The following is a 47,137-nucleotide window of genomic DNA, read 5'->3' as shown; positions in this document are numbered from 1 at the left end:
GCTCTGCGGACGCCGATGCGGAGAGCGATGCTGAGAGCGCGGAGGGCGACGGGTCGTCGTTCGTCGACGATGCCCGCACGATCGATCAGGTCCGTGCCGATGTGTTCTCCGACCTCTTGCTGGCGGGGACGCCCGCCCTCGATCCCACCGGCACCGGTGACGGCAACGGGACTCTGGGAGCGATCCGCGCTCACGTGCAGGTGGCCGTGTCGGCACTCACGCTGATGGGTCAAGATGAAGGGCCCGCGGATCTGGCCGGACGCTCGCCCATCGACGCCGCCACCGCCCGCGAACTCGCCGGCAACGCGACCTCGTGGGATCGGCTGCTCACCCACCCCGTCACCGGAACCGTCCTCGAGTGCGACAGCTACCGGCCCACCGCAGGGATGGTGCGGCTGCTACGTGCGCGCGATCGGCACTGCCGGTTCCCCGGATGCCGGCAACCAGCCATCCGATGCGAACTCGACCACACGATCGCCGCATCCGACGGTGGAGCGACACACGTGTGCAACCTCGCCAACCTCTGCAAGAGACACCACGACGTCAAACACCACACCCGATGGCGAGTACGACAACTCCCCGGCGGAAGGCTGATCTGGACATCACCCACCGGGCGGATCTACCGCGAAGACGCACCACCACCACTCGTCGCATTCACGGTCGCCACCACGATCACAGACCCACCCGATCCGGGGCGCCCACCGTTCTGATCCAGCGTGTGCCGAAACTCGCGCCCGCGTGCCAGAAGGTGCGCCCGAGCCTGCCCCGGGGCCCGGATTCGGATCCGTTTCGCGCAGCGCCGGTACAGAAGGCGCGACCATCCCACAGCGCTTCGCCGTCGTCAAGCCCCGGGGCAAGACGAGGGGAAGAGGCGTTACATCGGCACCCCACGAACGCAAGCGGTACCGAGAGGAGAACCGATGTCGCAGAACTATGGTGAGCCGACGTCCGGCTCGCAGACAGGATCAGGGTCGGGAACGGCGGAGACGGCGAAGCACGAAGCCGGAGAGGTCGCGGGCGCCGCAAAGGCCGAGGCCGGGCACGTCGTCGAGACGGCCAAGCAGGAAGCGGCGGGTGTCGCGTCGGAGGCCAAGTCTCAGGCGAAGCAGGTCTATGCGCAGACGAAGCAGCAGCTCACCGAGCAGGCGGCGTCGCAGCAGCAGCGTGTCGCCGACGGGCTTCGGTCCATCGGCGACGAGCTGGATTCTCTGGCGCAGAACTCCGAGAACCCCGGCATCGCCACCGACCTGGTGCGCCAGGTATCGACCCGCGTGAGCGGCGCGTCGGACTGGCTGTCGCAGCGCGACCCGGGCTCGCTGGTGAGCGAAGTGAAGAGCTTCGCCCGACGCAAGCCTGGCGTGTTCATCGCGGGAGCGTTGATCGCGGGCGTCGTCGCTGGTCGCCTCACCCGCGCCCTCACCGAGAGCGCGAAGGAGGAGCATGACTCCGCCCCCGCCTCCGGGGCGACCGGAACGACTGTCGGCGGAGTGCCCTCGGCACCGTCGGCACCGTCCCCCGCGCCGGTGAACGCTCCGCTCGACGCGCCGATCGGCACGCCGGGATCCGCAGCCACCGGCATTCCCGCAGCGCCGTCGGCCCCGTCGAACGCTCCCGTCGGGGCTCCGCTCGACGAGCCGATCGACGTCGCTCCGGACGCTGTCGAGCCCACCCCGCTGTACGACAGCTCCGTCGGCCGGACCGCCGATGAGCCGTACACCGAGGGCATCGGGGAGCGCCGAGATGACCGATAACCCCACGCCCTCCGAGCAGCAGGCGGCGAACACGTCGCTCGGCGACCTGCTGGGCGAGGTCACGCGCGACCTGTCGGAGCTGATGCGCCAGGAGATCAACCTGGCCAAAGCCGAGCTGAAGCAGTCGGGAACGCGCGCGGGCAAGGGCGCCGGAATGCTGGGCGGCGCGGGATACGCGGCGCTCATGGCGATCTTCTTCCTGTCGATCGCGCTCTGGTGGGCCCTCGGCCACCTGGTCGGGCTCGGCTGGTCGGCCGTCATCGTCGCCGTCATCTGGGGCGTCATCGCGGCCGTGCTCTACGCCCTCGGGCGCAAGCAGCTCGCGCAGGTCCAGGGCGCCCCGCAGACAGCCGAGACCCTGGGCAAGATCCCCGACGCATTGAAGAGAAATGAGGAGAACCGATGACCGATTCACCGGAAGCGATCCGCGCCGACATCGAGCGCAAGCGTCGCGAGCTGAGCCAAGACACCGACGCCCTCGTCGACAAGGTGACGCCCTCGAAGATCGCCCATCGTCAGACCGACAAGATCAAAGGCGCACTCGGATCCGTCCGTGACCGGGTGATGGGCGCGGCCGATGACGCCGGCTCGTCGCTGCACGACGCCGGGTCGTCCGTCGCCGGTGGCGTGTCCGGAGCTGCCCACAAGGTAGGCGCGAAGGCGGAGGGCAACCCTCTCGCCGTCGGGCTGATGGCCTTCGCCGGCGGTCTGCTCGTCGCCTCGCTCATTCCCGCATCCAGCAAGGAGAAGGGCATCGCGTCCGACGTCAAGGAGCAGGCGCAGCCCCTCGTCGAGGAAGCCAAGAGCGTCGCCCAGCAGGTCGGCTCCGACCTGAAGGAGCCGGTGCAGGATGCCGCGGCAGCGGTGAAGGAGACGGCTTCCGAGGCGGTCTCCCACGTCAAGAGCGACGCCCAGGACGGGGTCGGCACCGTCACCGATCGCGCCCAGGAGGCTCGCGACAACGTCAGCGGCAGCTGACATCCCCCGCAGCGCGAGCGCTGCACGAACCGTGCACCGGGGCGGCCGTCGTCGCCGGCCCGGTGCACGGTCGTGTTCCCCCCCGCGGCGCCGATCACCCCGCGGCGCCGATCACCCGCCGCGTGCATGATCCCCCAGGAGAGACATGAGCAATCAGAGAACCGACGGACCCGACCCCGAGCACCCCGCGAAGCCGGACTCCATCACCGATGTCGAGAAGCCCTCGTGGAAACACGTGCTCAAGCGGACTACCCGCGAGTTCAGCCGTGACCAGTGCCCCGACCTCGCGGCCGGCCTGACCTACTACGCCGTGCTGTCGGCGTTCCCCGCCCTCCTGGCCGTGTTCTCGCTCCTCGGCGTCATCGGACAGGGACAGCAAGCCGCCGATGCGGTGCTCGACATCGTCGGACAGATCGCGCCCGGAGGCGCCGCCGAGACCCTCCGCGGGCCGATCGAGGAGATCGCGGGCTCCCCCGCAGCGGGCTTCGCCCTCGTCTCCGGCATCGTTCTGGCGCTGTGGTCGGCCTCGGGTTACGTCGGGGCGTTCAGCCGCGCCATGAACCGCATCTGGGAGATCGACGAGGGCCGGCCGTTCCTCAAGCTCAAGCCGCAGCAGCTCGGCGTGACTCTCCTCGCGGTCGCGCTCGTCGTCGTCGCGCTCGTCCTTCTCGTCGTCTCCGGCCCCGTGGCGGAGGCCATCGGCGACGCGATCGGACTGGGCAGCACCGCCGTGCTCATCTGGCAGATCGCCAAATGGCCCGTGCTCGCCTTCATCGTCGTCCTGCTCGTCGCCGTGCTCTACTACTTCGGGCCCAACGCCAAGCAGCCTCGTTTCCGCTGGATCAGCGCGGGCGCCGTCATCGCCATCGTCGTGCTCGCCATCGCGACCGCGGGCTTCGGCATCTACGTCGCGAACTTCTCCAACTACGAGCGCACCTACGGGTCGTTCGCGGGCGTGATCATCTTCCTGCTGTGGCTGTGGATCACCAACCTCGCACTGCTGTTCGGCGCCGAGTTCGACGCCGAGCTCGAGCGCGGACGCGAACTGCAGGCCGGGATGCCGGCGGAGGAGACGATTCAGCTGCCGCCGCGCGACACCACCCGGATCGAGAAGACCGCGAAGCAAGAGGCCGAGGAGCGCGCGGAAGCGCGGCGCCTGCGCGCGACGGGAGGCAAGTCGGACGACTGAGGCTGTGCCGCGCTGCTGCCCGGGCCCCGAGAACGCCTCAGGGCAGCAGCGCGATCCGGTCGTCGAGGTAGGCGGCCAGCGGCATCCGGGCGCCCGCCGCGAACGCGACGGTCACGACACCGTCGTCGCTGCGCGCGAGCGGACCCGAAGCCCCGCCCGCATCGACGACGTCGAGATCGATCGGCGACCAGTCCAGATGCACCGGCTCGCCTTCGGCGAAGCCACCGCGGAACGCCGCCGCTGCGCGCTCGGAGCGGGCACGCTGCGCCTCGGCGGTGTACCCGCGGATCGCCTCGGCCCGGGCTCGCAGCAGCTCCCCGGTCGCGAACACCTCGTCGTCGGCGATGAGCAGAACACCGAGGTGCCACGCATCCCCGACCGGCAGGATGCGGGCGGCGCGGCCGAAACCCAGCAGGCGGCGCCCCTCACTCCGGACGCCGAGACGCTCGCGGGGAACACCGACAAGCCGACGGCGGGCGTCGGAGATCAGTTCGGTCGCAGCATCCGGCATCCTTCGATGCTATTGACCGTCGTCGTCGGCCGCGCGCACCTTGCGCTCCGCCGCCGCCAGAGCCTCCCGCGCCGACGCGACCACGTCGTCGAGCTCGTCGACGGTGGCGTCGGCCCGCTCGGCATCTCCGGACACCCGGGCAAGGTCTCGCCGGAGCCCGTCGGCCCGCTCGTGCAGCCTGTCGGCTCGTTCCCGCGCGCTCGAGCGACGCTCCTCCGCTCGTGCCAGCACGCGACCGGCCTCGCTCGCCTCGCGCTGCGCCTCACGCCTCCGCTTCTCGGCCTCGCGTCGAGCGCGGCGCTCGGCGAGGTCGTCACGCGGCCCGTCGGGCGCGTCGGGAACGCCGGGGATCGAACCGGCGACGCGGTCCGTCAGCGCGTCGGAGTCGAGCGCGCCCGGTTCGAGCGTACGCACCAGCCGGCCGGCCGCCACCACGGCCCCCGCCGCAGCATCGACGATCGCCGAGTTGACGGTCCGCTCCACCTCGTCACGGGCCGCTGCCGACAGCGAGACACCGGCGTCGTCAGCCAGGTCGGCGGACCGCCGCGCGAGCGCCGCGACGAGAGCACGCCGTTGCTTGCCGAGCCGGGCGAGTTCCGCCGCGTCGAGGTCGTCCTGAGCTTCGCGCAACGCGGTGGACAGTTCGAGCGCCTCACGGAACGAGGGGTCGTGGGCCAGCAGATTGACCGCCCACGCTGCGACCGTCGGCTTGCGGAGGCCCCGGATGCGGGAGCCGAGCGCCCCGGAAGCCTCGGCCGCACGAGCGTTACGGGCCGCGACGAAGTCTCCCGGCGGCACGACGAGCAGCTCCGCGGCCACCGCGTCGAACCCGTCATCCCCGCTGCCGCCGGTCCGCGCGCCGTTCGCCGTCATCCCGCCATTGTCACTGACGGCGCTTCGGAGCGCGCGGCATCAGCTCGCCGTCGACGACATCGAAGGCCGGGAGATCCGCGAACACATCGTCGTCGAGCGGGCCGGCACCTCTCGGCTCGAGCTCGTCATCGGGGCGGGGATCGATCGTCATCGACATCAACTTTTCTCCGCTATCCACGGAGCGTCGAGGCCTTGACAACAAGATTGGGGTTCGTCTCGCGGCGGTTTAATGTGGTGACGTGGGCACCATCTACTACGGAGACGGCGCATCGCCGATCCACATCGAAGACCGCACGCTGGCGCACCTCAAGGTGGTCATCGCCACGAAGCTGCGGCGCGGAGAGAGCTTCACGCTCTCGTGGCGACACCCCGACGGCGAGCCCACCGGGCGAAGCACGATCTGGCTGCACCCCTCGATCCCGCTCCGATTCGCTTTCGACGACCCCGAGCCGACGACGCTCAGCCGCGAGTGGGTCGAGGAGATGGCGAACTCGGCCAACTCGTCTGGCGGCATCATGATCGTCGCCGAGCATCTGGACGACCCCGACACGGTCGCGCCGTCCGGAAGCGACACGACCGCCTGACGGGCTGTGTGCCGCCCGGCGATCCGCCTCCGGCGGTCTGCCTGAGGCGACGTCAGCCGACTTCGGGTGCGCCGTCGTCCACGGGCTCGGGAACGATGGAGAGTCCCGCCGGGCCGCTCGCCACCTGCATGAGCTCCTCGACCCAATGCCGGTTGATCCGCGGCTGCCTGCTGCCCGAGAAGTGGAACTGCAGCGGCACGGACGGGTGGATCCAGTAGCTGCGACGCTCACCCCCGCGGGGCAGATCGATGTCGAACATGAACGGCTCGGAACGGCGCAGCTTGTTCATGATGACGATGCGCAGGTGTGCCAGAGTACGGTCGTCGATCTCGACGGAGTTCCCCAGCGTGTCGTAGATGAATCGGCCCACGCAGTGAGCCTAACGCGCAACGGACGGTCCGATAAACGACGGCCCGCGGGCGCGTGATCCGCTAACCGTCGATCTGAGCCGAGGTCTCGACCGCGAGCATCTCGGCCGCGCCCTCTTCGACGCCGATGGGGACGACCACGGGGCGGCTGGCACTGAAGGCCTCCCACTCCCGCAGGACCACGCGCTCGATGTCGACGACGGCGAGCGACGGGTGCGCGGCGGCCAGGCGCGAGACGACGCCCGAGAACGACGTCACCACCTGCCCTTCGATGGTGAAACGCTCCTCGGTCGGGGTCACCGGAAGGGAACACATGTTCCCATGGTGTCACGCGTCTTCCCGCGTGACGAATGTCAATTCGCGGGCTTTCTCCGCTGACTAGCTACCTGTCAGGAGCGGTCGCTGCGCGCCTGCTCCGCGCGCGGGTCAGGGGCGTGAGCGTCGACCTCGTCGACGGCCTGCTGGAGGCGTCCGAGGCACGCGATCACGGCCCGCGCCTCGTCGACGGTCATTCCGTCGACAGCGGCGATCATGCGCTCGTGCATCCGCCCGAGCGTCGCCCGCACCTCTTCGTCCGACTTCTCGGTGGCCACGACGTGAACACTGCGCCGATCGCTCGGATGCGCCTGGCGGACGACATGGCCCGACTTCTGCAGCCGATCGATCAGGGCCGTCGTCGAAGCGGTCGAGATACCGAGGTAGCGGGCGAGTTCGGTCGGCCCGACGAGACGGCCCTCGCCCTGCGCCTTGATGAGGTAGCGGAGGACGAGCAGCTCGTTCTCACCCATCGACATCGAGTCGCGGGTCCGCCGCCGCATGGCGGCTTCGGCGGCACGGTAGAGCCGGAAAGCCTGCAGAACGGCGATGCCGCGCTCGCGGGGAGTGCCGGGATCATCAGAGTCCGACGGATACCAGTAATGCGTGGGCGTCGGGACTTCGGGCACTTCGGCATCCTAAAACGTGCTCAGGGGTGTGCGCACGTGGCGCGCGCAGGGATTGACTCGATGGCTCATCCGTGAGACGGGATGATCCGAAACACGCACGACGCGGTCGGTCACTCGCCGCCGCCGGTCACTCGTCGCGGTCGTAGCCGAGCGCGGGGCCTTCGCCGTCGATCGTGTGTGCGCCGGGCGCGCCGGCGGCCTCTGCCCGGGCCCGACGAGCGCTCCTGCTGAGCAGTACGGCGGCCCCCGCGGCTGACAGCAGCGTTCCGAGGAGTACGCCGAGTCGGGCGCCGTCGGTGTGGACACCGTCGGCGAACGACAGGCCGGTGATGAGCAGCGAGACCGTGAACCCGATGCCGCACAGCAGACCGATGGGCAGGAGGTCACGCATCCCGACACCGCCGGGCAGGCGCAGCGGCGTGACGCGCGTGACGAGCGCGGTCGTCCCGAGCACCCCCGCAGCTTTGCCGACGACCAGGCCGACGACGATGGCGAGGACGACGGGCTGCGCGACGACCGCCAGGGGGTCGCTGGTTCCGACCACGCTGACCCCGGCGGCGAAGAACGCGAAGACCGGGAGCGCGATACCCGAGGAGAAGGGGCGCACCAGGTCGTCGTACGTGTCGGTGCGCGCCACGCTCTCGCCGTGCACCGGGCGGGCCGGGACGGCGAACCCGAGCAGCACCCCGGCGATCGTGGCGTGGACGCCGGACGCGTGGAGGAAGCCCCACACGACGAGTCCGAGCGGCAGCAGTACCCACCACCGGGCCCAGCGCTGCCGGACGACGACGGCGAACACCGCCGCGGTCGCGAGCGCCACCACGAGTGCCACGATGTGGATCGTCGCGGTGTAGAAGATCGCGATGATCAGGATCGCGAGCAGATCATCGACGACGGCGAGCGTCAGCAGGAACGTGCGCAGCCCCGGCGGGAGCCCCCGGCCGAAGATCGCCAGCACCGCCAGCGCGAAGGCGATGTCGGTCGCGGTCGGGATCGCCCACCCGCGCAGCGCGTCGGTGTCGCCCGAGACGAGGATCACGACGGTGAAGAGGATCGCGGGGAGCAGCATCCCCCCGACGGCCGCGAGCACCGGCACCGCGGCCTCGCGCGGGCGGCGCAGGCTGCCCGCGACGAACTCGTGCTTCAGCTCGACACCGACGACAAAGAAGAACAGCGCGAGCAGGCCGTCCGCGGCCCAGGTCGACAGCGAGAGATTCAGGTGCAGAGCCTCGGGCCCGATCGTGAACTCCGACAGCGCCGCATACGAGGCAGCGAGCGGCGAATTGGCCCAGATCAGGGCGAGCGCTGCAGCACCGAGCAGAAGTGCTCCGCCCGTCGTCTCGCGGGACAGCCAGCGGCGCAGCCGGGCTCGGCGGGGAAGAGCGTCGTACATGCGGGGACCTCTCGTCTTTCGCCGGCGGTCGCGCCGGCCCTGTCGACCAGACTTCCCGACACACCGACGGACAGCCTACTCCCCGGCAGGTTCGACCGCGGGACCCTCCGTCGACGCGCGCGCAACATGGAGCTCGGCGATGCGACGACGGTCCAACCGCGTCACCTCGATCGTCGCGCCGTCGACCTCGATACGGTCGCCGACCCTCGCGAGGCGCCCGAGCTGCTCGATCACGAAACCGGCGACGGTGTCGGACGTCCCCCGCGGGATCGAGATGCCGGTGGCCTCCTCGAAGTCCTGCAGGTTCAGCCGCCCGTCGACGGGTCCGCCGTCACCCGAAAGCGGATGCGGCATCGCCTCGGTGTCGTACTCGTCGACGATCTCGCCGACGACCTCCTCGACGAGATCCTCGAGCGTCACGATGCCGTCGGTGCCGCCGTACTCGTCGACGACGACCGCGATCTGACTGCCCTCCGCCCGCATCGACGTGAGTGTCGGCAGGAGGCGTGCGGTCGAGGGGAAGTACCGGATCGGCCGCACGATGGACTGGAGCGGCTGCGCGTCGTCAGTGCCCGCGGCATCCAGCACGTCGCGCACGTGCACGAACCCGGCAACATCGTCGATCGTCTGATCGATGATCGGGTAGCGCGAGTAGGGCAGATCGCGCACGAGCGCGGCCGCGGCACCCACGGTCTCGCCGCCCGGCAATGACACCACCTCAGGGCGCGGACGCATCACCTCGCTCAGCTGACGGTCGCGCAGCGACAGCACGTCGTCGAGGATGCGTCGCTCGTCCTCGGGGAGCCCCTCGTGGCTCGACACGATGTCGCGGAGCTCCTCGTCGCTCAGCTCCTCGCCGGTCTTGTTCGGGTCACCGCCCAACAGCCGCACGAGAAGGTTGGTCGAGAGCGAGAGCAGCCAGATCACCGGGCGCATGAGCTTCGCGAATCCGTTGAGCACCGGCGCGACGCCGTACGCGAAGGCGGCGTTGCGCTGGATCGCCAAGCGCTTGGGCACCAGCTCGCCCAGCACGAGCGAGAGGTAGGCGATGATCAGCGTCAGGACGATGGTCGCCACCGTCATCGCGGCCGCCTCGGAAAGCCCCCACGAGACCAGCAGCGGAGCGAGCGAGGGCGCGATCGACGAGGCGCCGTACGCCGCCGAGGCGAAGCCCGCGACCGTCACACCGATCTGCACGGCCGACAGGAAGGTGTTGGGGTTCCGCGCCAGCGCGGCGACCTTCTCACCCCGCTTGCCGCGCAGGGCGAGCGCGTTGACCTGGCTCTCGCGCAGCGTGACGAGCGCCATCTCGGTGGCGGCGAACACGCCACCGATGAGCACGAAGACGACGACGAGGACGATGTTGAGGAGCAGGTCGCCGTTCACCGGCGGACCTCGCTCGCGGGACGGGGCGCGCCCGGGGTCACCCGGGCGCCGGGACTGTCGGAGTCGGAGGCCTTCGAGGCTCGATGCGTCATCGCATAAAAATAGCGGCATCCGCTCGGGATGCGCTGAGCGCTTGACACAGGCCGAGGCCCCCACGACTCGCGGAATATGTCACGATGCAGGGATGGACGAGGGAGTTGCCGCGGAGCTCCGGGCCCTCCGCGTCCGCGCCTACGCGCCGGGCGGCGACATCGCCGACGATCCCGCCGCCCTGGCTCGGCTGGCGGAGCTGGAGGCGCGCGAACGCGAAGACCGGATGCCGCACGCGCGCGCGCCTGAACCCGATCCGGAGCCCGTGCGTCCGCCGATCATCGACGGGATCCCCGACCTGGCTACGCCCCGATCCGACGATCCGCGGGCTGACGAGTCGCAGACCGACGAGTCCCGGGATGACGACGCGGGGCCGACGGCTCCCCGCGCGCGACGGCTGCGCCGCCTGCTCATCTGGGCCGGTTCGCTCGTCGCGGTGGCGGTCGTCTCGGTCGGGATCACCGCGTTCGCCACGGCTCGCAGCGCCTCGACCGCGACGGCGCTGCCGCCGGACGCGGGAGTCTCGCACGTCACGACGCTGCTGCCGACGGGCGAGGAGATCCCCGATTTCATGCGCCCGTATGGCGACGAGCTCGAGGCAGAGTCATACGAGAGCTTCCTCGGCCTGCGGGTCTTCCGCGCCGTCGACACCTGGCAGGAGGGAGGGAACGTCTGCCTCTCGGTCGCGCGTTTGGACGATCCGACGTCCGGCGACACCTCGCGGAGCGGGTCGTACTACCAGGGCTGCTCCGCCGGCGCGTTCCCCGCGGCCGTCTCCTTCATCGTCTGGGACGATCAGCCCGAAGAGCTCCTCGAGCGCTATCCCGTCGGCACGGCGCTGCAGTTCGTCCTCACCGATGCCGGAGTCGACGTCTTCGTGTCCGAGGCCCCGACCTCCTCCGCTGCGCCGGAGGCTCCGGGGGAGGCGGGGGCTCAGCCGGCCGGCTGAGTGACGACGTCGGACTCGGCGGTGACGCCGTTGAGTTCGACGTAGAGGTGGCGCTCGGTGACCGAGACCGTCACGGTGTTGCGGCGGTCGAGCGCCGAGACGAGCGTGTCGATGAAGCCCGGCTCGAAGCTGTGAAGGGCGATCTCCGAGACGCGGTGGATCTTCTTCCCCGCCCACGCGGCCACGATGGGGCCGGGATTGCGCTGCGTGTAGACCGCGACGCGGTCGGCCTGCTTGCTCCCGAGGTGCAGCCGCGAGGCATCCGGCGCCCCCACCTCGATCCAGGCGACGATCGATCCGGTCAGGTCGCGCACGAGCACGGCGGGTTCGTCCTTCGCGGCGATCCCCTCGGTGAAGTCGATGCCCTCCTCGTACTCGAGGCAGTACGCCAGCAACCGGGTCAGCATGAAGGCGTCGGTCTCGGAAGGATGCCGCGCGACGCGCAGCGCGAACGACTCGTACACGCCTCGGTCGAGGTCGGCGAGCGTCGCATCGAACGTGTGGATCGTCGCCCCGGCAGCCATGAGGATCGAGCCTAGCCGCCCCGGGGTGGGCATCCGTGTGCGACGCTGTTCCCATGCGGATCGCACTGACGGGATCATCGGGAAAACTCGGCACGGTCGTCGCTCGTGAACTCACGGCGGCGGGGCACGAGGTCATCGGCTTCGACGTGGTCGGCACGCGCGGGCCCGCGTTCGTGCAGATCGACCTGACCGACTACGGCCAGGTCGTCGACGCTTTCGGTTCGGTCGGCGATCGCCACGACGGCGTCGACGCGATCGTGCACCTCGGCGCGGTGCCTGCTCCCGGCGTCCGTCCCGACATCGCGACGTTCCACAACAACATGGCGGCGACCTTCAACGTCTTCCACGCCGCGACGCGACTCGGCATCGACCGCGTCGTCTACGCCTCGAGCGAGACGGTGCAGGGGCTGCCGTTCGACGTGCCGCCCCCGTACATCCCCGTCGACGAGGAGTATCCCGCGCGCCCCGAGTCGGTGTACTCGCTCGTGAAGCACCTCGAGGAGCAGCTCGCGATCGAGCTCGTGCGCTGGCACCCGGGCCTCTCGATCACCGCACTGCGCTTCTCGAACGTCATGGTGCCCGAGGACTACGCCGAGTTCCCGTCGTTCGACGCCGACCCGATGCGTCGCAAGTGGAACGTGTGGAGCTACATCGACGCGCGCGACGGCGCCCAGGCCGTGCTGCGCGCGCTCGAGAACGCACCGGCCGGCTTCGATCGGTTCCTCATCGCCGCCGCCGACACCGTCATGTCACGCCCGAACGCAGAGCTCGTGGCCGAGGTGTTCCCCGGCGTCGAGATCCGCGGCGACCTCGGAACGAACGAGTCGCTCTTCTCGACCGAGAAGGCCCGGCGGCTTCTGGGCTACGAGCCGAAGCACTCCTGGCGCGACCACGTCTGAGGCGATCTAACGGTCACCCGCCGCGGCGACGCGGCGGGCCTGCTCGGCGGCGCCGAGCGCGACGTACTCGCCCGGCGCGGGCACCTCGACGTCGAGACCGAACACCGCGGGGGCGATCTGCTGCACGGCTGCCGACCGCGCTCCCCCGCCGACCAGCAGCACGCGCCGCAGCGGCACGCCCTGGTCGCGCAGCGCGTCCAGTCCGGCGCCGAGGCCCGCCAGCATCCCCTCGACCGCTGCACGGGCGAGGTTCTCCCGCGTGGTCGAGGCGAGCGTCATCCCGGTCAGCGAGGCCGTCGCATCCGGCAGATTCGGCGTGCGCTCGCCCTCGAAGTACGGCACGAGCGTCAGCCCTCCCGCCCCGGGCTCGGCCGACAGCGCGAGGTGCGACAGGCCGTCGTGGTCGACCCCCAGCAGGGCGGCGACGACGTCGAGCACGCGAGCGGCGTTGAGCGTGCATACGAGCGGCAGGTGGTGCCCGTCCGCCGAGGCGAAGCCCGCGACGGTCCCGGTGGCATCGACCGCGGGCGTCTCGCTCACGGCGAAGACCGTGCCGGACGTGCCGATCGAGACGACGACGTCGCCGACGCCCGCGCCGACACCGAGAGCGGATGCCGCGTTGTCGCCGGCGCCCGCGGCGACCCGGCGGCCGCCCTGATCCTCGACCCACTCGTTCGCGGCGAGGACCCGCGGAACCACGGCGTCGTGCCCGAGAGCGGCTACGAGCAGCTCCCGGTCGTACTCGCCCGTGACCGCGCTCCAGTAGCCGGTTCCCGAGGCGTCGGAACGATCCGTGACGAGCTCGGCCAGCGCGGCGGCCCCGCCCGTGCCGTCGGAAACCGGGCCGAAGCCGCGCAGGCGCCAGGTCAGCCAGTCGTGCGGAAGGGCCACCGCCGCGGTCCGCGCGGCGTTCTCCGACTCGTGCTCGCGCAGCCACCGCAGCTTGCTGATGGTGAACGAGGCGACCGGAACGAGTCCGGTGCGCTCGGCGAGCCGGTCGGCGCCGTATTCGGCCACGAGATCGGATGCCGCCTGCGCCGAACGGGTGTCGTTCCACAGCAGCGCGTCGCGTACGACGGCGCCCCGCTGGTCGAGCGCGACGAGGCCGTGCTGCTGGCCGCCGATCGACCAGGCCTCAACGTCCGCCATCCCGCCCGCGAGCTCGATCGCCGCCTGCAGGGCGGTCCACCACGACTCGGGGTCGACGCTCGTGCCGTCCGGGTGGGGCGCACGCCCCTCCCGGACGACCCGACCGGTCTCGGCGTCGACGATCACGACCTTGCACGATTGGGTCGACGAGTCGACACCCATGACCAGCGTCATGCCGGCATCCTCTTCTCTCGGGTTAGGGGACTCTCGCGGCGCCGGCGTCAGCGTGCGCCGAGCAGGTGCTCGGTCGCGAGCTGCTGCAGGCGGACGAAGCCGAAGCCCTTGCCGCCGAGGTACGCGTCGGCGTCGAAGTCCTCGTAGGCCGAGCGGTCACCGACGAAGTCGTCGTAGGTCTCACCCTCGCCGAAGGTCGGCCGGGCGAGCTCCGGAACGCGCGCCGCTTCGAGCGCCTCCTGCACCTCCGGGTCGGCGCGGAACGCCGCAGCCCGCTCCTTGAGCAGCAGGTAGGTGCGCATGTTCGCGGCGGCGGAGTCCCAGACGCCGGTCTCGTCCTCGGTGCGGCTCGGCTTGTAGTCGAAGTGGCGGGGTCCGTCGTACGCGGGGCCGCCGTTCGGGCCGCCGTTCTCGAGCAGGTCGACGAGCGCGAACGCATTGTGCAGGTCGCCGTGACCGAAGACGAGGTCCTGGTCGTACTTGATGCCGCGCTGTCCGTTGAGGTCGATGTGGAAGAGCTTGCCGTGGTACAGCGCCTGCGCGATGCCGGCCGCGAAGTTCAGGCCCGCCATCTGCTCGTGTCCAACCTCGGGGTTCAGACCGACGAGCTCGGGACGCTCGAGCGACTCGATGAAGGCGAGGGCGTGACCCACGGTCGGAAGCAGGATGTCGCCGCGCGGCTCGTTCGGCTTGGGCTCGATCGCGAAACGCAGGTTGTAACCCTTCTCGACGACGTAGTCGCCGAGGAAGTTCACGGCCTCGCGGTAGCGCTCCAGCGCCTGTCGGACATCCTTCGCCGAGTCGTACTCGGCACCCTCGCGGCCGCCCCACATGACGAAGGTCTCGGCGCCGAGCTCGGCACCCAGGTCGATCTGTCGCAGCACCTTGCGGATTGCGAAGCGCCGCACCGCGCGGTCGTTCGAGGTGAAGCCGCCGTCCTTGAAGACCGGGGCGCTGAAGAGGTTGGTGGTCACCATGGGCACGGTCAGGCCGGTGTCGGCGAGCGCGCCCTTGAGGCGATCGATCTGCGTCTGCCGCTCGCTCTCGCTCGACCCGAAGGCGAACAGGTCGTCGTCGTGGAACGTCAGCCCCGCGGCCCCGAGCTCGGCGAGCTTCTCGACGGCGTGGACGACGTCGAGGGGCGGCCGGGTCGGTCCGCCGAACGGGTCGGTTCCGTTGTAGCCGATGGTCCAGAGGCCGAACGTGAACTTGTCGGCCGGGGTCGGGGTGCGCATGCGTGCTCCTTCGCTTCGATTGCTGCGACCTCAGCGTAGGTCGGTTTGTCTATTACGTCAACAAACTGTGTTCTCGTAGGCTGATGCCGTGAGTGTCGCGCCCGGAACCGCCGAACTCGTCCGGCGAGTGAACCTCGCCCGGATGCTCGTCACCGTGCACCGCGACGGTCCGATCTCGCGGGCCGCGCTCACCGCGGACCTCGGCCTCAACCGCTCGACCATCGGAGCGCTGACCGCCGAGCTCGCGCGCCTGGGCCTCGTCACCGAGACCGCCGGCGCTGCCGAGGGTCGCATCGGGCGCCCGTCCCCCGTCATCACGGCCCGCCCCGATGTGGTCGCCGTCGCCGTGAACCCCGAGGTCGATGCGGTGACACTCGCCGCCGTCGGCCTCGACCGCCGGATCCACGCGCGCCGCCGCGCGCTCACGACGACCCTCATCACGCCGCACGCGCTGGCGTCGCTGATCGCCGCGACGATCGAGGAATGGCGCAGCGGGCCGCTCGCCACGACCAGGGTCATCGGGGTCGGTGTCGCCGTCCCCGGGCTCGTCGACCCGGCTGCCGGCCTGGTCGTGCACGCGCCGCACCTGCGGTGGACGGACGCCCCGCTCGCCGATCTCGTCACCGCCGCGACGGGCACCCCGACGACCGTGGGCAACGATGCCTCGTACGGCGCGCACGCCGAGTACCTCTTCGGCGCCGCGCGCGGCGTCGCCGATGTGATCTACCTCAACGGCGGAGCGAGCGGCATCGGTGGCGGGCTCGTCGTCGGCGGCGGACTCGTCGGCGGCGCGCGAGGCCTCGCGGGGGAGTTCGGGCACAATCCGGCGATCTTCGAGGATGCCGCGGACCGGCGATCCGGTGAACGCGCCGCCCTCGAAGACGAAGTGAGCCGGCACCGCCTGATCGCCTCGCTCGGGCTGCCCGGCGCCGACGACGCCGAGTTGCGGGCAGCGGTCCACGGCGCCGCGAATCCGGCGGCGCGCGCCGAGGTGCATCGGCAGCGCCGCATCCTCGCGTCCGCCGTAGCGAGCGCGGTCAACGTCCTCGATCCCGCTGTCGTCGTCCTCGGCGGCTTCCTCGCGCCGCTCGTCGAGACGGACGTCGACGGCTTCGCCGACGCGGTCGCCCGTCAGACGATCTCCGGCTCGGCGCCGCTCGTGCGCACCGCCGAGCTGGGAGACGACCGCCTGCTCGTCGGCGCTGCCGAGACCGCGTTCGCCGCGCTGCTGTCGGATCCGGTCCCCGTCATGACCGGCGCCGACGCCGCCATGACGGATTCCGGCGTGGCGTCAAGCGCCGGTCGGCCCGCGCGCTGAACTCGTACGATCGAGAAGACGCGCGACTCCGCGTCATCCGTCCCGAGAGAAACGTCCGCATGGCTTCGAGATCCGCCCGTCCCGCCGACCCGCCGCTGCGCCAGCGCAACGCGCTCGCCCCCGGCATCCTCGGGGCCGCTGCGCTCGTGGCCGGAATCCCGCTCATCGGCGGCGAGTTCGCGATGGTCATCTCGTTCGTCGTCGCGATCCTCGCGCTCATCATCGCGTGGTTCGCGATCCAGGCGCGGCAGTGGTGGTGGGCTGTGCCGATCGCGGCTATCGCGGTGCTGTGGAACCCGGTGTACCCCTTCTCGCTCGACCAGCCGGTCTGGCTGGCCGCGCACGTCGTCGGCGCGGCGACCTTCATCGCAGCGGGAGCCCTCGTGTGGGTACCCCGCCCCGAGGCAGCCCGGTGACCGGAACCGGAATCGTCTGGGCTCGCGTCGAGGACGGGTTCCACGTCGGAAGCCGTACCGGCGAGTTCGTGGGTTACATCGACCGGCAGCCCGACGGCCGGTACCTCGCCTACGACTCACGGTCGGCCTGCGCCGGATCCTTCTCCGACCTGACCACGGCGATGCGCGCGCTCGCGGTGCGAGCGACGCCCGGGATCGCGGCCGAAGAACCGCCCATCGAACTCCGGGAGATCCGATGACCTCGACATCCGAGGGCCTGCTCTCGATCCTCTACACGAGCAACGCCCGCGCACCCTTCGGCGACGACGACCTGGCAGCGCTGCTCGCGCAGAGCCGAGCGTCCAACGCGGCGCGAGACCTGACCGGGATGCTGCTGTACCGCGGCGGCCGGTTCGTGCAGGTGCTCGAGGGACCCGAGCCGGCCGTGCGAGATCTGCTCGCGACCATCCGGCAGGACTCCCGTCACTCCGACATGCGGGTCCTCATCGAGCAGCCCATCGCCCACCGCGAGTTCCGCGAGTGGACGATGGGCTATCAGCCGATCGCCGAGACGACCGGCGACGCCCCGACGGGGTTCCGCGACACCTTCGACGACCTCGAGGGCTCGGACGACCCGAGCGCGACGCTGCGCGCCGCCCGGGAGCTGAGCCTGTGGTTCCGTGTGCGGTCGGCTCGTCCGCAGCGGGACGCGGACGCCGGGTCGTAGTTACGCGCCGCGCCCCGTGGCGTCCTGCAGGCGGTCGATCTGCTCGGACGCCTCGGCCTTGGTGAGGTTGCCCGGCAACTCTTCGCCCGCCTCGCGCGCCAGCGTGTCGAGGTAACTCCGCTGCGGGCCCGTCATGGGCTCATCGCCGGTGACCCACGTGTCGGGATCCTTGACCGGCGAGCCCTCGCCGCCGCCCTCGGTGCCGCCCAGCGTGTCGGTCGCACCCGGCGTCTCGGCCGCGGGCTCCGGCGACGCCGGCGGAGTCGGGGCCGACGGCTCGCCGGGCGCCGGCGCCGTCGGCTCGGCGGGAACGGGAACGGTCGGCTCGGCGGGGGCCGGGAAGGTCGGCTCGTCGGGTGTGGGGATGCTCTGATCGCTCATTCCTCGACGCTAGGCCGACGGGCCCCAGAAGCCGAGGCACTTGCGCGTTCCGCGAAAAGCACTCAACGAGAGAACCCGGCCCGGGGACGTCGTTCGGGCAACGTCCCCGTGACCGGGTGTTCTTCGATGTTCGGCGATCGACCGCAAGGAATACGCAACGCGCACACCGAGCAACCTCAAGAAATCCGCAAGATCGGCCTCAGCCGCGGCGCGCAGGGGCGGAGAGCCGGATCACGGCGGAATCGTCCGCCTCACCGAGGCCCTGAGCCTGTGCGAGGAGGTAGCTCTGCTCGGCCGCAGCGGCGAGCGGCGCCGGGAGTCCCGCCCGCCGCGCGGCGGCGCCGACGATGCCCATGTCCTTGACGAAGATGTCGAGGCGACTGAGCACCTCGGCGCCCTCGTCGTCCCAGGCCTGCAGCATGCGCGGGCCGCGGTTTCCGAGCATGAACGACGCGGCGGCCCCGGCCTGCAGCGCCTCGAGTGTGCGTTCGAGGTCGAGCCCCAGGCGGTCGGCGAGCGCGAGCGCCTCGGCGGCTGCAGCGATGTGCACACCGCACAGCAGCTGGTTGACGGTCTTCAGCGCCTGACCGTCGCCGGCGCGCTCGCCCACGATGGTCAGCGTCGACGCGAGCGCCTCCAGGACGGGCCTCGCGACCGCGAGGGCTCGGGGGTCGGCCCCGACGACGATCAGCAGATCGCCCTCTCGCGCCCGGACCGGGCCACCGCTCAGCGGGGCGTCGACGAGGCCGATGCCCCGCTGCGCGAGCGAGGCCGCGACGTCGGCGACCCCGTCGGTTCCGACGGTGCTCGTGAGAACGACGACCGCTCCCTCGGCGAGCGCGTCGACGATGCCGGCATCCCCGAACAGGACATCCGCGAGCTGAGCGGAGTCGCGCACCGCCACCAGGACGACCTGCGCACCCGCCGCAGCCTCCGCGGCGGAAGCAGCCGGGGTCACGTTCGCTTCAGCGGCCAGTGCGAGCCGGGTGGGGGCGATGTCGAAGCCGCGGACACGGAAAGTCTCCGCCAGGCGGGCGGCCATCGGCAGGCCCATCGCGCCGAGCCCCAGTACCGCAACCGTGGTGTTGTCGTTCATTTCGACCGTGCTCCTTCGTCTCAGGCGGAATGTGCGGGCGTCAGCGAGAGCCGCTCGACAGCGGCGGTGAGCGACCCGTCGTCGCCGACGTTGCCGGCGAACACGATGTAGGGGATTCCGGATGCCGGCCCGTCGGCTGCTTCCCAGACGGACACGATGCCGGGGAAGAGCGAACCGCGGACCCGCGCGCGCCGGATCTCGAGCCCGCGCGTCGCGACGTCGCTCGAGGTGATGCCGCCCTTCGCGATCACGAAACGGGGCGTGACCCGTGCGACGACCGTTCGGACGACCTCGACGACGGCTTCCGAGACCTGACGGGAGATGTCGAGGCTCTCGTCGGGGTCGTCGGTGCGGACGAGCGTGCGGCTGGTGTGCAGCACGACATCGCCGCGCAGCAGCGCGGTGGCGACGGTCGCGCAGGCGCGGTCGAGTTCGGCTCGCCGTTCGGAGGGATCGAGCAGTCGCGGGACGTCGAGCTCCACGACCGCCTCGAGCGGGCGGCGACGCACGAGGTCGGCGAGCTGGCGGCTGGTGAGACCGACGTGCGAGCCGACGACGACCAGTCCCCCGCGGGTCGCATGGTCGACGCTCAGCTCGGCGGCGTCGACGGGCGGCCGGCGGCGCTGGCCGATGCGGGCTCGGACGAAGGGCGGTCCCACCCGGTAGACGAACGATCGGCCCTCGGCCTCCACCGCCTCGAGACCGAGCGCCAGCTCGACCAGGTCCTCCTCCACGACGGCATCGACCACGATGGGAGCCCCCGCCGGGGCGGCGCGCAGCACCGCCGCCACGGCTGCCGTCCCCGCGCGGAGGTCATCGACCGTGACCTCGACGACGTCCGCAGCCGGGATGGCGCCGCCCGTCTTCTCCGCCACCCAGTCCGCCAGCCGCGATGCACGGAAGCCGAAGGTCGAGTCGCGGGCGAACTCCGTCTCGCCGATGGGAGTGAAGCCCCCGTCCGACAGGATGCCGTGGACGCCGCGGACCGTCACGCGTCCAGCATCCGGGAAGGCGGGCACGACGACGACGTTCGTCGGAGCGAGCGCCCCGGAGCGACCGATCTCGTCGGCGATGGTGTCGGGCTCGAGCGGGAAATGCCCGCGGAGCGTCGAATCGCTGCGGCTGACGAAGTCGACGCGCACGCGCGCTGTCTCCGCGGCCGCGAGTGCCGCCCGCGCGACCTCACGGTTGATGCGCTCGGCCTCCGCCGGCGCGAGGCTGCGCGAGTTGGTCAGGACGTACACCGCGGGAGCGCCGGACGAGAACGCCCACGCGAAATCGGCCACGTCCCACGCGCCGAGCACCGGCAGGTCGGCGACCGACTGCGTCCCGGTCGGATCGTCGTCGAGGACGACGAACACACGACGACCGTCGGCCATGCGCTCCGCCAGGAGATCGAGGTCGGGGCGCGAGACGGCCGGCAGATCGGGCAGGGGCACCGTGGGGGCCACGTGTTCTCCTCGTCGTTGAGTGAGGTCAGCCGATGTCGGCTGCTGTCAGCTGTATGACAGCATGCAGCAGCCGGGCATCGCCGTCAACATCGGAGACGAGATCGCCCCGGGGCTTGCGCCAACCCCCTCGCGGATCGCACGCTGGCATCACTGGTCACCCGGTACCACGAACGTGAGGAGTCAGATATGCCCGACATCGAGCGAGAGCACGGCACCGAGGTTCCTGTCGCCGACGCCGAGGAACAGCAGCTGCCGGCCACGGCCGACGACAGCGCGGCCCCCGAGATCCCCACCCCGAGCACGGAGGCCGACGCCGCCGACGTGTGGGAGCAGCGTCACGAGGTGCCGGTGGACGACGACGAACCGGAATCGGAGTGAGGCGCGCTCACCCTGCGACGTAGCGGCGGAAGTCGTCGAGCGTCTGCTGCAGGTGCTGGTCCATCGCCGCCCTCGCGGCATCCGGGTCGCCCGTCCGCAACGCCTCGAGGATCCTGCGATGCTCCGCGATCGCGTGCTGCTGGATCTCCGGCGCCCGCGATGTCTGCGTCCGGCGCTCGGCGAGCACTTCAGTCAGGGGCGCGAGCAGCACGGCGAGGAACAGGTTGCCCGAGGCGCGGAGGATCACGGCGTGGAATCGCAGATCGGCGTCCACGAAGCGATCGACATCGGCCGCGGCCGCACCCGCGACCATCTCGTCGATGCACGCCGCGCACTCCGCCAGGGCGGTGTCGTCGATGAGCGGCGCAGCGAGAGCTGCCGCCTCGCATTCGATGATCCGGCGCGTCGAGATGAGCTGCTCCGCCACCAGGGCGTCATCACCGTGCGCGGCCCGGAACCGGAGAGCGTCGGACACCGAGCGCCACTCTTCGACCGGAGCCACGCGGGACCCCACACCCGACACCACCCGCACGATGCCCCGCGCCGACAGGGTGCGGAGCGCTTCGCGCACGGTCACACGGCTGACGTCGAACTCGACGCCGATCTCCGCCTCGGTCGGCAGGGCATCGCCCGGGGCGAAACGCCCGCCGATGATCCGGTCGAGCAGATCGTCGGCGACGGTGTTCACGAGCGACTTGCGACGGCTCATCACCCCTCACCTCGCCGTTCGAAACCCGCCCAGCCGTTCTCGAGCACAGCGAACCCGGCATCGAGCGTCGCCTCGGGATCGTCGCTCTCGTTCACCATCGTCTGGATCTGGAGCACGAACCGCGCGAACGCACGGATGTAGGGGTCGGGCTGCGCCTCGCCGAGCTCTGCGGCGACCGCCTCGGCGAGCGCCTCCTCGTGGCGCAGCCACATGCGCGCGGCGTAATCGCGCAGCGCGGGCGTGGCGTTGAGGAAGTCCATGAACACGCGCGCCACGTCATCGCCGTGCTCGGCGGCTCCGGCCCGGATCTCACGGGCATAGTAGTCACGGATGGATCGGGAGATCGACGTTCCCGGGGGGCGGTCCCGGACGGCCGCGACGAGGCGCTCGCGCTGTTCGTCGTCTTCGTCGAAGACCAGCGCCTCCTTCTGACTGAAGTGCGCGAAGACGGTCGTCGGAGAGACATCGGCCGCGTCGGCGATCTCACGGATGCTGACGTCGTCGAAACCCCGCTCGAGGAACATCATCGTCGCGACATCCGAGATCCGTTTGCGCGTGGCCGCCTTCTTGCGCTCGCGACGTCCCGGCGGCGCAGTGTCGTTCATGAGGTCGATCCTAGGCGGCGAGCGCGAAAAACTGTATTGACACCAAACCTGGTATCGATACAGTTTCGGTATGACTTCAGTTTTCTCGCGTCCGCAGACCGCCGGCGTCGACCGCCGATGGGTGATGCTCATCCTGCTCACGACGCTCACGACGGCAGGCATGACCGTCGTCCTCCCCGTGCTCCCGTTCGTCGTGCTGCGCTACGTCTCCGGCGAGGGAGACCTCGCGCTCTGGGTGGGCGCGCTCGAAGCCGTCAACGGGCTGTGCGCCTTCATCGCGGCTCCCTTCCTCGGTCGCCTGTCCGATCGGTTCGGTCGCCGCCCGGTGATCATCGTCGCGTCGTTCGGGGCCGCAGTGAGCATGCTTCTCTTCGGCATCGGCGGCGCGATCTGGGTTCTGCTGCTCGCGCGCGTCATCCAGGGCGCGACGGCCGGAGACCTGCCAGCGCTGTTCGCCTACCTCGCCGACATCACCCCACCCGAGAAGCGCGCGCAGCGATTCGGCCTCCTGGGCGCCCTCTCCGGGATCGGCACCATGGTCGGCCCCGCCCTGGGCGGTCTTCTCGCTGCGGTCGACCTCGCCCTGCCCGTCTTCGTGACCGCCGGGATCTCGTTCCTCATCGCAACCCTCAGCGTCTTCCTCCTGCCCGAGAGCCTCGAACGCAGAAATCGCATCCCCGCGATCGCGGTATCGGACCTCAACCCGTTCGCGGTGTTCCGCCGCGCCTTCGTCCGCCCGGAGCTCCGCGGACTGCTCATCGCGTTCGCGCTCCTCGCCCTCCCCTTCGGCTTCTTCGTCAACAACTTCAGCGTGCTCGCGCTCGACTCGATCGGATGGGGTCCGACGGCCATCGGGCTCTTGATCGCCGTCGTCGGTGTGATCGACATCGTCGTCCAGGGCGTCCTTCTCGGCTTCCTGCTGCCCCGGATGGGTGAACGCGGCGTCATCGTCGCCGGCATCGCCGCCCAGGCAGCCGGGCTCGTCGCCCTCGCCGTCGTCGCCTCGCTCATCGCGCAGCCCTGGCTCTTCGTCCTCGGCGCCCTCGCGCTCGCCGCCGGACAAGGGGCATCGCAGGCCGCGCTCGACGGTGTCATGTCGAACGCGGTCGGTCCGCACGAGCAGGGCTGGCTCGGCGGAGTCACCCAGTCGCTCACCGCGGCGATGGGCACGATCGCCCCGATCCTCGCAGGCGTGCTCTACGCCGTCGTCGCACACGCGGCGCCCTACGCTCTCGGCGCTGTGCTCATGGCCATTGCCGCGGCCACCGTGATGCGCGCGCCCATCGTCGATACGGCGACGAACCGCCCCGCGCCCCTCATCGATGATCCGGCCGGCCTCGGGACCGGGGCGCGCCCCTAGACGTCGAGACGCGGGTGCGGCATCCCGTCGGCGTCGTCCGCGCGTGCGGACGTGCGGCGTCCGTTCGCGAACGTCACGGCGACGAACGCCGCGAGCAGGACGACCACCACGATCCCGGCGAAGGCGAAAACCCGCAATTGCCGCAGATGCCACCCCGTGGCCACCTGAACGAAGACGAGGGTCGCGATCACGGCGATCAACCCGAGACCGACCATGACGCGGATGCGGCGGGCGCGCCGCATCCGCGTCTTCACCGTGCCATGCAGGGACATGCTCTCTCCGCGGGCGGGGTTCTCGGGTGCCCCGCTCCACCGGTCACTATCGGTCGCGTCGCTGCGAATGTGCGGGCCGGCGTTGGAACAGAGCATTACGCCTCTCCCCCGCGCGCGTCCAGCCCTTTTGCTCGGAGATTCCGAACCGACAGTGTGGGACCGTGCGATTGACAGACGAGCTCGGCGCCTGGGCGGCGCGACAGCGGTGGTATGCCGGCAAGAGTCACGAACCGCGATTCCGCATCCTCGACGCGCAACCCGCCCCCGGCGGGGCGACGAGCTACCTCCTCATGGACGACGCCGGCGCACTGCCGACGCTCTACAACGTGCCGCTCGCCCGCGTGTCGGCTCCGGCGGACGGCGACGACGTGGTCGCCCGCGACGGCGACGACTACCTCGTCGACGCTGCGAAGCACACCGGGTTCACCATCGGGACGCTGGCCGAGATGGGCGTGGACGTCTCGCGCGTGACCGGCTCCCGCGTGCTGACGGGCGAGCAGTCGAACACCTCGATCGTCTACGACGTCGACGGCGAGCCGACGATCATCCTCAAGCTCTTCCGGACCCTCCACCACGGCGAGAACCCCGACGTGACCGTGCAGCGCGTGCTGAGCGACGCCGGCTCGCCCTTCGTCCCGCGTTTCTTCGGGAGCCTCGACGCCGAATGGCCCGACATCGGGCGCGACTCGGGTGCAGCCCGCGGCACGCTCGGGTTCGCCCAGGAGTTCCTCCGCGGCGTCCGCGACGGCTGGGCCGTAGCTCTCGAGGCCGCCCGCGAGGATCGCGACTTCACCGACGCGGCCCGTGATCTCGGCACCGCGGTCGCCGGCGTGCATGGCGCGCTGGGCGCAGCCCTCGATTCGACGGAGGCCGCGGCGGAGCAGGTTACGGCGACCGGAGCCGCATGGCGCCGACGGCTGTCGATCGCCGCCAACGAGGTTCCGGCCGTGGCCGATCGCGTGGACGCGATCGGAGCCGTGTACGACGCGGCTCTCGCACGCCCGTGGCCGCGGCTCCAGCGCATCCACGGCGACCTCCACCTCGGGCAGGTGCTGGCAGTTCCGGCCGGGGGCTGGCGCATCGTCGACTTCGAGGGCGAGCCGCTGCGGCCCATGGCCGAGCGCGCCATCCCCGATCTGCCGCCGCGAGATGTCGCCGGAATGCTGCGTTCGTTCGACTACGCCGGCGCGGTCGGCGACGGCCCCGACCCGATCGGATGGGCGTCGGCCTGCCGCGCAGCCTTCATCGAGGCCTACGGCGCCGCACCCGGCGCGATCGACCTCGACCCGGTGCTGCTGCGCGCTCTCGTGCTCGACAAAGCGGTGTACGAGTCCATATACGAGGCGCGGAACCGACCGGACTGGCTGCCCGTGCCGCTGGCCGGGATCGACGCCGCCCTGGCCTGAGCCGGGCTGCGGCGCCGCCCCCGGCGGATGCGCCGATACGTTCGTCGGTCCGACGGTGCCCGTGTCTACCGAACGGCCCGCCGAGGCGACACCAGCACCACCGATCCGACGGATGTATCGCGGACTCAGTCCTCGACGGGCTCGGGAGCGCGGAGCACCAGGAACTTCGCGCCGTAGCCGGGCAGCGAGACGCTGAAGCTCTGCAGGTCGTCGACGCGCCCGATGGTCTCGCCCGACGCGGCGTCGTAGACCTCGCTGCGGGGTACGAGCTGCTCGGAGCGCACGGTGCCCTCCGTCGGCTCGGGCGAGAAGTTCAGCACCGTCACCTGCATCGCGGCGTCCGCGTGGGGATCGCCCTCGTCGAGCCGGTGCACGAGCACGAGCATCCCGGCATGGGCGACCTCGGGGATGTCGACCTGTGACGCGGTCGCGATGCCATGCTCGCGGCGCAGATCGAGGATGCCCGACAGCCGCGACGCGAACGAGTCCGGATCGTCGAGCTGCGCGGGCAGCGCGCCGTAGAGGGCGCGGCCGCGCGGCATCCCCGATGCCGAGCGCGTGGCGGTCGGGTCGGCGTCGAGCAGGTCGTGCGCGCCCCGTTCGATCCAGCGGGTGTCCCCCGCGCCCAGCAGGTCGGCGACCTCGTCGGCGGGCACCGTCAGCATGCCGACGAGATCCCAGCCCGACAGGGCGAAGACCCCGGGCTGCCAGGCGTTGTACGCGCACAGCAGCAGGTGGGCGTCGCGGATGCCGGGAACGTCGGCGTCGGTGATGTCGTCGAGGCGTGCGATGCCGCGGGATGCCGCGATGAGCGACGTCGTCGTGCACGCGATGCCGTTCTGCGTGAACACGCGGTTGTAGTCGGCCGTGCCCGTGAGGTGCTCGGTGAGGTCGGCGCGGATCTCCTCCGCGAGCTCGCCGCCCGTGATGTCGCGTCCGCGGAAGCGGTACTCGTCTTCGCCGTGCCGCGTCGCCCAGTGCACGAGCTCGTAGGTGAGCTCGTCGTGGTTCTGCATGCCGTGCACGAGCTGCACCGGCGCGACGCCGAGCTCGAGCGACGAGGTCAGCGCGAGACGGAGGAACTCCGTCTGACCGGTCGCCAGGGCGTGGTGGTAGCCCGGGCGTCCGATGAAGTCGTACGAGAGATCGGCGCCCACCGCTCCGGTGTCGCGGATGTCCTCGATCGTCAGGTTCAGCTCCTGGAACGTGAAGCCGCCAACCTTGCGGACCATGCCCGCGATGATGTGGTTCGCCGCGTGCGAGAGGGGGTGCCCCTCCGACCATGCGGGAAGGCCCTCTGCGCTCTTCTCGACACCGAGGAAGCCGTTGGCGTCGAGGCGCAGCGCGCTGGTGCCGAGCTCGCCGAGCGAGTGGAGCGCGTCGCCGATGACCAGCCGCATGCCGGCGAAGGTCGGGTCGAGCCAGTTGATCGACGGCTGACCCTGCTTGAAGTAGTGCAGGTAGACCCAGCGCCGGGTCGTGCCGTCGGGGCCGATCACGGGCGCCGTGGCGCTCCAGTTCGTCTCCTTCACCCCCGGGGTGTAGAAGATGACCCGCTGCATCGCTCCGATGATGTAACCGCGTTCGGCGAGCTCATGCTCGTTCGCGGGGTCGAGGTTGACGCTGTCGTATCCCTCGGGGACGTCGGGCAGCAGGTGCCAGTCCTCCGGCGGGATCTCGACCATGTGGTAGATCCCCGGGTAGTCCTTGAAGCCCATCTCGGCGAGGCGGAAGTCCGCACCCTTGCCGGTGTGACCCGGCACGATGTCGTCGATCACGCTACCGCCGTGCGCGTCGGCGACGTCGCAGAGGGTCCGGAACTCCTCCTCGGTGCCGAAGGCCGGGTCGATCGACGTGCTGATGCGGTCGAAGTGACCGTCGACGCTGGGCGTCTCGCGCCAGTCGGTGATGCCGCCCGCGCGCTTGACCGGTCCGGTGTGGATCGCGGTGATGCCGATGCGCTCGAACACCGACCACAGCGCGTCGTCGCCGAGGGCGGCGAGGAACGACTGCCCCGGGCGGGTGATGAGCGAGATCGGATAGGCGGTGAACCACACGTCAGTCGTCGAGATCGCGCGGCGTGCGTCGGGGCGGGCGTATGGATTCCGCCACATGGCGGGCTGCCCCGACAGCTGACGCGCGAGCACGTCGGCATCCTTGAGCATCGACTGCCGCACGAGCCACTCGACGTACGAGGGGTTGCTGCCGTTCGCCGTCCGCGGGTCGGTCATGTTGCGGCGGACGCTGCCGCCGCGGAACTGGTCGCGCGGACGCAGTCGCCGCGGGCGGGCCGGATAGCGCTGCTCGTCGTAACTGATCTCGGGCACCTCGAGATCGGTGTCTTCGCCGTCGGTGCCTGCCGCACCCGGAAGGGTGATCGGAGCGGTGTAGAGGTCCTCCGGCTGTTCGTCGTCGCGCGCCATGCCTCAACGCTAGGGGCGGCGCGGATCCGGCGGAAAGGGCTGGTGCCCGAGCGGGCGAAGCATTATGGGGTCCGCGCCCGACCGCGCCGCATCCGGAACACGGCCGCGGCCGACGTGAGCACGCCGGCAGCACCCGTGGCGATCCACAGCGCGCTCGACGCGAGAAGCGACGAGGCGAGGCCTCCCGCCACCGCCCCCGCGGCGACGGCCGCCCACATGAGCAGGTGACGGGACCAGCCCCAGCGGTCCCCGCCGCGCAGCGCCCGCACGACGCCCTGGCCGACCTTGACCAGCGCTCCAGTCATGTAGGTCACCCCGAACGCGACATCCTGCCGTTGCGCCAGCACGGTGTTGGCGGCCCCCATCCCGAACGCCAGCAGCGACCCGGCGACGGCGGGCGCGGTCGTGGGAGCCAGCGCGGCCGCGAGCGCCGCGGAGGCGGTGATGACGCCGAGGATGTGCACGGTGCGGTCGGATGCCGGCGAGGTGAGCGCGGTGCCCGCCATGACGCCCATGACGAACGCGGTGATGAGCGCAGCCGCGAGGCCCGCGGCCGACCAGTCGACGTGCGCGAGGTCGACCGCCAGGCGGGTCGTGTTGCCGGTCATGAACGAGACGAAGTAGCCGCCGAGCAGAATGAAGCCGCAGCCGTCGAGGTACCCCGCGAGCGAGGCGAGAGCGACCGCGACGGCGAGACGACGCGCGCTGAGCTGACGGACCATGCCATCAGTCTCCTCCCCGCCCACCGCAGCCCGCACGACGCGAGCGATGGAAGAGGAGGAGAATCGGCGCTGATGACTGCATCCGATCCACCCACTGACGGCCTCGCCGGCCTGGACTTCGGCGCACGGCCCCACCAGCGCCTCACTCGGGCGGACGTCGATGCCGCGGTTCTGCGCTCGGCGGGCCTGGGCGACCCGGTCGACCGGCTCTGGCACGAGGGTGCCGCGGCCAGCAACGCCGCACGGCGCAGCGTCACAGCACATCTTCGTGAGCGCTTCGGCGCACGTGACCCGCACAGCGGAGTGATCCTGCGCGTCGTGTTCGTCTTGCTGCTGCTCTCGGTGCTGCCGATCGGCATGCTCAACGGCATCCGCCTCGGAATCGAGAACACGGTGGTTCCCGGCGGGATCGTCAGCGTCGTCGTGGGGATCGGGGCTCTGGCGGCCGTGGCGGCTGCCGGTGGCCGACCGCTCGGGCGACCGGTCGCTCTGCAGAGCACGTTGCTCGCAGTCCTCGTGATCGCCGCCGCGGCCGTGGCCTGGGTGGTAACCGACGGGGGCGTCCGGATGCTCTATCTTCTGGGCGCTGTGCTCGCAGCGATCGCAGCGATCGTCGTCCGGCTCATGAGGGCACGCGGTGGCTCGATGACCACAGACATCGACAACGGGGTCGAGTTGGCGCACTTGGACGTGGCAGCCGAGATCGCCGTCGAGCGCGATCGGATGACGGCCGAGCTGATGCGCGATCTCGACGGGCGCACAGATGTGGCCGAGTTGGTCAGGCGGCGCAGCGCCGCGATCGACGAACTCCGCTCACGCGGCGGAGCGATGGAGGCTGACGAGCCGGACACTCCTCCCGGCGGGTTCATCATCCACGAGCAGACGATGCTGTGGCTTCCGGTGAGCCAGCGCCGATGAGCGTCAGCGAAAGGCGCGGATCATCCACCGCATCCCTCCTCGCGAAGCCAGGCGCGCGCCTCGTCCTCTGACGCGGATGCCGTCGCCGGCTGGTCCGGGTCGATGCTCCGCTCGTCGTGGTTGCGACCGGACCGGTCGACGTAAGCACTCTCCGTGAGCACGAGCGTGGCCCCGTCGTAGAGCGTCGTGCTCGCATTCGCCGACGTGTAGCCCGCGCTGGGCGTGCCGAACGTGCGGACACCGTCGACTCCGCGGAAGGATGCGAGCACGGCCTCGCCGCTCGATGCCGTTCTGTCGTCCTGCAGCACCGCGACGGGCACTCCGGTCGCCTTCGCTCGATCGCCGACGTCCACGAAGACGTTCTCGCCCAGCGCCACCCCGTTCGGCCGCATCGTCACGACGGCGTCACTGCCGTGCCGGTCGCGGAACGACAGCGCCGGCCCGTCAGGAAGCAGCGCCGTCACCCCCGAGAGCATCGGATACATGTTGCCGCCGACGTTGCCGCGAAGGTCCACGATCCAACCGCACGTGCCCGCCGCAGCCCGGTCGATCCCGTCTGCGACGGTGATCGCGTACGCGTCCTGGTCGTCCGCATCCGTGGAGAGCATCTCCGGCAGCACGACCGTGGTGATGCCACCCTCGGAACTCACCGTCGGCACCGGCACGGACGCGGTCGCCTCGGCGGAGCGCTCCTCGCCCGGGGGGATGAAGCGCGAGTGCGGCCCGCCGGCGACCGCGACCGCCTCCCCGAGAGCGGGATACAGCTCGGCGTACGTTGAAGCATGCGCCGCGGTCTCGAGGAGCGCGGCGCGGACCGGCGGCCACTCGGCGCTGTCGGTGTGATACCCACGGTCGAGGCGCTCGACGGCGATCTCCGCGTACTTCTGCACCGACGGAGGAACCAGGTAGACGCCGAACCGGGGGCCGTAGACGTCGAGTGCGAAGACGCCGACGACTGTCACCGCCGCGAGCGCACCCACCGCGACGGTCGCGCCGACCAGACGCCGCCGACGACGGCGGCGCTTCCGCTCGGGACCTGCAGCTGTCATGTTTCTCGACCGTGGCACTCACCGATCGTCTCGATCTCGCGGCTTCAGCACATCGCCACTGCGATGTAGCCGCGCCAGCGGATGTCATACCCGAGGAGGAGATCCGCGATCAGTCGGTGACGGCGAGCACCACCTGAGCGAAGGCGTACGCAGCACCGCCGAGGGTCGCCCAGACAGCCAGCGAGAGTGCGATCGCGATCGCGATGCCTCGCACGACATCCGCCCCGTCGCGTGCTCGGTCCCCGTCGATCTCGCCGGGGGCCTCATCATCGAGAGTGGTCAGCTGTGTCATGGTCGCGCCTGTTCTTCGGGAGCATCCCGACGAACAGCACACGCGTGCCGTCGCCGGTCGGTCGTTGAAGGGACACGCGATTCGGCGAATCGTGACGCGAACAGGCAGCGACGCGTCAGCTCGCGATGAACTCGGCGCTGAGCGTGCAGGTCCCGCACGTCTGCAGGTGCTCGTCGACGCGTCTGCGATCGCGGGCGGAGAGACCATCGCGCGTGTAGGCGCCGAACTCCGCGACGATCGGCCGGCATCCCTCCGAGCGGGACCGCGTGAGCTGAGCACTCACCCAGGCGTCGCGGAAGCCGCGCTTGGCACGCAGCACGAGCGCCGATGCCCCGTTCGGTGAGACCCCGAGCAGGTCGCTGAGCTCTCGCGGCGGCATGCCGTCGACCTCGCTGTACCAGAGAGCCTTCCGCCATCGGCTGGGCAGCGACCAGAATGCTGCGGCGGCTGCTTGGCGGTCCTGTGATCTCATCGCCGCCTGCTCACCGCTCAGAGCGCGCTCGTCCACGACGCGTTCGAGGTCGTCGTCAGTCGACTCACGGCGGGAACGGTAATGATCGCGGGCGACGTTGCGCACGGCGGCGAAGAGGTAGGACCGGAAGGCGCCGGTCGGTCCTTTACCCTCCCGAAGAGCTCGGAGCACCTTCTCGAACGTCTCGGCGACGATGTCGTCGGGATCGAGCCCTCGGAACCCCCGCGCCGCCGACATCGCAGATTCTGCGTGGTGACGCCAGAGCTCGCCGAACGCATTCATATCGCCGGCGCGGACGCGTTCCACAAGGGAATCGTCGCGCGACCGGGTCGCGTCGTACCGCGCGCCCATCGTTTTCTCCCCGCGCCGCCTACATGCTCCAGCCGGAGCCTAGGAAGCCCATCACCGTCCTCACGACTCGCTTCACGAAACGTGACGCGGCTTCGCCGAATCTGCGCGATCCGCGACATCGAGGGCGCGTCTCGACCGGGGACCAGCCCGTCAGCCCGACCGCTCGGCGGCTCTCCGGGTAGCTCGGTGAAGCGACTGCCTGGTTCCGAACCCGGTCGCTCGCGCGACCACATCCAAAGTCATCGTGGGATTGTGGCGCCGGAGCTCGGACGCCGCTTTCAAGCGGATCTCGAGCAAGGATTCCGAGAACGTGCGGCCCTGCGCGCTCAGCGCGCTCTGCACCGTGCGGGTCGACACGCCCAGCCGGCCCGCCACGGCAGACAGCGAGAGAGCCGGCGAGGCGTACTCGCGGACCAGGATCTCCATGATGGCGTTGGGCAAAGACGGCTCCGGCGTGTTCTTCCCGACCAGTGCGGCCACGATCGAGCAGGCGATTTCGCTCGCCGCGTCGGCCAACGGCGAGACGCCCACCTCGGCGACCTCGGACTCGATCGCGCAGAGTGCCTTGACGAACGTCGCCATCGGCCGGATAGTGGCCTCGCTCGTCGCGCCGCGGCTGATGCGATCGAAGCCCATCCGCCGCCTGGCCGCGAATTCGCCCGCATCCAGGGTGATGAAAACGAGCTCGGTCGGCTCCGTCGCCTCGATCGTGACCGGCGCCGTTCCCGGCGGGATCAGGAATGACGAGCCCCGCCGGACGACGACGGGGGCTTCCGAGATGAAGCGCATCGCCCGGTTCTCCGCGACGATGGCAGCGACGCGGTCTCGAGAGTGTTCGTCCCGCGGCCAGACGACCGTCGCCGCCGGCATCCGAGCATGGACGAACAGATATCCGCCGATGCGAGCGACGTTGGCCCGCAGCAGCGCGTCTTCGTCGCGCACCGCAACGAAGCCGATGTTGGCCGACGACATGTACGACGTCAGCGGCATCAGGCTCAGGAGCCTCTCTCGCCCATCGGCGCGGAACTTGTTCAGCTCGAACTCGTCATGAGCAGCGAGCGGACGACGACGTCGCATCCACGCCCCCTTCTTGGAGACCGACGGCAATGGTTACAGTCCATTCTGTAATACCCACCTCGACATGCACCGAGGAGGCCGCACGCTGAATTCCCCCGCTGTTCTTCGGAGCCGGCCGCCGAACGGATGGAATCTCCCTGAGCAGTCCGTCACCTCGCACGAGCGCGCTGACGGGCGCGAGGGGTGGAGCGGCAGGTCCTGGCTGCGAGACCCCCCGACCGGTAGAACAGAGGCCGCACCGCGTGACCGGGAAGGCGAACGACACATGATCGATCGAGACACGCTCGCCGCATTCCTGAGGATGCGGCGCGAGGCGCTGCAGCCCTCGGATGTCGGGCTGCCGCGCGCCGAGCGCCGCCGGACTCCGGGGCTGCGCCGCGAGGAGGTCGCCGCCCTCTGCAATATGTCGACGGACTACTACGCCCGTCTCGAGCGCGGCAACGGGCCCCGCCCGTCGGAGCAGATGCTCGCCGCGATCGCACAGGGGCTGCATCTGACGCTCGGCGAGCGCGACCACCTCTTCCGACTTGCCGGACACGCGCCGCCCCCTCGCGGGCCCGCGAGCGATCACGTCAGCCCGGGTCTGCTGCGCATCCTCGACCGGCTGCACGACACTCCGGCGGAGATCGTGACAGAGCTCGGCGAGACCCTGCGCCAGACGCCGCTGAGCATCGCTCTCGTCGGCGATGCGACCCGGCACACGGGAGATGCCCGCAGCCTCGGCTACCGCTGGTTCACCGACCCGTCGGCGCGAGAGTCGTACGACGCGGCGGAGCACCAGGTCCTCTCCCGGGTGTACGCGGGAGGTCTGCGCGAGATCGTGGCACTGCGCGGCCCGTCGTCGCGCGCGGCCGCGCTGGCGGCGTCGCTCAGAGAACGCAGCGCGGAGTTCCGCTCTCTCTGGGATGCCCAGCAGGTCGGCATCGCTCCGCCCGAGGTCAAGCGGTTCCGGCATCCGGAGGTCGGCGCGCTCGAGCTGCAGTGTCAGACCCTCCTCGACCCCGATCAGTCGCACCGCCTGCTCGTCTACACCGCGGCGCCCGGGAGCGAGAGCCACGACAAGCTGCAGCTACTGGCCGTCATCGGCGCCGGCGCAGGGGTGACCTGACGATCAGTGGATGAGCCGGCTCTGGATGCCGCCGCGCGCCGCGATCAGCATGGGACGAGCGGACCGCCCGGTCCGCGCGAACGACGGAGGAACCATGACCCGCGGCACCGCTCCCCTCTCCGACCTGCATGGACGGTTCGCCGTCGTCACCGGCGCGACCGACGGCATCGGCCGGGTGATCGCGACACGGCTGGCGGCCGCCGGAGCGACCGTCGTCCTGCCGGCACGGTCCCCCGCCAAAGCCGAGGCAGCCCTCGACGGCATCCGCCGTGCCGTGCCGGGCGCCGAGGTCACGACGCGTCCGCTCGATCTCGCCTCGCTCGACTCGGTCGCCGCGTTCACGCGCGACCTCGTGGCGGCGGGCCGACCCGTCGATCTGCTCGTCAACAACGCCGGTGTGATGCACCCCGGCTCACGGCGACCCACCGCGGAAGGCTTCGAGCTGCAATGGGGCGTGAACCACCTCGGCCACGTGGCGCTCACCCTCGGACTGCTGCCATTGCTGCGCGCCGGCGGAGCGCGCGTGACGCACCAGACGAGCGTGGCGGCCCGCTCGGGCGGGCTGAACTGGGACGACCTCGACTGGCGGCGCGGCTACGACGACATGGCCGCGTACCGGCAGTCGAAGATCGCCGTCGCCCTCTTCGCCCGCGAGCTCGACGCGCGCAGCCGCGCCGGCGGATGGGGCGTGTCGAGCAACATCGCACACCCCGGCGTCAGCCCGACGAATCTGCTCGCGGCGCAGCCCGGGATGGGCCGGGCGAAGGCGTTTCCGGGCCGGGCGCTGATCGTCGCGCTCTCGCGCGTGGGGCTCGCCGGCACCGTGCCGGGCGCGGCGGAGCCCGCGCTGGTCGCGGCAGCCGGCCCCGATTCCCGCGGCGACGAGTTCTACGGCCCACGTCGCGTCATCGCGGGCGCACCGCGTCGCCAGGAGTTCTGGGCGCCGTTCCGCGACCTCACCGACGGACCGCGTCTTTGGGATGCCTCGCTCGAGATGATCGGCGAGCGGTTCGCGATCTGAGCGGGACGGGCGCGGGGTGGCCATGGGCGACGGGCGGTCTCGGCTACTCCGCCGGCGGTTCCCCTTCACCGCACGCAGAGACGCCCAGCAGGGAGACGACCGTACGGCCGTCCAGATCGATCACCTGGACATCGAGGATCATGCCGCTGGAGTGCTTCAATGCGATGGCAGGCACCGATACCTCGACCGTCTCGAACTCGCGGAACCCGTCACCCAGACGATCCGGGAGCGCTTCGATGAAGGCCGATCCGTTGAACCCCGCTTCGGGGGCAACGGTCCAGCGCGTCGAGTAGTAGAAGGAGTTTTCGGCGCACTCCAGGTAGGGCGAGTTGGACGGCAGGACCTCCGGGACCCCGCCGGGAACCTCATCCGCGACGCGCTGCATCATCGCGTCCGTATCAGCACGCACCTCATCGATCGTCGGCCGACCTGCCACGACACAACCAGTGATCGACGTCGCTGCCAACGCGAGTATCACCGAAAGCGCGACGCCTTTCGCGCGCCTCGAGGGCGGCATCTCGGAAGCGGCGTCTGCGCCGTACGGTGGTCTTTCCACGGTGGGGATCATCTCGCCGGAGGCAGTCCTACCCCGCAGGGAGTCAGACCGAGCAGGTCGACCACAATGCCTCCGTCGATTTCGAGAACTATCACGTCGAGCAGGGCACCGCTGACGTGATCCAGAGCGACGGCGGGCGACGTGATGTCCACCGTCTCAGCGACCACGAAGTCCTCGCCTAAGCGACGGGGAAGAGCCTCCACGAACGCCTCCCCGTCAAACCCGGGGCCCGGCGTGACCCCCCAATGAAGAGTGGCCCAGTACGTGTCGTCGCCACACGCAACGAAAGACGGGTCAGGCGCGGCGACCTCCACAACCCCACCGGGAACCTCGTCCGCAATTTGCTGCAGGACAGCCTCGGTCTCAGCCTGCACCTCTTCGAGCGTCGGTCGCTCCGCCACTGCACACCCCGACAGGGCCACGGCTGCCAGCGCGCCGACGAGGGCGGCCGACGAGGTGCGCGTGGCTGTCATCAGATCTCCGTTCGCAGGTGACACCCCATCACACTCCCTCAGGATCGCCATCACCGCGTGGAGCGAGACCGAGAAGATCCACGACAATGTCTCCTTCAACTCCCAGTACCTTGACGTCGAAGACAGCCCCGCTGGCGTGATCAAAGGCCACGGCTGGGGACCTGATGTCCACCGTCTCGGCGATCACGAAATCAGAGCCAAGGCGGCCGGGGAGCGCATCGATGAATGCTTCGCCGTCGAAACCAGGCTGTGGAGCGACCGCCCAACGGTTGATGGAGTAATACCCACCGCCATCGCAAGCCAGGTAAGCCGAGTCGGGAGTTCGCACCTCGACGACACCTCCGGGGATCTCGTCCGCGATTCGTTGCATCGCTGCCTCGGTCTCAGCCCGTGCTTGTTCGAGCGTCGGTCGCCCTGCCATCGCGCACCCCGCCATCGTCATGCCTGCCAGCGTCAGAACTGCAGTGACCGACACTGCGCGGGGCCGCTTGATTGATTCGCTGCTCATTCGGTCGGCGGCTCGCCATCGCCGCATGGCGCGAGTCCAAGAAGATCGACAACAACAACACCGCCGACCGACTCAAGGACCACGACGTCGAGGGCCGCGCCGCTGACGTGGTTGAGGGCCACGGCCGGGGACTTGATGTCCACCGCCTCGGCAACAACGAAGCCATCACCCAATCGCTCGGGCAACGCGTCGACGAACGCTTCACCGCCGAATCCGGGCCCTGGCGTGACAACCCAATGGTTGATCGAGTAATACCCGCCTCCGTCACAGGCCAAGTAGGCCGAATCAGGGGTACGTACCTCGACAACACCATCGGGAACCTCGTCCGCGATCTGCTGCAAGACGGCCTGAGTCTCAGCCTTCGCCCGCTCGAGCGTCGGTCGCTCAGCCACTGCGCACCCCACCGTCGCGAAACCCACAAAAGCAAGAACAGCGACGATCGACATGCCCCGCGCGTGCCTCGTTTGTTCGCCACCTCCGCGAGAGTGCATTCGGCTCGCCGCGACGATCGTGGTTGCCGACGAGCGACGCGTGTCGAAATGCACGGAAACGTCGGTCATGCCGCCCTCCTCAAGGCATCACCAGCCTATGAGCGCAGTCGACGAAGCGAATCGCACGAACGGATGAGGATTCTTCAACCACGGCGCGCCAGCGCGAAAGAAAAAGCCCCGGTCGCAGCTGGCGCTGCGCCGGGGCGGGTCGTCGACATCAGGTCGGGCGATCCGAGCGCGGCCGCGACGGGCTCATCCGCCCGGCGATCAGTACTGCGATACCGATGAGAGCGACGACGCACGCCACTCCCATCACGACTGCATCGTGGGGCAGCATCGAGCAACCGATCGACGTGTCCTCGTAATCGCACGTCCGCCAGGGCTGTGCGAAGAAGAGAACTGTGACCAGACCGCCGGTGATCGCAAGCAGGCTCCCGAGCGCCATCAACCGACGCCGGCGCCGCCCATGAGCACCGCCGTTCTCCGCACTCTCGACGAGGGAGCGACGGCTCACGGGCTTGTTTGGCATGGGACTTTCCTACCGCACCGGGCAGCCCCTCGCGGCTCTACCCGAAGAAAGATGCCGTCGGTCGCAGCTGGTGCTGCGCCGGGGGGCGATTCGAGGGGGTCAGCCTCCCGCAGGCGGCTCGTCGCGGGTTCGGCTTCGGTGCAGCGAGAAAAGATCACGAAGAGAACCGCGCCTTCCCCGGCGCCGCCAGCCCACCCTGACTGCGCCCGGTACATGCAGAAAACCCCCGGATAACCGGGGGTTTTCGCTGGCGGTGACGGTGGGATTTGAACCCATTTCGCGGGCCTTGCAAGGACGCTACCGCCGCCACTTGTGCTCGTTTACGTGCACATCTGCGGGGGCAAGCTCACACCTGCGCACGGGTACCCACACCCAGAAGTGCACCAAAATGCACCACGCGTGCTTCGGTCGATGCGTCAGGCAGCTCGCGCTAGCTGCTCGGCACGCCGGTGAGTTAGTGCGGCGGTGACGTTGTCGAGGTCATCGGGGAAGAGGGCTGCGTAGGTGTCCAGCGTGACCTTCGCGGACTTGTGCCCGAGCATGCGCTGCACGACCTTGACGTTGGCCCCCGCGCTGATAGCGAGAGAGGCTGCGGTGTGACGCAGATCGTGTGGGGTTACACGGCGGAAGGTGGGATCGGCGTCCATGCAACGACGCACCGCACCGGCGAACCACCCGCTGTAGGTGTTCCCGGGCCGAAGGTATGACCCGCTTGTCCCCTCCCAGAGCCGACTGTCAGGGGTTTTGCCTTGGCAAGCGCGCTCGATGGCGCCGTCCAGAAACTCTGGGTACGCTACCAAGCGCCTCTCGTGTGACTTCACCGAGCCCAGGTGGTGCGTGCCGTTAACGTCTGCCACAGCTTCCCGTATGTGAGCTCGGCGACGCTGACGATCAACGTTCCGCACCCGGAGCGCGGTCGCCTCGCCCCACCTGAGCCCCGTGTAAGCGAGGAAACGAATCAGGTCAGGGTATCGAGATGCGAGGGCAAGCTCTTCGACCTGTGCATGGTCGAGAAACACCTCGTCCGGGATGGGCTTCCTCTTGATTGTGAGCCCGCGAGCCGGATTCTTGAGCACCCTGTTGTCCTCGATGGCGTCGTCGAAGATGCCGGCGAGCAGGTCGCGGGCTCGCGCGACGGTGGTGTGGGAACGCGTGCGGCCGAGATCGGTTAGCCATGCCTCGACCTCGCGTCGGGTGACCGCGCCAACGGCATAGTGACCCCAACGTGGGAGAACGTGCACCCGCCATGCACTGTCAACGGAGTGATGCGAACTGACCGTCACCTTGGCCTTGTGTCGCACGAGCCACTCGGCGCCGATCTCAGCGACGGTCACCTTGGCGTCGGCGCGGTCGATGTACCCGCCCCGGAGTTTGGCGACTTCGACGGACGCGAGGTGTGCTTCAGCATCCCGCTTCAGCTTGAAACCGCGATCATGACCTCGAGAGCCATCGGGCTTGCGGTACCAGACCTCGTAGAGCCGACCCTTGTTCTTCGTGGCGTACGCCTTGATCGTCCCCACGTCAGCAGGCTTCTTCCGCCGTGCTCGCGTGCTCTTGCGCGAGAAGCCAGGCATCCACTACCTCGGGCCGGTAGCGAACCGAACGTCCGACCCGGATGTATCTGGGACCACGGCCCGTGATACGCCACTCGCTGAGGTTGCGCTCGGTGGTCCCAAGTCGATCGGCAAGCGTGTCCGGCCGAATCAGAGCGTCGAGCAGTTCAGAGCTGGCGACAGCCTCGGCCAAACTGCGCACGGGCGTAGTGGTGGATGTAGACAAAGGGACATCTCCTCATGGTGTGAGGAGTGCTTCCGACGGGTCCCTTGCCCATCGTTGTGCCCCGTTACGACTGTTTGGTCGTGGCGCGGGAGTGTCTCCGCGCCGAGCTAGCCGTCATCGCGACAACACTCAGTTTTCGATTACACCCACATGCTCCCAGGTACCACCGACATCTCACACTCAGGCGTCTCAGCACGGAGGTCGATGCCACGACGGCACGCGCTTGCCGAACCGCTGACCGCACCAGATTCGATTTGAGGAGGGGCCGGATCATTCCGAGACGACCGCACCGGGTGTCCCCGACGTGAAGCGGGCGCAGGCTATGCGGCAGACAACGCAGAAACCCACGCCGAAGCGTGGGTTTCTCGAATTGGCGCTCGGGGCACTGTTCCAGCCCTAGCTACCGGGCAACACCTTACGCGATGCTCGACTATTGGGGCGTGCTGACACGTGTCTCCAACTCGCCTCCGACCTTCTGCCAGAGGAGTGGAGAAGGAGGCGACCTACACGTGAGTCCTCGCCCGGAGCGCGACGACGGCGCCCTTAGCGCTGACTTTTCGAGCGCGTTGAGGTTCCTGGCGACTGCGGGACCGAGGACTCCATGCGAGCTTCTCGGCTGCGCCCCGACCGACGAGGGCCATACCTGCCCACGAATGCCGCCACCGTCTTGCTAGACGGACGCGCGGAGCGCGGTAGGCTTGCCGACGCAGACCCCCCCCACACACGTGGATCAGGGGGTCTCGCTGTTTCTCGTAGGCGGCGCTCACAGATGTCGTGACCGTCTGCGGCGCGCACGCCGTACTCTGTCGCACTCGCGCGGTGCTCAACGCGGGTTGTTGGGGGCCTCAGAGCCACGGCGGGCCGGATTCGCGGCCTGCCCTTTCCCGGTGAGCCCTTGATTGACGCGTCGACGTTGCCCGCTTAGCTCGGCCCGGACGGATGCGCGGACCTACTGTTTCTTGAGCTCGACGGTCCTCGTCACGCCCATCGCGGTCACGTCGTAGCTGAGAATGCCGTCGACGTACTTGAAGGTCTTCGTTTCGTCCGAAGACGCCAGCAGCGCGCTGTCGGTCTTGGAGTGGTCATTGACCGAGTCCCAGCTGAACGAGGTCGCAGCGTCCGCCGGCGCCTCGTAGGTGCCGACCCAGTAGACAGCGCGCGACTGATCCTCGTCGTTGACCCAGTCGATCGAAATCACGCCATCGGCGACGGTCGCCGCCTGGTAGGACTGCCCGTCGCCGGAGTTCGACTGCATCCACTCCCCCGTCAGGTCGACCGGTTCGGGCGCTTCCTCCTGCGCCGGCTCGGTCGCCGCGGGCTCGCTCTGCGCGGAGCTGTCAGCGTCGGCGGAGGCGGGGTCAGCGGGAGCCGAGCAGCCGGCAAGTAGGAAGAGGGACAGGACTGCAGCCGCGCTTGTGGCGGGAATCGTGCGGAGGTTCACGAGTGAAGCATAGGGACACGGCGAGACTGCGAGCGGCCGTTTGGGCGCGCAGCACTCGAGTTCAGTGTTGCTCGAGAGAGGCGGCAAGAGTCGCGGAAATGATATCGGTAATGATTCGTGCAATAGATCCGTGATCGATTACCCGCTCAGCTACGAGACGGATGCCTTGGCAACGGACGCCTAGCGTTGAGCTGCGACCTGACAGGAGGTGCTCCTCCGCAACCGTGCGACCGCACTCAGGGACAGCTATAACACGCGGAGCATGATGGCCTCGGTAGCGAGCTGACCGATCGCGTTGACGAGTTCCGCGCACCCGTACGTGTCGCTTCCGAGGCCGCAGGTGAGCGCCACGTGAAGAACGCCCGCGCCGGCCTGCGCGACGCCCCCGAGGGCCCGTGTGCCGAGTTGTGGGCACGTGCGCTACTTGCGTAACGTGCCCAGCATGTCGTCGCGCGCCAAGCCCCTTACCGCCCTCGCGCTCACCCTGCTCGCGCTCACGGCTTGCGCGCCGACAGTCGCCCCGGACACCGTGAGCACGCCGGCCTCCCCCGTCGCGACGCGCTCGGCGACGCCCGATGCCGCCGCCGACAACGAGCGCCGTACCGCTCGGGAGGCCGACATCGAGCGCCGAGATGCCCGGCTCGCCGAGGCGGTCGCGAGCTGGCCGGATGCCCCGCCCGCCGGGTATGCATGGCCGTCATCCGTGGCCGAAATGCCCGCATCCACAGGCGTCCAGCAATCCGAGCTGCAGCAGCCGACCAACATCTACCGGTGCATGTGGATCGATGCCGCGTGGAACGCCTACTTCGAGGACGACGACGCCGAAGCGTCGATCGCCTACGCCACCCGCGCCGACGAGCTGTGGGACGGCTCCGTGTCCTCGGTCGCTGTCACTGCTCCTGACGGCACGGTCTGGGCGCAGAACCTCGCGGCCGCCAACGGCATCTGCCACAGCGCGGTCGGCGACCTCAAGGGCTGATCCGCGTCGACCGCGGCTGACTAGCGCGGTCGCACCCGAGCACGAAGCGGCCCCGACCGACGCAGCATGTGAGCTGACGTCGGCCGGGGCCGTTTCCATTGCGTCAGGCGGAGGTGGGTGCTCCTCGCCGGCGGCGGATGATCGTGGTGACCACCGCGGCGGCGACCATCAGCATGCCCGCGCTCAGCCGCAGTGTCTTGCGGGTGTCGCTGGCGGCGATGACCTCACCTGCGACGACACCCATGGGCGGGGCCGCCGGGTACCGCGCGTTCCTCGGGTCCTCGTCCTCGACGGGAAGCCCGAGTAGGCGCCCGCCGCGGCGACCCAGGACAGGTCGCTGTGCAGCGCGCCCCGCTCGATCGCCATGAGCGCCCCCATCAGCAGCACGCGCTCACCCACGGCGAGCTCCCGCAGCTCGCTGACCTCGCAGTCGGGTACTTCAAGCCGCCGTACTCGACCTGGGTGCCCGCGCGCCCGAGGGTGCCGGTGTCCTAGGCCGTCTCGCCGGCGCCATCGGCGCCGGCGTCAGCGGCCGACGCGGCGACGTCGGCGGCAGCTTCGCCGGTCTCGACCGGCTTCAGCCGCCGAAGGGCCCGAGACGCGCCAGCGGTGAGGGTGAGGAAGACCAGGAGACCGAGCGAAGCGACAGTCTCAGGGGCTTCCGAAGAGGTGTCGGCTGTGCCGACCGCAGGGCAAGTTTCGACCGAGCGCAGCGAAGGGTGAAACGCAGCCCGGCGTCACCTCCCCTTATGCTCTTTTCTCTCTCTCCCTCGCATCCGAAGCTTCAGCGCCGGATCGAGGTCATTTCTGCTGTTGCATCAGCGGTTTCTGTAGTCGACTGACCATCAGTCGACTGGACGATTCGGAGCATCGCGGAGGATTGTCCAGTCGACTGCGGCATCAGAAACCGTTGGAAAGACGGGGTTTAGCAGTCGACTGACTTTTGGCGCCCTCGGCGTCTAGTCGACTGCGTCGAGCGGAGCGAGGTTGAGGGCGGTATCGCCCTCAGTTGACTGCCCCGTCGCGGCCGCGGGGACGCGGTCGCTTTCGCCTCGCATCAGCGCAGGCCGGAGCATCGCTCAGGCCTCTTCGGTCAGCGCCCTGGCGCCCTCTGATGGACGCGGCAGCTCGAAGAGATGACGTGGCCAGCAGGTCTCGCGACAGCCGCTGCAGGCGGCGCTGGGGGTCTTCTTTCGCCTCATCGGACGCGACTGTGGAGCGGCCAGGACATCACCGCGCAGGTCACTGAGACTGGTCACCACAGTGGCCACGGAGACGGTCACCGAGCACCGCTGCGACAGCGGGCGCGCGCTGCGCCTGGGTGCCCCGATGCGCCGAGTATCGGCTGCCAGGACCCACGTCCGTCCCGGAGGCGTTGTCACTTCGCAGTCCCTTACAGCCCGCCCAGTCACCGTCACGACCCTTCGCCCGATCGACTTCTCAACTGCCCTCGTCTTTGGCCCCCTTGACGCCCAGTTGAGAAGTCAGGGCTGGCGCTCTCTCGCCATCGGAGATCGGGATTCATCGCCGAGCCCCGCTCGGTGATGAGACTGCGCGACCATGCCTCCGGGGCGGAGCACCGGGGACGGCTTTGACCCCATCTGGCTCCGCCGGCGTGCACTCGCACACCTCGGCAGCATGGCTGCCGGAAGCCCCCACCTCGCACTCTCCACCGGACGCGAGACCGAGCTTCCCGCCGTCCCCGAGGAGGTCATCTCAGAGGGGGAGGGAGGCGGCCCGTCAGCCCTGGCGAGACTGTCGTCATTGAGGCCCCGGATTGCCCTCAGCCCTTGGCCGCGAGTGGAGAGGTGGCGACGCGACCGCGGACACTCCGAAGGCGGAGCGAGCGCAGCGAACGAAGCCGGAGGGTGGCAGCGGGTGCGGCGACGCAGCTCCAATCGCTAGGGGCCTCGTAGGTCGCCCCCATCGCTTCACGCCCCCGACCCTTCATCCCGTCTCCCAGAGCTCGAGCACCCGATTCCGGACCCGAAACCGTGACCATCTCCCGGCCACAAACCGCCCACGCAGCGTCCACTCGTGACCACGGCGTGACCGGGCAGTGGGCGCCGAGGGGCCGGCGATCAACGTCAGCGCGTGAGATTCAGCCCTCGGGAGGGCGTATCGAGGCGGGGACCGCCGCGTGACCAGACGTCGGACACGGCGTGGTCACGGCGCGCCCACCACCCGGTCACAACACTCTCGTCGCGTGATGGGGGGGCCTGGGTGGGCCCGGCGCTGACCATTGCTGGGACAGCGCGTGGTCAGGTGTCGGACCGCGGCTCACGGTTCAGGGCTGACTTCAACGCCGAGACTGCGTACCTCGACGGCGATTGTGGCGCTGGATGAGCATGGTGCCCGCGGCCGCGATCAGCACCACGAGCACGGAAGTAGCCGGTACCGCCCAGGGGTAAGAATCTCGGACATGCTCTCCGAAGAGGGCGATTGCCAGAACGAGGACGAGCAGGGTCGAAGCGAGGATGATCCACAGCTTCACGGTCAGCACCTCCTGATCCGGGGCTCGGTGGTCCACGGTAACTCGCACGCCCAGCGCGAAAGAAGAAACCCCCGCCACCCGAAGGTGACGAGGGTTCTTCCATGGGGATCCTCAGTAGCCGCGATCGGCGGCGTCCATGAGTGTCCGGGCGAGGAGCCAGGGGTCGGTTGCGTACAGCCCGGAGTTGGGCAAGCCGTCGAGCTCGACGACGACGGGGCGCTGCCGGTTCGCGTCCAGGGCGACGTCGATCATCACGGTGCCGCCGTGCTCTTCTGCTGCTCGCCGGCCGAGCTCGAGCAGCCGGCCCACGACCTCGGGCTCGTCGATGACCTGCGAGGCGGTGCCGCCGAGGTGCCCGCGGTCACGGCGGACTCGGGTGTCGAACGGCTGCTCGGGGATCGCGTCGAGGGGCGTGAACTCCTCAACGCATCCGGCGGCGGTGACGACCTGGCCGTCGGCGACCTCGATCCCCCTCGCGCTCGAGCGCACCGCGATCGCCCCAAGCCGTCTCGGCGCGACGCATCCGACACCGATTGACGCGCCGGCGCGATGAGGGCTACCCGGATCCTCGCGATAGCGAGAATTGGCAAGGGTGATTGTGTTCGTTTACGTGCAGAAATGACACAAAAAGCCCAGATCAGCTCATCTTTGCTTAGTCGAGTAGTGATACCGTCAAGCGCGTCAGCCTGGAGCGCACGAGAGGAGTTCAGGTGCCGGAACCGCATCGTCGACCCCGCGGGACCGTTAAGGGCCAGCCCACGATATTCGCGACAGTAAGCACGGAGGCAAAGCGATCTCTGGCGAACATCGCGGCGGCCCAACACACTTCGCAGGCGTGGTCTCTTGACGCGATCCTGACCTCACTCCAGAGCGCTAGGACGATCACCGCAAGCCTGCTGGGCCCCAATAACAACCCCGACCCCACCCCCGATACACCGCCCCTTCCGATCGAGCTGCTTGAGCGGGTCGCGGAGGGACTGACGAAGCTGGGCGAGACCGGCACGTTCATCGCCGCCGCACTCGCAGATCACCTCGAGACCGCGCAGCCCCCAAGCATTGAGATTCTTCCCAAGGCTGAGGCAGAGTGGCTGCTCGAGTCAGGCGCCTTCTCCAAGGAAGAGCTCGTATCGGCCGAGGAAGCAGTCAAGCGAGGCGAGCTCCAGTGGCTTGAGATGCGCGGCTTCCTTGCACACTCATACAAGACCCTCTCCTTGTCTGCGGCAGCTGACCGCCTCAACGTGACGGAAGAGGAACTCCGGGCGACGGTAATCGCTCGCCAGACTCATGCGCATGAGATCGGCGGCGAGCTCCGCTTTCCGACTTGGCAGTTCGATGCGAAGCAACCAGACGGGCTGGTGCGAGGTCTTGCCAGGATCCTCGGGTCGGTATCGGCCGCAGACGCAGAGCTCCTGGATGCCCTGATGCTGGCACCGCAGGACGAGCTGCCGCAATGCACATCGCTCTCGCCGCTCTCATGGTTGCAAGGCGACGGCGACGTAGGCGTCGTGGTGGACCTGATCAAGGACCAAGCGTCTAGCTGACATCGACGCTCGCAGCCCTCATCGTCCGGAGGGCGCCCCTCGCTCCGCCCACGCTGCGGGCGCCAGGTGCCACTAACTAACCCCGCACAACACGCCACCGCCAGCTTGCCGCACCCGGTAGGCGGCGCTACCAGATGATCCCACCCGGAGAGGCGCAGGCGCCACCAAAGGACCCCACCCGACACGGCGCCATCAGACGGTCCCACCCGGAAGGGAACGCGACGTAGGCGCCACCAAATGACCCCGGCAGCAGGCGCCACCAAATGATCCCACCGAGCACGGCGCCACGAGGGATTCCCCCAGCACGGCGCCACCGAAAGGACCCACCCCGCGGGTGCCACCAAATGGCCCCACCCAGCACTGCGCCACCAGATGGTCCCGCTCGAGGAGCACGTGACGTAGGCGCCACCAGATGGTCCCAGCCAGCACGGCGCCATCAAGTAATCCCACCAGCAGGCGCCACCGAATGGCCCCGCTCAGTACGGCGCCATCGGATGGTCCCACTCGAGAGGCACGCGACACAGGCGCCACCCGATGACCCCACCCGGCGAGGCGCCACCAAATGGTCCCGCTCAGCACGGCGCCACCAAATGGTCCCACCCGAAGCGGCGCACGACCCGGGCGCTACCAAATGACCCCAACCAGCAGGCGCCACCAAATGGTCCCACTCGGACCGGCGACGACGTGGGCGCCACCAAATGGCCCCACCCGAAGCGCGGCACACCACCCAGGCGCCACCAAATGACCCCAACCAGCAGGCGCCACCAAATGACCCCAAATGATTGTCACGATGGCCAAGCCGGCACCGGCCCAGCCGACACACGAAGCGACGGACCCTCGCGCTCGCCGGCATCCACGAGGCGCTCCTAGCCGCTGACGACCCGTTCGGCCTCCCCTTCGGTGCCCGGCGGACTGCGCGGGTTGGCGTGTCGACGCGCGGTCTGTGCTCCGCGGAGGTGAGCGCCGCTGCCTGGGTTCACCTCCGCGGCAAGTGGACGGTCTCGCTGCGACGGGCTAGCCTCGAGTCATCATGATCAGCCCGTTGCCGCAAGGCGCGGGCTGATTTTCTGTTTGAGATCGCACCCCTAGGGCGCTGAAAATGCTTCCACCCCAGGACCACCACGCGCACGCCACCAGATGGTCCCGTCTAGGAGGCACCACCGAACGACCTCACGCCGGAAGAATCCGACTGCCGCAACCGCGGCCACCGGTGCGGCTCGCTGCACCAACGCATCCGGAGCCGCAAGCTCGGCTGGCGGGAGTGCTTCGCCGTGTCGTCTCACCCTGACCCGTCTGCGCAGGGCATCGCACGGCGAGTAGTTCAGATCGCGCCAGGGACGACTGTCGCTGAGCGGCACCGACGCTTCCCCGAGCTGCGAGCCGCCTCGCTCGGCGACACGGAGGCCTCCGCGACACCGGTTGCAGTCGACCTCGTCCGGTAAACCACCGGCTGTAACCGGCTCTGGTACATTCTCGTCAGCTCGGTCGAGGGTGGAAACTACCAGATCAGCGGCATGATCGCGCAGGTCATGGGGACGCGGCGAACGTGGCTGTAACCGATCGTGTAACCGTTTCGATCTGTCCGGAAATCCCGATCTACCGGGGGTTTGTTGCCCGTTGTAACCGATGTACCACTTCGGCGTCGGAACTATATGCGCATGTGCGCGTAGGCGCATGTGTGTACTTTCCACGGAACGGTGGTACATCGGTTACATCTACTTCAAAGTTGAGGGGAAGAGCCCGGAAACATGCGGGAATCACCGTGTTGCCGTTGTAACCGATAGCGAAATGCATCGGTTACACCATCACCGCCGATTC

The 47,137-nt window shown here is 69.5% G+C and carries 52 protein-coding genes; 20 read left to right on the top strand and 32 right to left on the bottom strand.

Features of this window, described 5'->3' with window-relative positions:
• The 5 genes from DO944_RS13785 to DO944_RS13765 all read left to right on the top strand — a co-directional run.
• Nucleotides 1-710 (top strand): HNH endonuclease signature motif containing protein (locus tag DO944_RS13785; protein ID WP_146752074.1); only part of this gene is annotated, 710 nt, incomplete at its 5' end.
• A 210-nt stretch (nt 711-920) separates the two neighbouring features.
• Nucleotides 921-1,751, top strand: a complete 831-nt coding sequence (locus DO944_RS13780) for a hypothetical protein (RefSeq protein WP_112617741.1) — start codon at nt 921-923, stop codon at nt 1,749-1,751.
• On the top strand, nt 1,741-2,157 hold the full coding sequence (locus tag DO944_RS13775) for a phage holin family protein (RefSeq protein ID WP_112617740.1): 417 nt from the start codon (nt 1,741-1,743) through the stop codon (nt 2,155-2,157). Before DO944_RS13780 ends, DO944_RS13775 begins: the two co-directional genes overlap by 11 nt.
• Nucleotides 2,154-2,729: a DUF3618 domain-containing protein gene (locus DO944_RS13770; protein WP_112617739.1), complete on the top strand. Its 576-nt coding sequence runs from the start codon at nt 2,154-2,156 to the stop codon at nt 2,727-2,729. The genes DO944_RS13775 and DO944_RS13770 overlap by 4 nt, the downstream gene beginning before the upstream one ends.
• Nucleotides 2,730-2,874: 145 nt before the next feature.
• Complete coding sequence (locus DO944_RS13765) at nt 2,875-3,918, top strand: YihY/virulence factor BrkB family protein (protein ID WP_112617738.1); 1,044 nt, start codon at nt 2,875-2,877, stop codon at nt 3,916-3,918.
• A gap of 37 nt (nt 3,919-3,955) precedes the next feature.
• On the opposite strand, the gene DO944_RS13760 is transcribed toward DO944_RS13765, so the two are convergent.
• The 3 genes from DO944_RS13760 to DO944_RS15715 are packed head-to-tail and all read right to left on the bottom strand — an operon-like array spanning nt 3,956 to nt 5,453.
• On the bottom strand, nt 3,956-4,429 hold the full coding sequence (locus DO944_RS13760) for a glutaminase (RefSeq protein ID WP_112617737.1): 474 nt from the start codon (nt 4,427-4,429) through the stop codon (nt 3,956-3,958).
• Between the two features lie 9 nt (nt 4,430-4,438).
• Complete coding sequence (locus tag DO944_RS13755) at nt 4,439-5,302, bottom strand: transposase (protein ID WP_112617736.1); 864 nt, start codon at nt 5,300-5,302, stop codon at nt 4,439-4,441.
• Nucleotides 5,303-5,312: 10 nt separating this feature from the next.
• Nucleotides 5,313-5,453, bottom strand: a complete 141-nt coding sequence (locus DO944_RS15715; protein ID WP_162815491.1) for a hypothetical protein — start codon at nt 5,451-5,453, stop codon at nt 5,313-5,315.
• 88 nt (nt 5,454-5,541) lie between these two features.
• Between DO944_RS15715 and DO944_RS13750 the strand changes: the two genes are divergently transcribed.
• The gene (locus tag DO944_RS13750; protein ID WP_112617735.1) at nt 5,542-5,886 is read left to right on the top strand and encodes a hypothetical protein; all 345 of its coding nucleotides are present in this window, start codon (nt 5,542-5,544) and stop codon (nt 5,884-5,886) included.
• 52 nt (nt 5,887-5,938) lie between these two features.
• Here DO944_RS13750 and DO944_RS13745 read toward each other — a convergent pair whose 3' ends face one another.
• From DO944_RS13745 to DO944_RS13725, 5 genes are all read right to left on the bottom strand, one after another.
• Entirely contained in the window at nt 5,939-6,256 is a 318-nt protein-coding gene (locus tag DO944_RS13745; protein WP_112617734.1) for an ATP-dependent DNA ligase, read from the bottom strand.
• A gap of 61 nt (nt 6,257-6,317) precedes the next feature.
• On the bottom strand, nt 6,318-6,569 hold the full coding sequence (locus DO944_RS13740) for a hypothetical protein (RefSeq protein WP_023953898.1): 252 nt from the start codon (nt 6,567-6,569) through the stop codon (nt 6,318-6,320).
• A 74-nt stretch (nt 6,570-6,643) separates the two neighbouring features.
• Entirely contained in the window at nt 6,644-7,198 is a 555-nt protein-coding gene (locus DO944_RS13735; RefSeq protein WP_258524751.1) for a MarR family winged helix-turn-helix transcriptional regulator, read from the bottom strand.
• A 127-nt stretch (nt 7,199-7,325) separates the two neighbouring features.
• On the bottom strand, nt 7,326-8,591 hold the full coding sequence (gene nhaA, locus DO944_RS13730; protein WP_112617733.1) for a Na+/H+ antiporter NhaA: 1,266 nt from the start codon (nt 8,589-8,591) through the stop codon (nt 7,326-7,328).
• Between the two features lie 75 nt (nt 8,592-8,666).
• Nucleotides 8,667-9,977 (bottom strand): hemolysin family protein, encoded by a 1,311-nt coding sequence (locus DO944_RS13725; protein ID WP_258524750.1) that lies wholly within the window; start codon nt 9,975-9,977, stop codon nt 8,667-8,669.
• A 184-nt stretch (nt 9,978-10,161) separates the two neighbouring features.
• On the opposite strand from DO944_RS13725, the gene DO944_RS13720 reads away from it, so the two are divergent.
• Nucleotides 10,162-11,016 (top strand): hypothetical protein, encoded by an 855-nt coding sequence (locus tag DO944_RS13720; protein ID WP_112617731.1) that lies wholly within the window; start codon nt 10,162-10,164, stop codon nt 11,014-11,016.
• On the opposite strand, the gene DO944_RS13715 is transcribed toward DO944_RS13720, so the two are convergent.
• On the bottom strand, nt 11,001-11,540 hold the full coding sequence (locus DO944_RS13715; protein WP_112617730.1) for a YaeQ family protein: 540 nt from the start codon (nt 11,538-11,540) through the stop codon (nt 11,001-11,003). The two genes, DO944_RS13720 and DO944_RS13715, sit on opposite strands and share 16 nt — an antisense overlap.
• A gap of 53 nt (nt 11,541-11,593) precedes the next feature.
• Between DO944_RS13715 and DO944_RS13710 the strand changes: the two genes are divergently transcribed.
• Nucleotides 11,594-12,439, top strand: a complete 846-nt coding sequence (locus tag DO944_RS13710; protein ID WP_112617729.1) for an NAD(P)-dependent oxidoreductase — start codon at nt 11,594-11,596, stop codon at nt 12,437-12,439.
• A gap of 6 nt (nt 12,440-12,445) precedes the next feature.
• Here DO944_RS13710 and xylB read toward each other — a convergent pair whose 3' ends face one another.
• Both xylB and xylA read right to left on the bottom strand, forming a co-directional pair.
• Nucleotides 12,446-13,762 carry a xylulokinase gene (gene xylB / locus DO944_RS13705; RefSeq protein WP_181574257.1) on the bottom strand — a complete coding sequence of 439 codons (1,317 nt, stop codon included), beginning with the start codon at nt 13,760-13,762 and terminating at the stop codon, nt 12,446-12,448.
• A 47-nt stretch (nt 13,763-13,809) separates the two neighbouring features.
• Entirely contained in the window at nt 13,810-14,997 is a 1,188-nt protein-coding gene (xylA, locus tag DO944_RS13700; protein ID WP_112617728.1) for a xylose isomerase, read from the bottom strand.
• Nucleotides 14,998-15,085: 88 nt separating this feature from the next.
• Between xylA and DO944_RS13695 the strand changes: the two genes are divergently transcribed.
• Genes DO944_RS13695 through DO944_RS13680 form a run of 4 tightly spaced genes read left to right on the top strand, consistent with a single transcriptional unit; the run spans nt 15,086 to nt 17,437 of the window.
• Complete coding sequence (locus DO944_RS13695; protein ID WP_258524749.1) at nt 15,086-16,315, top strand: ROK family protein; 1,230 nt, start codon at nt 15,086-15,088, stop codon at nt 16,313-16,315.
• A gap of 59 nt (nt 16,316-16,374) precedes the next feature.
• Nucleotides 16,375-16,731: a DUF6804 family protein gene (locus tag DO944_RS13690; RefSeq protein ID WP_112617727.1), complete on the top strand. Its 357-nt coding sequence runs from the start codon at nt 16,375-16,377 to the stop codon at nt 16,729-16,731.
• Nucleotides 16,728-16,970 carry a hypothetical protein gene (locus tag DO944_RS13685; RefSeq protein WP_112617726.1) on the top strand — a complete coding sequence of 81 codons (243 nt, stop codon included), beginning with the start codon at nt 16,728-16,730 and terminating at the stop codon, nt 16,968-16,970. Before DO944_RS13690 ends, DO944_RS13685 begins: the two co-directional genes overlap by 4 nt.
• Complete coding sequence (locus DO944_RS13680; protein WP_112617725.1) at nt 16,967-17,437, top strand: BLUF domain-containing protein; 471 nt, start codon at nt 16,967-16,969, stop codon at nt 17,435-17,437. The genes DO944_RS13685 and DO944_RS13680 overlap by 4 nt, the downstream gene beginning before the upstream one ends.
• On the opposite strand, the gene DO944_RS15965 is transcribed toward DO944_RS13680, so the two are convergent.
• The 3 genes from DO944_RS15965 to DO944_RS13665 all read right to left on the bottom strand — a co-directional run bounded on the left by DO944_RS15965 (nt 17,438) and on the right by DO944_RS13665 (nt 20,365).
• Nucleotides 17,438-17,647 (bottom strand): DUF3072 domain-containing protein, encoded by a 210-nt coding sequence (locus DO944_RS15965; protein ID WP_112617918.1) that lies wholly within the window; start codon nt 17,645-17,647, stop codon nt 17,438-17,440.
• 370 nt (nt 17,648-18,017) lie between these two features.
• On the bottom strand, nt 18,018-18,914 hold the full coding sequence (locus DO944_RS13670; RefSeq protein WP_112617724.1) for an NAD(P)-dependent oxidoreductase: 897 nt from the start codon (nt 18,912-18,914) through the stop codon (nt 18,018-18,020).
• A gap of 20 nt (nt 18,915-18,934) precedes the next feature.
• On the bottom strand, nt 18,935-20,365 hold the full coding sequence (locus DO944_RS13665; RefSeq protein ID WP_220118362.1) for a four-carbon acid sugar kinase family protein: 1,431 nt from the start codon (nt 20,363-20,365) through the stop codon (nt 18,935-18,937).
• Nucleotides 20,366-20,551: 186 nt separating this feature from the next.
• On the opposite strand from DO944_RS13665, the gene DO944_RS13660 reads away from it, so the two are divergent.
• Nucleotides 20,552-20,743 carry a hypothetical protein gene (locus tag DO944_RS13660; protein ID WP_112617723.1) on the top strand — a complete coding sequence of 64 codons (192 nt, stop codon included), beginning with the start codon at nt 20,552-20,554 and terminating at the stop codon, nt 20,741-20,743.
• A gap of 7 nt (nt 20,744-20,750) precedes the next feature.
• Here the strand turns inward: DO944_RS13660 and DO944_RS13655 are convergent, their stop codons facing one another.
• Nucleotides 20,751-21,452, bottom strand: a complete 702-nt coding sequence (locus DO944_RS13655; protein ID WP_112617722.1) for a FadR/GntR family transcriptional regulator — start codon at nt 21,450-21,452, stop codon at nt 20,751-20,753.
• On the bottom strand, nt 21,452-22,057 hold the full coding sequence (locus tag DO944_RS13650) for a TetR/AcrR family transcriptional regulator (RefSeq protein WP_112617721.1): 606 nt from the start codon (nt 22,055-22,057) through the stop codon (nt 21,452-21,454). Before DO944_RS13650 ends, DO944_RS13655 begins: the two co-directional genes overlap by 1 nt.
• A gap of 70 nt (nt 22,058-22,127) precedes the next feature.
• Here DO944_RS13650 and DO944_RS13645 point away from each other — a divergent pair, with 70 nt between their 5' ends.
• Nucleotides 22,128-23,417, top strand: a complete 1,290-nt coding sequence (locus tag DO944_RS13645) for an MFS transporter (RefSeq protein ID WP_258524747.1) — start codon at nt 22,128-22,130, stop codon at nt 23,415-23,417.
• On the opposite strand, the gene DO944_RS13640 is transcribed toward DO944_RS13645, so the two are convergent.
• Nucleotides 23,414-23,689, bottom strand: a complete 276-nt coding sequence (locus DO944_RS13640; RefSeq protein WP_112617720.1) for a hypothetical protein — start codon at nt 23,687-23,689, stop codon at nt 23,414-23,416. The two genes, DO944_RS13645 and DO944_RS13640, sit on opposite strands and share 4 nt — an antisense overlap.
• A gap of 161 nt (nt 23,690-23,850) precedes the next feature.
• Between DO944_RS13640 and DO944_RS13635 the strand changes: the two genes are divergently transcribed.
• Entirely contained in the window at nt 23,851-25,095 is a 1,245-nt protein-coding gene (locus DO944_RS13635; protein ID WP_112617719.1) for a maltokinase N-terminal cap-like domain-containing protein, read from the top strand.
• Nucleotides 25,096-25,220: 125 nt separating this feature from the next.
• On the opposite strand, the gene treS is transcribed toward DO944_RS13635, so the two are convergent.
• Together treS and DO944_RS13625 are read right to left on the bottom strand one after the other, a co-directional pair.
• Nucleotides 25,221-27,518: a maltose alpha-D-glucosyltransferase gene (treS, locus tag DO944_RS13630; RefSeq protein WP_112617718.1), complete on the bottom strand. Its 2,298-nt coding sequence runs from the start codon at nt 27,516-27,518 to the stop codon at nt 25,221-25,223.
• A 62-nt stretch (nt 27,519-27,580) separates the two neighbouring features.
• Complete coding sequence (locus tag DO944_RS13625; protein ID WP_181574256.1) at nt 27,581-28,240, bottom strand: YoaK family protein; 660 nt, start codon at nt 28,238-28,240, stop codon at nt 27,581-27,583.
• Nucleotides 28,241-28,312: 72 nt separating this feature from the next.
• Between DO944_RS13625 and DO944_RS13620 the strand changes: the two genes are divergently transcribed.
• A complete protein-coding gene (locus DO944_RS13620; protein ID WP_181574255.1) occupies nt 28,313-29,158 on the top strand; it encodes a hypothetical protein in 846 nt (281 codons plus the stop codon).
• Nucleotides 29,159-29,178: 20 nt separating this feature from the next.
• Here the strand turns inward: DO944_RS13620 and DO944_RS13615 are convergent, their stop codons facing one another.
• The 4 genes from DO944_RS13615 to DO944_RS13600 form a co-directional block, all read right to left on the bottom strand.
• Nucleotides 29,179-30,207 (bottom strand): S41 family peptidase, encoded by a 1,029-nt coding sequence (locus DO944_RS13615; RefSeq protein ID WP_112617715.1) that lies wholly within the window; start codon nt 30,205-30,207, stop codon nt 29,179-29,181.
• Between the two features lie 109 nt (nt 30,208-30,316).
• Entirely contained in the window at nt 30,317-30,499 is a 183-nt protein-coding gene (locus DO944_RS13610) for a hypothetical protein (protein ID WP_112617714.1), read from the bottom strand.
• Nucleotides 30,500-30,614: 115 nt separating this feature from the next.
• Nucleotides 30,615-31,322 (bottom strand): sigma-70 family RNA polymerase sigma factor, encoded by a 708-nt coding sequence (locus DO944_RS13605; protein WP_112617713.1) that lies wholly within the window; start codon nt 31,320-31,322, stop codon nt 30,615-30,617.
• 150 nt (nt 31,323-31,472) lie between these two features.
• Nucleotides 31,473-32,399, bottom strand: coding sequence for a helix-turn-helix domain-containing protein (locus DO944_RS13600; RefSeq protein WP_112617712.1), 927 nt, complete (start codon nt 32,397-32,399; stop codon nt 31,473-31,475).
• Between the two features lie 265 nt (nt 32,400-32,664).
• Between DO944_RS13600 and DO944_RS13595 the strand changes: the two genes are divergently transcribed.
• Nucleotides 32,665-33,507: a helix-turn-helix transcriptional regulator gene (locus DO944_RS13595; RefSeq protein WP_112617711.1), complete on the top strand. Its 843-nt coding sequence runs from the start codon at nt 32,665-32,667 to the stop codon at nt 33,505-33,507.
• 10 nt (nt 33,508-33,517) lie between these two features.
• The gene (locus tag DO944_RS13590; RefSeq protein WP_309300113.1) at nt 33,518-34,528 is read left to right on the top strand and encodes an SDR family oxidoreductase; all 1,011 of its coding nucleotides are present in this window, start codon (nt 33,518-33,520) and stop codon (nt 34,526-34,528) included.
• 43 nt (nt 34,529-34,571) lie between these two features.
• Here the strand turns inward: DO944_RS13590 and DO944_RS13585 are convergent, their stop codons facing one another.
• The 7 genes from DO944_RS13585 to DO944_RS13555 all read right to left on the bottom strand — a co-directional run bounded on the left by DO944_RS13585 (nt 34,572) and on the right by DO944_RS13555 (nt 40,305).
• Entirely contained in the window at nt 34,572-35,096 is a 525-nt protein-coding gene (locus DO944_RS13585) for a hypothetical protein (protein ID WP_146752064.1), read from the bottom strand.
• Nucleotides 35,093-35,557, bottom strand: a complete 465-nt coding sequence (locus tag DO944_RS13580; RefSeq protein ID WP_146752063.1) for a hypothetical protein — start codon at nt 35,555-35,557, stop codon at nt 35,093-35,095. The genes DO944_RS13585 and DO944_RS13580 overlap by 4 nt, the downstream gene beginning before the upstream one ends.
• 28 nt (nt 35,558-35,585) lie before the next feature.
• Entirely contained in the window at nt 35,586-36,065 is a 480-nt protein-coding gene (locus DO944_RS15590) for a hypothetical protein (protein WP_146752062.1), read from the bottom strand.
• On the bottom strand, nt 36,062-36,625 hold the full coding sequence (locus DO944_RS13575; RefSeq protein ID WP_112617708.1) for a hypothetical protein: 564 nt from the start codon (nt 36,623-36,625) through the stop codon (nt 36,062-36,064). Before DO944_RS13575 ends, DO944_RS15590 begins: the two co-directional genes overlap by 4 nt.
• Before the next feature lie 148 nt (nt 36,626-36,773).
• The gene (locus tag DO944_RS13570; protein ID WP_258524744.1) at nt 36,774-37,085 is read right to left on the bottom strand and encodes a hypothetical protein; all 312 of its coding nucleotides are present in this window, start codon (nt 37,083-37,085) and stop codon (nt 36,774-36,776) included.
• A gap of 416 nt (nt 37,086-37,501) precedes the next feature.
• Nucleotides 37,502-38,605: a site-specific integrase gene (locus DO944_RS13565; protein WP_112617707.1), complete on the bottom strand. Its 1,104-nt coding sequence runs from the start codon at nt 38,603-38,605 to the stop codon at nt 37,502-37,504.
• A 1,208-nt stretch (nt 38,606-39,813) separates the two neighbouring features.
• Complete coding sequence (locus tag DO944_RS13555; protein WP_112617706.1) at nt 39,814-40,305, bottom strand: hypothetical protein; 492 nt, start codon at nt 40,303-40,305, stop codon at nt 39,814-39,816.
• A 442-nt stretch (nt 40,306-40,747) separates the two neighbouring features.
• Here DO944_RS13555 and DO944_RS13550 point away from each other — a divergent pair, with 442 nt between their 5' ends.
• Nucleotides 40,748-41,284, top strand: coding sequence for a hypothetical protein (locus DO944_RS13550; RefSeq protein WP_146752061.1), 537 nt, complete (start codon nt 40,748-40,750; stop codon nt 41,282-41,284).
• A gap of 103 nt (nt 41,285-41,387) precedes the next feature.
• Here DO944_RS13550 and DO944_RS15710 read toward each other — a convergent pair whose 3' ends face one another.
• The gene (locus DO944_RS15710; protein WP_181574254.1) at nt 41,388-41,528 is read right to left on the bottom strand and encodes a hypothetical protein; all 141 of its coding nucleotides are present in this window, start codon (nt 41,526-41,528) and stop codon (nt 41,388-41,390) included.
• Between the two features lie 2,361 nt (nt 41,529-43,889).
• Nucleotides 43,890-44,267: a hypothetical protein gene (locus tag DO944_RS13540; protein ID WP_112617703.1), complete on the bottom strand. Its 378-nt coding sequence runs from the start codon at nt 44,265-44,267 to the stop codon at nt 43,890-43,892.
• A gap of 221 nt (nt 44,268-44,488) precedes the next feature.
• On the opposite strand from DO944_RS13540, the gene DO944_RS13535 reads away from it, so the two are divergent.
• Nucleotides 44,489-45,319 (top strand): hypothetical protein, encoded by an 831-nt coding sequence (locus DO944_RS13535; RefSeq protein WP_112617702.1) that lies wholly within the window; start codon nt 44,489-44,491, stop codon nt 45,317-45,319.
• Nucleotides 45,320-47,137 lie beyond the last annotated feature (1,818 nt).

The sequence above is a fragment of the Microbacterium sp. SMR1 genome (assembly GCF_003289625.1).
GTDB lineage: Bacteria > Actinomycetota > Actinomycetes > Actinomycetales > Microbacteriaceae > Microbacterium > Microbacterium plantarum.
This window is presented reverse-complemented; position numbering and strand designations above follow the sequence as displayed.

Bases quoted from the DNA above. Each gene is read 5' to 3' on its own strand.
- DO944_RS13770 (WP_112617739.1), top strand. From the start codon at position 2,154: ATGACCGATTCACCGGAAGCGATCCGCGCCGACATCGAGCGCAAGCGT.
- DO944_RS13600 (WP_112617712.1), bottom strand. From the start codon at position 32,399: ATGCGACGTCGTCGTCCGCTCGCTGCTCATGACGAGTTCGAGCTGAAC.
- DO944_RS13715 (WP_112617730.1), bottom strand. From the start codon at position 11,540: ATGGCTGCCGGGGCGACGATCCACACGTTCGATGCGACGCTCGCCGAC.
- DO944_RS13660 (WP_112617723.1), top strand. From the start codon at position 20,552: ATGCCCGACATCGAGCGAGAGCACGGCACCGAGGTTCCTGTCGCCGAC.
- DO944_RS13595 (WP_112617711.1), top strand. From the start codon at position 32,665: ATGATCGATCGAGACACGCTCGCCGCATTCCTGAGGATGCGGCGCGAG.
- DO944_RS13720 (WP_112617731.1), top strand. From the start codon at position 10,162: ATGGACGAGGGAGTTGCCGCGGAGCTCCGGGCCCTCCGCGTCCGCGCC.
- nhaA (WP_112617733.1), bottom strand. From the start codon at position 8,591: ATGTACGACGCTCTTCCCCGCCGAGCCCGGCTGCGCCGCTGGCTGTCC.
- DO944_RS13550 (WP_146752061.1), top strand. From the start codon at position 40,748: ATGTCGTCGCGCGCCAAGCCCCTTACCGCCCTCGCGCTCACCCTGCTC.
- DO944_RS13570 (WP_258524744.1), bottom strand. From the start codon at position 37,085: ATGCCAAACAAGCCCGTGAGCCGTCGCTCCCTCGTCGAGAGTGCGGAG.
- xylA (WP_112617728.1), bottom strand. From the start codon at position 14,997: ATGCGCACCCCGACCCCGGCCGACAAGTTCACGTTCGGCCTCTGGACC.
- DO944_RS13645 (WP_258524747.1), top strand. From the start codon at position 22,128: ATGACTTCAGTTTTCTCGCGTCCGCAGACCGCCGGCGTCGACCGCCGA.
- DO944_RS13690 (WP_112617727.1), top strand. From the start codon at position 16,375: ATGGCTTCGAGATCCGCCCGTCCCGCCGACCCGCCGCTGCGCCAGCGC.
- DO944_RS13605 (WP_112617713.1), bottom strand. From the start codon at position 31,322: ATGGGCGCGCGGTACGACGCGACCCGGTCGCGCGACGATTCCCTTGTG.
- DO944_RS13780 (WP_112617741.1), top strand. From the start codon at position 921: ATGTCGCAGAACTATGGTGAGCCGACGTCCGGCTCGCAGACAGGATCA.
- DO944_RS13650 (WP_112617721.1), bottom strand. From the start codon at position 22,057: ATGAACGACACTGCGCCGCCGGGACGTCGCGAGCGCAAGAAGGCGGCC.
- DO944_RS13580 (WP_146752063.1), bottom strand. From the start codon at position 35,557: ATGACAGCCACGCGCACCTCGTCGGCCGCCCTCGTCGGCGCGCTGGCA.
- DO944_RS13625 (WP_181574256.1), bottom strand. From the start codon at position 28,240: ATGGTCCGTCAGCTCAGCGCGCGTCGTCTCGCCGTCGCGGTCGCTCTC.
- DO944_RS15715 (WP_162815491.1), bottom strand. From the start codon at position 5,453: ATGACGATCGATCCCCGCCCCGATGACGAGCTCGAGCCGAGAGGTGCC.
- DO944_RS13585 (WP_146752064.1), bottom strand. From the start codon at position 35,096: ATGATCCCCACCGTGGAAAGACCACCGTACGGCGCAGACGCCGCTTCC.
- treS (WP_112617718.1), bottom strand. From the start codon at position 27,518: ATGGCGCGCGACGACGAACAGCCGGAGGACCTCTACACCGCTCCGATC.
- DO944_RS13765 (WP_112617738.1), top strand. From the start codon at position 2,875: ATGAGCAATCAGAGAACCGACGGACCCGACCCCGAGCACCCCGCGAAG.
- DO944_RS15590 (WP_146752062.1), bottom strand. From the start codon at position 36,065: ATGAGCAGCGAATCAATCAAGCGGCCCCGCGCAGTGTCGGTCACTGCA.
- DO944_RS13760 (WP_112617737.1), bottom strand. From the start codon at position 4,429: ATGCCGGATGCTGCGACCGAACTGATCTCCGACGCCCGCCGTCGGCTT.
- DO944_RS13610 (WP_112617714.1), bottom strand. From the start codon at position 30,499: ATGACACAGCTGACCACTCTCGATGATGAGGCCCCCGGCGAGATCGAC.
- DO944_RS13710 (WP_112617729.1), top strand. From the start codon at position 11,594: ATGCGGATCGCACTGACGGGATCATCGGGAAAACTCGGCACGGTCGTC.
- xylB (WP_181574257.1), bottom strand. From the start codon at position 13,762: ATGACGCTGGTCATGGGTGTCGACTCGTCGACCCAATCGTGCAAGGTC.
- DO944_RS13590 (WP_309300113.1), top strand. From the start codon at position 33,518: ATGAGCCGGCTCTGGATGCCGCCGCGCGCCGCGATCAGCATGGGACGA.
- DO944_RS13755 (WP_112617736.1), bottom strand. From the start codon at position 5,302: ATGACGGCGAACGGCGCGCGGACCGGCGGCAGCGGGGATGACGGGTTC.
- DO944_RS13615 (WP_112617715.1), bottom strand. From the start codon at position 30,207: ATGACAGCTGCAGGTCCCGAGCGGAAGCGCCGCCGTCGTCGGCGGCGT.
- DO944_RS13740 (WP_023953898.1), bottom strand. From the start codon at position 6,569: ATGTGTTCCCTTCCGGTGACCCCGACCGAGGAGCGTTTCACCATCGAA.
- DO944_RS13620 (WP_181574255.1), top strand. From the start codon at position 28,313: ATGACTGCATCCGATCCACCCACTGACGGCCTCGCCGGCCTGGACTTC.
- DO944_RS13655 (WP_112617722.1), bottom strand. From the start codon at position 21,452: ATGAGCCGTCGCAAGTCGCTCGTGAACACCGTCGCCGACGATCTGCTC.
- DO944_RS13775 (WP_112617740.1), top strand. From the start codon at position 1,741: ATGACCGATAACCCCACGCCCTCCGAGCAGCAGGCGGCGAACACGTCG.
- DO944_RS13640 (WP_112617720.1), bottom strand. From the start codon at position 23,689: ATGTCCCTGCATGGCACGGTGAAGACGCGGATGCGGCGCGCCCGCCGC.
- DO944_RS15710 (WP_181574254.1), bottom strand. From the start codon at position 41,528: ATGGGTGTCGTCGCAGGTGAGGTCATCGCCGCCAGCGACACCCGCAAG.
- DO944_RS13680 (WP_112617725.1), top strand. From the start codon at position 16,967: ATGACCTCGACATCCGAGGGCCTGCTCTCGATCCTCTACACGAGCAAC.
- DO944_RS13575 (WP_112617708.1), bottom strand. From the start codon at position 36,625: ATGACCGACGTTTCCGTGCATTTCGACACGCGTCGCTCGTCGGCAACC.
- DO944_RS13670 (WP_112617724.1), bottom strand. From the start codon at position 18,914: ATGAACGACAACACCACGGTTGCGGTACTGGGGCTCGGCGCGATGGGC.